Raw genomic sequence first — 45724 nt, 5'->3', positions numbered from 1 at the left:
GTCTTCAGGACGGCGCTGGCCCCGTCCGCGGTCGGGGAGTCCAGCGAGCCCCGGCCGGCGAACCTCAGGGTCCGCACATCCAGGAGGAACAGATCGCGCTCCCCCGGGTAGCGGATCCCGATGACCGGCCGGTTCAGCGCGTCCCGGGTCCGCACGGCCCTGAGGCCGGGAACGGTGGCCATCGCCCGGTAGACCGCGGCGATCCCCTTCGGATCGGCCGGATAGGACATCGCCAGCATCGACAGCGCACCGAAGTCGTGCCGGGCGACGGACTCGTCCTCGCCCGGGTAGAAGGCCCGGGCCCGCTTCTTCACCTGGGCCGGGTCGGAGGGCAGCTCCGCCAGGAACAGGAACCGCTCACGGGGCGAGTGGTCGTCGCCCGCCTTCCCGTTCTCGAAGGCCGGGTCCGCGTACTTGTACCAGTGCTCGGTCTCCCGGGGGCCGCCGCGCTCCTCCCCCGGGCCGTCCTCCTGGGCGCGGACCTCCAGGTCCTTGGTGTAGACCCACTGCCCGTCCTTCGGGGTCGGCACCGGGTCGTCCGCGACCTCCCGGGCCGCGTCCCGCAGCACCTGGGCAGCGCTGCCGAGTTCGGTCACGGTGGCGGGCGCGGCCCCCGTCGGCGCACCTCGGTCGCCGCCGATGAGCTGGGTGCCGAGCACGGTCGCCAGGGCGACCACCGCCGTCGTCGCCACCGCGGCGAGCCGCCAGTCGGCGCGCAGCCGGCGCCGCCGCCCGGTGTTCCCGGTCAGCCGCCGCCGGCCCTCGGCCAGGGAGGCCCGGTCCGGCGCCGGTGCGTCGGCGCGCAGCTCCCGCAACAGCGTCATCTCATCCGTGTCCATGGGCCGCCTCCAGGTTCTCGGTCACGCGTGTGGGATCGGCGCCCAGAGCCTGGCGCACCTTGCGCCGGGCCCGGTTGAGCCGGGAGCGGACGGTGCCGACGGGCAGTGAGAGCGCGTCGGCCACCTCCTGGTAGCTGAGGTCGGCCCAGGCGATCAGCAGCAGCACATGCCGGTCACCGGCGGACAGCGCGGCGAGCGCGCCCGCGAGTTCGGTGTGTGCCGCCTGGGCGCTGACCCGGTGATCGGCCCGTTCGGTCCAGGACTCGGCGACCGGGTCCGTTCCGGTGCGGGCCAGTGCGCGCAGCGCCCTGACCTCGGTGCGCCGGTGCTTGCCGATGAGGTTGGCCGCGATCCCGTACAGCCAGGGCCGGGCGCTCTCCCGCCCGGTGTCGAAACGGGCGCGGGAGCGGAAGGCGATCAGGAAGGTGTCGGCGGTGATGTCGTCGGCGGCGCCCTCGCCGAGGCGGCGGGCGGCGTAGCGGTGGATGTCGGCGGCGTACCGGTCGTAGAGCAGCGCGAATGTCTCGGGCCGTTCCAACGACTGGCCGATGACGGCCGCGTCGTCGCCCGGTGGTCCGGTCACAATGTCTCCGTCTCCTTCGGCTGTGCGGGGGGCATGTCACCTCCTGTTGCCCGAAGCGGCCTTCCGGGTTCACGCAGTCGCCGGGCGGCGAGCACGGCCGCCCCCGCACCGCAGGCGAGCACCGCGCAGACGGGCCAGAGCAGCGCGGGAGCGGCGGTGTAGAGCGCACCGCCCAGGGGTGGTGCCAGTACCTGTCCGCTGATGGAGGCGCCCGCGTACAGGCTCTGGAAGCGGCCCTGGGCGTGGGCGGGCGCCTGGTCGGCGACATAGGCCGTCGCCGTGGTCTTGTAGAGGATCTCGCCCAGGGTCAGCGAGACCATCATCATGACGGCGAACAGTGCCCCCGCACCGGGGATGAGCACCGCGTATCCGGTCCCGACGAGCAGCAGTCCGGTGCCCACGACGCCGAGCGGCGCCCGGTCGCGCAGCGCGTGGGCGGCGGGGAGTTCGAGGCAGAGGATGACGCCGCCGTTGACGGCGATGAGCCAGCCGTAGAACTGGGTGCCGAGACCGTGGTCGGCGAGGAAGACGGGAAGCGTGGAGTACTGCTGGCGGTAGACGGCGTCGACGCAGACGATCGCGGCGAGGAGCACCGGCACCGCGGGCCTGGCCCGCAGTTCGCTCCACAGTCCGGGGGCGTCCGGGCGGTGTGCGGGCCGCGAGTGCGCGGTGCCGCGGGCGGGGAGGATGCGGGCCGCGTATCCGGCGAACAGCAGTGTGCCGACACCGTCGATGACGAAGAGCCAGTCGTACGAGAACCGGGCGGCGACGAGTGCGCCGAGCGGCGGTCCGACGGTGAAGCCCCCGTTGCTCGCGAACCGGGTGAGGGCGAAGCTCTGGCGGCGGGCACCCTCGGGAACGGAGACGGCGACGAGCGCGGCGTTGGCGGACCGCACGACTCCGCTCGCGTACTCGGCGAGCGGGAGTACGCAGTACAGGGCGGCGAGCGGCAGCAGCGGAAGGGCCACGAGCACGGCCCCGCTGACACAGGCACCGAGCAGCAGCATCCGGCGGTGCCCGTACCGGTCGCCGAACCAGCCTCCGGTGAGGTTGCCCGCGACGAGTCCGGCGCCGCCGATGCCGGTGAGCACCCCGGCCTGGGCGACGGAGAGGCCACGCGGGCCGGTCAGATAGACGAACAAGTAGACGAAGGTGAAGCTCACCACCCCGTTGAAGAACGCGCCGAAGGCCAGCAGCCGTACCGTGCGCGGCACGCCCCGCAGCATCCCCATCCCGCAGCCCGCCCCCGAGTGAGTTCCGTTTGGGAACGGACTATGGCAGCATGCTGTCCGCAGGTCAATCCAGTTGAATGGCCGTCCGACGTGACGGAGGTACCGCATGCCCCAGCGCACCAGCCTGGCCGACGCCGACTGCGCGATCGCCCAGGCCCTGGACGTGGTCGGCGACTGGTGGACCCTGCTGATCGTGCGGGACGCGGCGCGCGGCGTACACCGCTTCGACGCCCTCCAGCAGGAGCTGGGGATGTCCCGCAAGGTCCTGGCCGAGCGGCTGCGGCTGCTGGTCGACGCGGGCGTGCTGTCCAGGGAGCCGTACCAGGAGCGGCCCGCCCGGTACGAGTACCGGCTGACCCCGCGCGGCCGGGCCCTGCTGCCGGTACTGATCGCGCTCCAGGACTGGGGCGACGCCTGGGTGACGGGAGACGGATCGACGATGGCCACCGCACAGGAGTCCTCGCAGGAGGCAGCCCGGGTGCACGCACTGGTGGGCACCCGGGTGCCGGAGCTGAGCCTGCCGGCGCACACCGGCGGCCGGCACGACCCGGTGGCCACAACGCCGTACACCGTCCTGTACTTCTTCCCCGGCGCCTACGCCCGCCAGGAGTCCTATCCGCCGGGCTGGTCCGGGATTCCCGGCGCGAGGGGCTGCACCCTCGAATCGTGCACCTACCGCGATCAGCTGGCCGAGTTCACCGCGGCGGGTGCGACGGTGCACGGCGTCTCCACCCAGCGCCCGGATGAGCAGCAGGCGTTCGCGGAGGCGGAGGGGCTGCGCTTCCCGCTCCTGTCGGACGCCGGTCTCGATCTGACGGCGGCGTTGCGGCTGCCGACCTTCCGGGCCGCCGGGATCAGCCGGCTGAAGCGGCTCACGCTGGTGGTGGACCGGGACCGTACGGTCCGCGAGGCGCTGTACCCGATCACCGACATCGAGCAGAGCGTGCAGGCGGCCCTGGCGACGGTCCGGGCCACGTCGGCAGCGGGGTAACGGGCGGGGCCCGGACCGCACGTGCGGCGGGGGCAGGCGCCAGAAGGATCCGGGGGGCGGCACCAGTGCGCCGGGTAGGCACGGCACGGGAGGCTCGACGAGCCGTATCCGAGCCGTACTTGGAGGAATGCGTGACCGTATCCGCCTCACCGACCCCGTTCCACGGAATCCGTTCCCGTGGCGCCCTGCGGGCATGCGCGGCGGCCGCCTGCTGCGGCCTGCTGCTGAGCGGGCCGGCCGTCGCGACCGCGACCGCCGCACCGGCGGCGCACTCAGCCGCGTCCGACGTGGCGTCCGGCCGGGGCACCCTGGTCTCCGCCGAGAAGCTGTACACGCTCGCGACCCCTTCGGCCGTGACCGCCGAGCTGGGCAGGGCCGGGTTCGCGGGCGACACCGTCCGGCACGGCGTCGTCGCCTACCGGCTGGTCTACCGGACCATCGATGCACACGGCCGGCCCACCACCGCGAGCGGACTGTTCGTCACTCCGCTGCACACCGAACGCCGGTTGCCCACGGTGTCCTTCGCGCACGGCACCGGCAGCCACAAGGACGACTCGCCGTCCATGCAGCGCGCCGCGTTCGTGTCGGCGCCGGCCATCGCGCACGCGGCGGCCGGTTCCGCCACGGTCGCGCCCGACTACCTGGGGCTCGGCACGGGCCCCGGCCTGCACCCCTGGATGGACATCGGCTCCGAGACCACGGCCTCCCTGGACATGCTCAGGGCCGCCCGCGCCTTCGCACCCCGCACCGGGCATGCGCTGGAGCGCGAGGTCATGGTCACCGGTTTCTCGCAGGGTGCCTCGGCGGCCCTGGGCCTGGGCCGGGCCCTGGAGTCGGGCCGGGACCACTGGTTCAGGCTGGGCGCGCTGGCGCCGGTCAGCGGCGCGTACGACTTCGGCGGCGCGGAGCTGCCCGCCCTGCTCGCCGGCAAGCTGGAGCCCAAGTCCAGCGTGGTGTACGCCGCGTACACCCTGGTCGCCTTCAACCGGCTCCACCACATCTACGACACTCCCGGCGAGGTGTTCCGGGCCCCGTACGACAGCACGATCGAGGCGCTTTTCGACGGCGCCCACACCGGCGAACAGCTGATGCGGGGCACTCCGAACTCCCTGGACGAGCTGCTGACCGGGCACGGCCGCACCCTCCTGGCCCATCCGACCGGTCCGCTGGCGGATGCGCTGCGCAGCACCGACGCCGTCTGCACCGACTGGGCGCCCCGCGCCCCGGTCCGTCTCTACATGGCGTCCGGGGACGAGCAGGCCGTCACCGAGAACACCGAGCACTGCCGGGCAGCCCTGGCAGGCAAGGGCGTGTCCGCCCCGGTCGTCGATCTCGGCCCGGTCGACCACGACGGATCGCGCCATCTGGGGTCCAACGTCGCCGCCACCTCGGCCGTCGTGCGCTGGTTCGGAGAGCTGGCGCGGCGCTGACGGACGCGTCCATGAACACGGCCGGTGGCCGGGTGGAGCCGGCACATCCGGCTGCACCCGGCCACCGGCCGTGCACTGTCGCCGCCGGTCAGGGCATGGCGGCCAGCACCCTGGCGGAGTCGACGATCTGCTCGAAGCGCACGATCCTTCCGCCGCGCACCGTGAAACAGTGCGCGACCCGGGCCTCCATCGGTTTCCCGGTGGCCCTGTTCGTGGCGCTGTAACGGGCCAGCACCACGACCCGCTCACCATCGACGACGTAGGTGTCGTCGTGGGTGACCCAGCCGTCCCACGCCTCGGCCAGCCGCTCGAAAACGCCCGCGACCACGGCATCGGGGGTGCGATAGGTGCCGGCCAGCGGGAAGCCGGCGCTCTCCGTCCACTCCACGTCGTCCGCCACAGCAGTCCGCCACAGCTCCATGTCCCCGGTGGCGGAGGCGAGATACTGGCGTCTGACCACGTCGGCCGGGTCCACGGACAAGGCTTCGCGAGGTGATGTCATCAGGCAGCCCCTCAGAACATGCCGTTGTCGTTGGCGGCACTCTCGGGGACTTCCTGGATGACGTCCCAGTGCTCGACGACCTTGCCGTTCTCCAGCCGGAAGTAGTCGGCCAGGGCCCGACCGGGCTTGCCGGGCTCCAGGACGAGGTGGGAGTGGGTGACGACCATGTCGCCTTCGCCGATGACGCGCTTGATGTCCAGGTGCAGGTCCGGGTACTCACCGCGCAGGTACTTGACGAAGCCGATGAACGCCTCCGGACCGTCCTGGGCGTCGGGGTTGTGTTGGACGTACTGGGGACCGAAGTGGTCGGCGACGGCCTTCTCCGGGTTTCCCCCGAAGGCGGTCCGGTAGTAGTCGACGACGACGTTCTTGTTGCGCTCGATGTCCGACATGAACTCATCCGTTCCGGTAGAGGGTTCCCGGGGCGGTTCATGCGGAAGACAGCAGGGGGTAGCACCGGGAACCCAGGATTTCTCGACTGGGTGTGCCCTTCGCGTCACAGAGGCCGCCTGGGCAGGCGCGCCGACGCTGTTACTACTTTCCCTTGCCGCCCCCGTCAGGGGCGTACGACAGGATCTACCGCTGAGGAGCGGCGATCTCCTGTCGCGTTTACGACGCTACGCCCCGCATCGCCCCGGCGCATTCCGCGAAGGTCCCGAGCAGAGGGACCTTGTGCCCCCGTCGAGCAGGGGCCACCGGACCGCACGGGCCAACAGACTTACGTCCAGGGCGTGTTGAGAGAACAACGACGCCCCGCCGGGCGGGACCAACAACGGCGACCATGACGTCTTCGTCGACACTGACGGCACCGCCTACCTCGCTTACACCGACTGGCGCAGTAACGGCGACCTCGTCGTGGAACACCTCTCCCCCGGCTACCTCACAGGAACCGGCGAGTACACCAGGCTCGGCCAGAGCCAGACCGAGGCACCGGCCCTGTTCGAACGCGACGGCACCTACTATCTGACCTACTCCGACCCGAACTGCGGCTACTGCGCGGGCACCGGCATCTCGTACCGGACAGCGCCGAGCCCACTGGGCCCCTGGTCGCCGCCGACGAAGATCAGTTCCGACTCCTGCGGCGGACAGCCCGCGTTCGTCTCCGAGATCCCGACGACATCGGGCACCGCCTACCTCTACGCGAGCGACCTCTGGAACAACGGGCAGCGCAACGAAGCACTCTCGAACTACTACTGGGCGCCACTGGAGTTCACCGACGCCGGAGCGATCTCCCCGATGACCTGCCGGAACTCCTTCCCCCTGACTCTGGCCACCGGCGCGGCCGGGCACCAGACCCCGCGGCCCGACGCCGACCGGGCCGACGGCGTCAGCGGGTTCCGCACCTATTGCGACATCGGCGCGGGCGTGGCCCGGTTCCAGACGTTCACACCCACCCGGAGCGGGACACTGTCCGCCGTCTCCTACTCGGGCTTCCAGTCCGGAAATCCCGACGCAGGCCTCGAGATCAGCGTCTACGCGGCGGATGAATCGTTCCATCCCACCGGCGCCACCCTGAGCTCCACGCTCGTGCCCGCCGAGAAGATCGGCTGGTCGCCACGGGACGTCACGGTGGCACCGGGCATCACCGTCGCGGCCGGAAAACGCTACGGTCTGCTGGTCAGGTCGGCTGCCACCACCGGCTGCTACGGCCTTGCGTACAACGATTCCAGCCCCTATCCGGGCGGCGGCGAGTCCTACAGCGACGACAACGGCTCGACGTTCCGGAGCGAGGCCGGACGGTCGCTCAAGTTCTCCACCGCCGTCAGGACCCTGTTCCCCCGAAGCCGGTGCGTACGGCGTTCATCTGCGGCTACCTCGCCGACGCCGACCTGCGCCGCGAGATCAACGACGGGCTCCAGGTCGTAGAGAACTGGAACTCCGCCAACCACGACCTGTTCTACGGCAAGGACTCCTTGCCTGACCGGCTCCGACAAGGAGTCCCAGGAGGCGTCCATGCTCGCTCTGCACCTGCTCCAGTCCGCGTTGGTGCACGTCAACACTCTGCCGCTTCAGGACATCCTGAGGGAGGAGAAGTGGCAGAAGCGGCTCAGCGACGCGGACCGGCGGGCCCTGTCCCCACTGTTCTGGACCCACGTGACCCCCTGCGGCAGGTTCGAGCTGGACATGAACTCGCACCTCGCCCGCGCCGCCACGGCGTCCACGGTGCCCGGCCCCCGCACCGTGCCCGAGGCGGAAGCCGCCCGATCGGCGGCGGACGGTGGGTCCGGGTCGGCAACCTGAGGACCCGCCCGGTGTCGCTCCCGGTCGGCTGGATCGTTGACCGGGTGTGGCGCCGGGCCGGGGAGGGGCCCGGATCCACCGCGCTCGTGGTCGGCTCGATTCGGCTACGCGTCGCGCCTGTGCAGCAGCAGGCCGCCGACCAGCAGCGCGGCCGCGGCCCACGTGGCGAGCACGCCCGGACCGGCCCATGGGCCGATGGGCAGCTCGTTCAGATGGACGGTGGATTGGACCGCGAGTCCGGCGGTCATGGGCGAGATCTGCTGGAGGCGGCGCTGCCACTCCGGGTCGTTGACCACCTGGGTGACGACCGGGAAGAGATAGAGCAGCCCGAGCACGATCCCGATGGCGGTCGCCGCCTCCCGTACCGCCGTGGCCACGCCGAGTCCGAGCAGGCCGATCAGGACGAGGTAGAGGACCGAACCCACGGCCGCGCGCAGGGTCGGGCCGTCGGCCAGGGACAGCGGGGCATAGCCGTGGGCCTCGGTGAATCCGTTGCCGGGCAGGATGTAGCGGCCGGCAAGGAGCGAGGCGAGGACGGCAGCCGTCCCGGAGATCAGGACAACCGTGGTGAGGACCGTCGCCTTGGCGGTGAGGACGGTGAGCCGGTTCGGCACCGCCGTGAGTGTGGTGCGGATCATCCCGGTGCCGTACTCGCCGCTGACGGCCAGCACCGCGAGGACGGCGATGACCGCCTGCCCGACGGTGACGCCGGTCAGGGCGAACTTGACGGCGTCCTGGCCGCACCCCGTAGCCGGGCACTTCACGGCCTTGGCGGTGCCGCAGCCGACGGACACGGTCAGCGCGACGGCGAGCAGGAGCAACCTGCCCATGTCCCCTGCGGTGCGCAGCTTCGTCCACTCCGCGCGCAGGGCCCGGCCGAAGCCCCCTCGCCACGCGCCGTCCGCCGTGCTCGTGAGTCGTGCACTTCTCAGGAGGCTCATACGTCCCTCCCGCGCAGCCGCACCACGGCCGGACCGAAGGCGAGCGCGGCGTATCCGCACAGCACGGCGAGGCCGGCCCATGGCGCCAGCGGGTAGTAGCCGGTCGACGGCTCGTACACGCTGAGCACCTGCGCGTACTGCGGCAGGGTCTGCTGGATGGCGAAGCCCGCAGCCGGGGTCACCCGCAGCAGCCACTCCGAGACGCCCGGGGGCAATACGCCGGAGGTGGCAAGCAGGAAGGGCAGCACGATCGACGCGATGACCAGGGCGACCGCCGTGCCGCTGCGCCGCAGCAGGGCACCGACGCCGAGAGCGAGCACGACGGCGGCTGCGCAGAGCAGGCCGGTGCCGACCATGACGCGCACTTCGGTCGCCGACGTGACGGGGAAGACATGGAAGCCCCTGCCGCCCGCGCTGCGTTCCCCGAGGGGAATGGTGATCACGGCGGCCACCAGGCCGATGGCGAACGCGACGCCCCCGGCCACCAGCGCCTTGGCGCCAAGCACCCGGCCCCGCAAGGGAGTTGCCGCCATGGTCGTACGCAGCAGACCGCGCCGGTACTCGCCGGTGATGAACACCGTGCCCACGGCGATCACCACGAGCAGCCCGGCGAAGGTGCCGACGAGGAAGTTCTCGACGGAGAAGCCGACGCCCATGACAGGCCCGCCGACGACCGGTGCGATGTCACCGGCCCCGGTCACGGTGAACCCGCCGCCGTCGGTCTGGGTGAAGCCGCCCTTGGTGGTGTTCGTGTAGCTGCCGGAGGTGCCCGCGTCGCCGCCCACCTGTGTGCCGCTCCACGCGCTCTGGGACCAGCCGCCGGTGAGGGCGGGGCGGCCGAAGGTGCCCGTGGCCACGGCGGGGCTGAAGCCCGTGCCCGCCGCGGTGTCCTGCTTCGCCTGCGGTGACGTGGCGAAGAGCCCGGCCTGCACGGTGCGCGCAAGCCCCGGCAGCTTCGCATGGCCGACTTCGGTCCAGTGGGAGCCGTCGGTGGACGAGGAACCGGTGAGGATGTCGCCGGAGCGGACCAGGCGCAGCCGGCGCGGGGACTCCTGGGTGACCTTGCCGGAAGGGCCCGCTGTGTCGTGCGTGTAGTCGTACTGCATGCGCACACCGTGGCCGCCGGTGGCCATGACCGCCGCGTACGGGGCTCCCTGGCTGAGGCTTTCCTTCACGATGATCCCTGCCTTCGCCCAGGGCTGGGCGCCCTGGGCCGTCTTGCCGGTCCCGGTGTCGGCCACACCAGTCAGCGACCGCAGGGGGACGGTGAGGGTGCCGTCGCCGGTGAGCGTCCTGTGGACGAAGTAGAAGCTGTCGTTGACGGCCTCGCCGCCGGGTCCCTTCGGGTACGAGGCGGACTCGGCGCCACGACCGCCGGGGGCGGGGGCGGCCGTGCCGAGCAGGCCGACCACGATCGTCACCATGAGCGCCCCCGCCATGGCGAGGACCCAGCCGCGTACCGTACGGAACTTCGTCCACTCGGCGTGCAGCGTCCTGAGGAACCCACTCTGCTCAGCGCGCCTCGTGGCCGGGGGACGAGGGGTGACGGTGGCGGTCATCGCGTAGCCTCCCCCGCCGGGATGCCCCGGTACTCCACCGTGTCCCGGGTGAGCTCCATGTACGCCTCTTCGAGCGTCGCCCGGTGCGCGGACACCTGGGAGAACGGCACCCCGTTCCGGGCGAGCAGTGCCACGATCTCCTCGTCGGGCAGGCCCGTGACGCCGAGGGTGTCGGTGCCGGTGGCGAGAACGGTGGCGCCCGCGCCGTGCAGCACCTGGGCGGCGCGCGCAGGCGCGGAGGTACGCAGGGTGACCCGGCCGCCGGACGCCTCGGCGAGCAGCTCGGACACGCTGGTGTCCGCGACGACCCGGCCGCGGCCGATCACCACGAGATGGTCCGCGGTGTCTTCGAGTTCGCTCATCAGGTGACTGGAGACCAGGACGGCGCGGCCCTGCCGGGCCAGCGACGACAGGAAGCCGCGCATCCACACGATGCCGTCGGGGTCCAGGCCGTTGAACGGCTCGTCCAGCATGACCACCGGCGGGTCCCCCAGCAGCGCCGCCGCGATCCCCAGGCGCTGGCGCATGCCCAGCGAGAAGCCGCCGGCCTTGCGCCGGGCCGCCGTGCCCAGGCCGGCCTGATCGATGACCTCGTCCACCCGCCGGGCCGGCACGCCCTGTGAGTGGGCCAGCCACAGCAGGTGGTTACGGGCGGTGCGGCTCGGCTGCAGCGCGGAGGCGTCGAGCAGTGCCCCCAGATACCGAAGCGGGCGACGCAGGGTGCGGTACGGCACCCCGTCGACCAGGGCCTTTCCCTCCTCCGCCGCGTCAAGGCCCAGGATCACGCGCATGGTGGTGGACTTGCCCGCGCCGTTCGGGCCGACGAAGCCGGTCACCCGTCCGGGCTGCACGGTGAACGTCATACCGTCCAGAGCCAGCTGTGGCCCGAAGCGTTTACGCAGACCGATGACCTCGATCGTCGCCTTCGTACTCTCATCGCTCATGGCCCCCACCCTGTGACGGAGCGAGTTACAGGGGCCGAACGGTCACTGTCATCTCGTTGTTAGGCGCCTCGGCATAGCCTGTCCTGGTACGTGTCCTGGTGCGGTGGCGAGAGGGGAGCATGCGGATGAAATGGGGGCCGCCCCGACGGCTCGCGGGCCTGACTGCCCGGCTCGGCCTGCGCCGTGGCACTGCCCGCACCCGCTTCACCGCCTTGTACGTGACTCTGTTCCTGCTGTCGGGAACGGCGCTGCTGGCCATCGCGGCCGTGGTGGCATCCGGCGGATCGCGCTCCAGCCAGACCGCCCCCGATGGCGGCACCGGTCCACCCGCCACGGCGACACAGGCCCAGGGCCGCATCGACGAGCTGGAGCAGCAGCTGACCCAGCTGCACGACACCCAGTCCCGGCAGATCGTGATCGGCTCGGCCATCGCCCTCGGCGTCATGGTGGTGATCTCGGTCGGCCTCGGATGGTTCGTCGCCGGCCGGGTGCTGCGCCCGCTGCGCGTGATGACTGCGGCCACCCGCCGGATCACCGCCGACAGCCTGCACGAACGCCTGGCCATCGGCGGCCCCGGCGACGAGGTGAAGGACCTCGCCGACACCATCGACGACCTCCTCGGCCGCCTGGAGGGCTCCTTCGACGCCCAGCGCCTCTTCGTCGCCAACGCCTCCCACGAGCTGCGCACTCCGCTCACCACAATGCGGGCCTCCCTTGACGTGGCCCTCGCCAAGCCGGGCCCGGTACCCGAGACCACAGCGACGCTGGCGGCCCGGATGCGCGCCGAACTCGACCAGGTGGACCGGCTGCTGGAGGGTTTCCTCATCCTGGCGCGCACCCAGCACGGCGAGTTCACCGACTCGGCGCGCCTCGCCCTCGGCCAACTCGCGCTGACCGCCTTGACCGGACGGGCAAAGGACATCGCGGCCAAGGGGCTGACCGTGCGTGAAAACCGGAGCGACGACTCCGGGTGGGTGTGGGGCAGCCAGACGCTGCTGCGCCGCGTGGCCGACAACGTGGTCGACAACGCGATCGCGCACAACGACCCCGGGGGCTGGATCAGTGTCGCGGTACGGGCCGAAGGAGACGACGCGGGCGCAGTGTCCCTCGTCGTCGAGTCCAGCGGGCCGGTCCTTGACCAGCAGCGGGTGGCGGACCTCGCGCAACCCTTCCGCCGCCTTGGCGCCGACCGGACCGGCACCGGCCGGGGCAGCGGCCTCGGCCTCTCCATCGTCGCGGCCATCGCCCAGGCCCACCACGGCACCCTGGACCTGCACGCCCGCCCCGACGGCGGCCTGCGCGTGACCATCACCCTCCCCCGTACGGACGGCAGGACGACGGCGGAAGCCCCCGACGCAGGGACGGGCGTGGCGCGTTGAGAGTCCTGGTGGTCGAGGACGCCCGCCCCCTCGCCGAAGTCATCGCCGAGGGACTGCGCGACCAGGGCATGGCCGTAGACGTGGCCCACGACGGGCTCGATGCCGCGGCCAAGCTGGACGTCAACGCGTACGACGTCGTCGTGCTCGATCGCGACCTGCCAGGCATCCACGGCGACACTCTCTGCCAGATGATCACCGAGCGGGACGGCCGCGTGATGGTCCTGATGCTGACCGCCGCCGACTCACCCGGCGACCGCGTCAGCGGCCTGACCCTGGGTGCTGACGACTACCTCGCCAAGCCCTTCCACTTTCCCGAACTCGTCCTGCGCATCCGCGCCCTGGCCCGCCGTCGCCCCGCCGCCCGGTCCCGCACCCTGAGCGCGGCGGGCATCGAACTCGACCCGATGCGCCACACCGCCAGCCGCGACGGTCGCCAACTCGACCTCTCTGTAAAGGAATTCGCGGTACTCGAAGCCCTCCTGAACGCGAGCCCCGCCTTCCTCAGCGCGGAAGGCCTCCTCGAACAGGTCTGGGACGAGCACGCCGACCCGTTCACCAACACGGTCACGGTGACCATCAGCCGGCTGCGCCGCAAACTCGGCGACCCCCCGGCCATCTCCACCACACCCGGCGTGGGATATCGGATCATCAACGCCGTCCCACCCGACTGGGCAGCCGGCTTCGGAGACTGACACACGCGACTACTCTCACCAACGGTCCTTTGCGCGAGCAAGATCAGCGCCCGCGGTCCGCCCCCGGGTCGGGGACGCGCTGCGGACGGCGCGGGAGGTCAAGGCGCACGCCCCACACTGCCGGGTCATCGTCACCGTGTAGGAGATGAAGTGCCTCGGCCGCGACGCCGCCGAACTCACCGCGCTCGCCGACCACCTCGCTGCCCACGGCCTGGTCCTGGAGATGCACGCCGGACCCCTGCCGGGCATCCACGACGCCACCGGGCCGGGGAAGTTGCTGTTCGCGTTCTTCGCGGCGATGGCGGAGGCGGAGCGGGAGAACATCCGTGAGTCGACGGAAGACACCGCCGTCAGCCGGGCCGGCCAAGCCTGGTTGCGCGTCCGTCCTTCTCCTCGTCGGCGCCCGCGATCCGGCCCAGCATCTCCCGCGCGTACGCCTCGTCGTACTCGCCACCGGTGAGCAGGACCTGCAGACAGATCCCGTCCATCAGCGCGACCAGCGCCCGCGCGGTGGCCGGACCGGTGCGTGCGGCGAGGAGGCAGGCCGTGGCGTCGGTCCATTCGGCGGCGACCGGACGCAGCGCGGGCCGGCGCAGCGCGGCGAGGTAGAGCTCGTACTCCAGCTCCGCCCGGCCCCGGCCACCTCCGAAGAACTCCCCCAGCAGACGGGCGAGTTCGGCTGCGAGGTCGGCTTCCGGGTCGGCGAGGGCACGGCTCTCGCGCATGACCGCGGCGAAGTTCTCGTTCGACCGGCGGAGCGCGGCGGTCAACAGCTCGTCCAGCGAGGCGAAGTGGTACGTCGTCGAGCCGAGCGGCACATCGGCCTCTGCGGCGACGGAGCGGTGGCTGAGCCCGGCGATCCCCTTGGCGCCGACCACCCGGATCGCCGCATCGATGATCCGGCCGCGCCGCTCGGGGTCGTACCGCCGGACCATCAGTGCGCACCGCCCATGTTGAGCACCACCACACCGGCGATGACCAGCACGATGCCCGCAAGCTTCAGCAGACTGCCGGACTCCCCCATGAACAGCATCCCTATGACGGCGACGGCGGCGGTGCCGGTCCCGGCCCAGATCGCGTAGGCGGTGCCCATCGACAGGGTCTTGAGGGTCTGGGCCAGCAGCGAGAAGGCGAGCAGATAGCCGACGACGGTGATCAGGGAGGGCCAGAGCCGGGTGAACCCCTCGCTGTACTTCATGGCGGTCGTCCCGGCCACTTCCGCCGCGATGGCCGCGGCCAGCAGTCCATATCCCATGTGTACGAGTGTACGCATCGATGGTGCAGGACAGTGGGGATTCACCCGAACGGCGGGGACGCTACCGTGGTCCGTCCATGTACATGATCGGCTGACAGACGGAGCGGCAGTGACGCAGGACGCAGGGTGGGGCGGCGCGCCTTACGGGGGCGCGCCGTACGGGGGGCCTCCCGGAGGGCCGCCCGGTTGGGGCGGCTGGGGCGGCGGCTGGATGCCGCCCAAACCGGGGGTGATACCCCTGGGGCCGTTGAGGCTCGGGGACATATTCAACGGCGCGTTCGCCACCGTCGGCCGCCATGCGAAGCAGCTGTTCGGCGTCGGCGCGGCCGTGTACGGCGGAGCGCTTGCCGTGGTCGCGGCAACGATCGCGATCGCGTATGCCGCCACCGCGGACCATCTGGACCGGATATTCGCGCTCAGCGGCGACGAGGACCCCCGTAGCGAGGACTGGGTGCCTTTGCTCGTCGCCTTCTGCGCCATCGTGCTGGTGTGCCTGGTCGCGGCCGCGATCTCGACGGCCATGATGTACGCGGCCGTGCCGGTGGTGCTCCAGGAAGCGGTCCTGGGGCGGCCGACCACCTTCTCCGCCGTCTGGCAGCGGGCCTGGACCCGGGTACCCGCCGTGATCGGAACGGTGTTCCTGACCTGGGTGATCGCGATGGTCCCGATCCTGCTGGCCTGGGCCGGGGTGGTCGCTCTGGTGATCGGCGTGGTCAGCATGGACGGCGGCGACGGCGTCTCGGTCACGCTGGTCGTCATCGGCATCCTCGGCGCCCTGGCCACGGCGCCGCTGGCGGTCTGGCTCTGGGTGAAGTTCAGTCTGGCCCCGTCGGCCGTGGTCTTCGAGAACCAGGGGCCCGTCGCCGCGCTGCGCCGCTCGTCCCTGCTGGTACGCGGTGACTGGTGGCGGATCTTCGGAATCAGTCTGCTGGCCGGCGCCGTCGCGGGGACCGCGAGCTATCTGATCCAGCTGCCGTTCTCGTTCATCGGCATGTTCTCCGGCGCGCTCGGCTCGGCGAACCTGAGCGACGACCCGAACCCGACGTCGGTCATCGTCGCCATGAGCGGCTATGCACTGGCCATGGTGATCGGACAGCTGGTCAGCCAGCTGATCGTGGCCACCTTCCCGCCGCTGGTGACCGGCCTGCTGTACGTGGACCGCCGCATCCGTACGGAGGATCTGGGCCCGGTCCTCGCCGAGGCCGCCGCGGTACCGCCGCAGTACACGGGCTGAGGTGCGGGCCCGCCGGCGCTGCCCGGCGTTCCGGCTCAGCAGGTGCGGGCCGCCAGGGGCGGACCGGCGGACCGCTTACTGCACCCCGTGCGGCCGGAACTGGACGCTGATCCGCCCCCCGGCGGCACGGGCCGACTTGGGGATGGCGTGCTCCCAGGTCCGCTGGCACGAGCCGCCCATCACGATCAGGTCGCCGTGCCCGAGGGTGCGGCGGACGGTCTCGCCACCGCGGCGCGGGCGGAGCAGCAGGTCGCGGGGGGTGCCGACGGAAAGGATGGCGACCATCGTGTCCTCGCGGGCGCCCCGGCCGATGCGGTCGCCGTGCCAGGCCACACTGTCGCGCCCGTCGCGGTAGTGGCACAGGCCGGCTGTCGTGAACTCCTCGCCGAGCTCGGCCGCGTAGTGCGCGGACAGGGCTCGGCGCGCCTCGTCGAGAACGGGGTGCGGCAGCGGTTCACCGGCCCGGTAGAAGGCGAGCAGGCGGGGCACGTCCACGACCCTCTCGTACATCTGCCGGCGTTCCGCCTGCCACGGAACGTCCGCGGCCAGCCGCTCGAACAGCGCTCCGGCGCCGCTGAGCCAGCCCGGCAGAAGGTCGATCCAGGCCCCGTCACCGAGGATCGTCCGGCGGATCCCGGCCAACGGGCCCAGGCGTACGTCGTCGCTCTGGTCGAAGAGTGATCCCTGGAGCTGGTGCGTTGCCATGCACCCAGCCTACGCGAATCGAACAGACGTGCCCATCCGGCGCGACTCGGAGAGCCTCATCCCGTCCCCTTCAGGGGTGAGGCCCTCCGTGCCGGACCGGCCGCCGGCGGATCGGACCGTCACCCCGAGGCGGCGGCCACGCAGAACTCGTTGCCCTCCGGGTCCGCCATCATCACGTGGTGCCGGTCGAACGTCCCCAGGACGCTCCCACCGGCCCGCACCAGGCGTTCGACCTCCGCCTCGATCCGGGCCCACCGCTCATCGGCACTGCCGTGCCCCGGCACCCGGACGTCGATGTGGAGCCGGTTCTTCGCCGTCTTGGGCTCGGGGACCTTGAGGATGGACAGGCGGGGGCCGACGCCGTCGGGATCGCAGAGCCAGGCGGCGTCGTCCACGGAGTCGTCCTCCGGCAGGCCGAACGACGCGAACCACTCCTCGCGCGTCCTGAAGGGGGCCGGCGGCGGCTCGTCGATGTAGCCGAGCGCCGTCTTCCAGAAATCGGCGAGGAGCCGCGCGTTCGCGCAGTCAAAGGTCAGATCGATGTGGGCTGCCATGGGTGGACCGTACTGCGCACCTCTGACAGTCGGGCCCATCCGGACCGTCGCACAGGCAAGGGGCGAGGCAGCGTCAGGAAGTACATAAAGAATTTATATAAAGCAGCTATGCTTCAGACATGAGTCGCCGAGACGCCGCGCACGACGCTTCCGATGCCATCGGGTCAGCCCTCTACGGTCTGGCCACCAGGGCTGTGAGACGCCTTCCCCGCGACATGAGCCTGACGTCCGCCGCCGCCTTGGCCACCCTGGACAAGACCGGCCCGCGACGGATCACCGATCTGGCGGTGGCCGAGGGCGTCACCCAGCCCGCGATGACGGTCCTGGTCCGGGTGATGGAGGAATCCGGGCTGGTCGAGCGGAAGGGCGATCCGTCCGACAAACGGGTCACGCTGGTGTGCCTGACCGAGGCCGGCGCGTCGTACGTCCGGACGCGACGCCAAGCAGGCGTCGACGCGTACGCGCGGTTGATCGACGACCTCACCGGTGCCGAGGTCGAGGCCCTGGCAGCAGCCCTTCCGGCGCTGCTGCATCTGGCGGAGCTCGAAAGCCACGCCCGAGAGGAGTCGGGCCGGTGACCGAAGCCCAGGCGCACGACCAGCCCATGAGCACAGCCCCGACACGTTCCGAGGCACGTCCGCTGGTCCCCGCCCTGACGTTCATCGCCCTGGTCGTGGCGGCGGTCGCCAGCCTCGGGACGCCGCTCATCACCAGCGTGGCGACCACGTTCCACGTCTCCCTCGACAGCGCGCAGTGGACGCTGACCATCTCCCTGCTCAGCGGCGCCGTCGCCACACCCGTCCTCGGCCGGCTCGGAGCCGGCCCGCACCGGCGGGCCACGATTCTCGCCACGCTGGCGATCGTCGTCGTCGGCAGCACGCTCACCGTGCTGCCGCTGCCGTTCGCCTGGCTGCTCGCGGGCAGAGCGGCCCAAGGCGTCGGACTCGGTCTCACGGCGCTGATGATGGGCGTGGCCCGCGACCATCTTCCCGAGGAGCGCAGCGCGGCTGCGATCGCCCTGATCTCCGTGGTCTCCATCATCGGAGCCGGGGTCGGCTACCCGCTGGCCGCGCTGCTCGCCGAGTTCGGCGGACTGCGGGCCGCCTACGGCCTCGGCCTGCTCGTCACCACCATCGCCTTCGTGACCGCGTGGCGCTCCATGCCCGCAGCTCCCGAAGGCCGCTCCGCTCACGTGAACGTGGCCGGTGCGCTCGTCCTGGCGGGAGGTCTGCTCCTCGTCCTGTTCCTGGCCGGCGAGAGCAGCCTGTGGAGCCGACACCTCGCCGTGGCGGTGGCCCTTGCCGTCGCCGCCGTACTCCTGCTCTGCGTCTGGGCCGTTTCCGAACTGCGAACCAAGACACCCCTGATCGACGTCCGGGCAGTACGGCACCCGGCGGTCGCCGGGGCGAACATCGCCATGTTCGCCGGCGGGATCGGCATGTACCTCCTGCTCACGCTCATCACCCGCTACGCGCAGACGCCGCACAGCGCCGGCTACGGCTTCGGACTGACCACCTTCGTCGCCGGGCTGGTCCTCATCCCGTTCTCCGTGCTGGGGTTCGTCGCCGGCAAGCTCACGCCGCGGGTCCGCAAACGGATCGACGCCCCCGTGGTCCTGGCCGGCAGCGCCGCCATCGTCGGCGGCGGGTTCGTCCTGTTCGCCTCCGCCCGGTCCGACCTGGCCGAACTGCTCGCGGCCATGGGCGTGCTGGGCTTCGGCGTCGGCAGCTTCTCGGCCGCCATGCCCGGCGTCATCCTGGCCGTCACTCCCAGGAGCGAGACGTCTAGTGCCATGAGCTTCAACTACGTCGTCCGCAGCGTCGGGTACTCCCTGGGCAGCGCCATCGGCGGCCTGGTCCTGGCTGCCGGCACCGACACGGGCCGGCTCTTCCCGAACGACGACGCCTACACGACCGCGGCGCTGGCCGGCGTCGCCGCGATGGCGATCACGATGATGGCCGCACTCGCCCTCGCCCGCCGGCACTCACCCGAGACCCATCCGGGCCCGGCCCCGGCCGGTGGGCCGGGCCCGGGCCGGTCGAGTCGAACCGGAAGCTGAGGATCGAAGCCGTCCGACGTCGACGCCGTCTCCCTCGGCTCGCCGGCCCACAGCGTGCCGGCCGTGGATCTGAGCACACTTCTGAACATCCATTGCGAACACAGGAGTTACCGTGGCCAAGGGCTATTGGGTCAGCGTCTACCGCACCATTGCGGACCCCGAGAAGCTGACTGCCTACAACAAGCTGGCCGCTCCGGCCGTCCGGGCCGCGGGCGGGCGGCTGCTCGCCCGCGACGGCCGGGTCGTCGCACACGACGCCGGAATCGCCGAGCGCACCATCCTGATTGAGTTCGACAGCTTCGAACAGGCGGTCGCCGCACGCGCGAGTGCGGCCTACCAGGAAGCACTGGCCACACTGGCTGACGGCGTCGAGCGCGACTTCCGCATCATCGAAGGCCTCGGCTGACGATCGAGGCTGCGTCGGCGACGAAACACCAAGCCGACTGCGGGGATCACCCCGGCTCGTCAGCGCGCCGCACCGTCGCGGACAGCATCAGGCGACTGGATGACGGAACGGCTCATGACGGCCGTCCCGCGCGCTGGTGAGGGTGACGCCGGATCTGACCGCCAAGTCGGTTGCGTGCGTGACGTCGTATGCGGGGCTCGCCGGCGCAGACGCCTGATGCCATTGCTTCGCGAGGGCCGTGCAGACGTCACAGCCCGGGACCGCACGGGGATGCTCCGTGGGATCACCTGACTGGACCGGAGATCCTTGTGTCGTGCTCTTGTGCGCCATTGGCCGCCCCTCCCACTGATCCGTCGACGGACCGAGCATCGCGCCGAACGCGGGAGCATCCCAGGGACGGAACGGCCTACTTACGTCACGCTAACCGGCGACGCCGAGGAACTCCGCGAGGGGCCGCAGTCCAGCAGGATGGGAAGGCAACTCCCAGAGGTCATTGACGATGGACACAGCAAGCGTGTGCTGACGCATCCACGTCGGGGCGACCCTTCGCAGCGACTCCAGCGCCTTCACTGCCCCTTCGGTGTGGCCCAGGTCGGTGTGCCCCCGTGCCACACCGAAGGGGCAGCCAGGTGCGCCAGGGCCGGGGCGTGTCCTTCTGACGCCGTGAGACGGGCGTCGGCGAGGATGCCGGGGAGAAGGTTCAAGAGCTGAGGGAACTCCGCGGAGTGGTACATGGTCCACGCGTCGGCGATCTCGGCGCGCAGGAGATCGGAGGTAAGCACCTCGGCTCCGTCGGACTCCTGCGGTGGCGCGAACATCAATGGGTGAATCGCGCGTCGCACGGCAACCAGCTGCGGGGGGTCGGACTCGCCCGTCGACGGGACGCCGGGAGGGTCGCCGAGCAGGGTCGTCAGTTCGACGCCGAGCCCATCGGACAGGGCATGGAGGGTCGGCAGTCGTGCACTGTGCTTCCGCTTCTGCTCAGCCGTCCGGATCACGTCCACGGACACGCCGGAGCGTTCAGCCAGCGCCTCTTGAGTGAGGTCGGCGATTCGGCGGAGACGCGAGAGCTTGTCCCCCAGACGCTCGGAAGCCATGCCGACAAACTACCCCGGCCGGGGGAAGCGGCTGCGAGGGAACAGACAACGAAACGGCCGTACCCGCCCGGCGGGCACGGCCGTACGCGGAGCGAGCCGCCGCACACGCTGTGCCGATCAGCCGCCGACCGTGAACCAGGTGGCGCGGGACTTCTTCCACTCGTCGTGGTCGAGGTCCTTGGCCTCCGTGCCGTCCCCGTATAGATCGGCCGATCCCGCGTCCGTGATGAGCTGTGCGCGGGCGCCGGGTGTGTTCAGGTCCGGTACGTCGACGACGGCCTCCCAGCCGCCCGGGTCGGAGGTCGGCAGGTCGAGGCGCTTGACCGGTGCGTTTCCGGCCACGCCGTCCCAGGAGTAGAGGGCGTACGGGTCGGAGTTGTCGTCCGCGGCCCAGGAGCCGGCCACGATCAGGTACTGGTCGGCCGAGTTCTTGCGGATGTCGCGGATGCTCAGCCCGCCGAGGTCCAGTTCGATGGGGGCGCCGACGGCGGCCTTCGCGCCGGAGCCGGCCACCTTGTCGAAGTTGGTGACGGGCACGATCAGCGCCTTGCCGCCCTCCTTCGGCGGGACGAGAGGCGCCCGGAAGCCCAGGTAGGCGGTGGTCGTCGAGCCGGGTGCGAACTCCAGGCCCTCGATGTTGAACCCGTCGATCTGCTTGGGCGCTTCACCGTCCTTCGTCCCCGCGGCGAATCCGTAGCGGTCGCCGTTGGACTTGTCCCAGGCGACGAGGTCGTCCCGGAGCTTCTTGTAGGAGCCCCCGACGGTCAGCCGGGTGTCGGCGCCGGAACCGGTGACCGTCGTCGTGAAGACGGTGTTGCGGTCGGACTTGTACTCGCCGTCCTTGTTGTTGCCCAGTGAACCGGTCCAGTAGATCGTGTTCCCGACGCGGGTGGCACCCTCGATGTCGATCTCCTTGGAGACCCCGAGCTGCGAGGAGAAGTCCCAGGTGCGGACGGGTGCGCCCGAGGCCGAACGGTCGTGGAGGCGGAGGGTGTTGGACTCGTCGTCGGCGACGACCGCATAGCCGCCGCCGACGTCGACCGCGGCCGAAATGTCCGACGATCCGGTGAGATAGCGGGTGCCCGCGGCGTTCTGCACGGCGGCCGAGGCCGCGTAGTGCAGTGACTTGGTGGCGGTCCTGCCGCCGAGGCCGGTGACCTTGATGGTGAGGTCGGTGTACCCGCGGCCGTGGGCGGCGACCCGGAGCTGCCGGGCAGCGCCCGTACCGGTCACCGTCACATCGCCGGTGGCGGCGACGGACGACTTGGAGCTGGCGGAGGCGGCCACGCCGAGCGCGGACGCATCGGCTCCGCTCTGGCCGACGGTGACCGTCACCACGGGGTCGCCGGTCGCCCCGACGGCGCCGGAGAGATAGCCGGAGGACAGCGTGATCGTCGGTGTCCCGTAGCTCGCGGCGTGCGCGGGTACGCCGAGGCCCAGGGCGGCCAGTGCCAGAGCACCTCCCGCGGCGGCGACGGTCCGGCGGTGCGGGAGGACGAAGCGGTGCGGCACGGGTGAGCCTCTCGTCGGCGTGGTGTCGAGAAGTAGGTTCCGATTCTCGCGCCAACAGCGGGCGGACGCCGGGGATACGGTGGACGAACAACGTCGAACGGCCCCCGGCTCACGCAGGAGCCGGGGGCCGTACACACGAAAGAACCGCTCAGACGTTGAAGCCCAGCGCGCGCAGCTGCTCGCGGCCGTCGTCCGTGATCTTGTCCGGGCCCCACGGCGGCATCCAGACCCAGTTGATCCGGAGCTCGTTGACGATGCCGTCGGTGGCGGACTTCGCCTGGTCCTCGATGACATCGGTCAGCGGGCAGGCCGCGGACGTCAGGGTCATGTCGAGGGTGGCGATGTTGGCGTCGTCCACGTGGATGCCGTAGATCAGGCCCAGGTTGACGACGTCGATGCCCAGCTCGGGGTCGACGACGTCGTACAGCGCCTCGCGGACCTCCTCCTCGGAGGCCGGCTTGGTGGTCAGGGTCTCGTTGTCGCTCATGCCGTCTTCCCTTCGGACAGCGCCTTCGCCGTCGCGTCTTTCCACGCCATCCAGCTCAGCAGCGCGCATTTGACCCGGGCCGGGTACTTGGAGACACCGGCGAACGCGACCGCGTCCTCCAGCACCTCCTCCATCGCGTCGTCCGGCTCCAGCTGTCCCTTGGACTGCATCAGCTCCAGGAACGCGGCCTGGATCTTCTGGGCCTCGCCCAGTTCCTTGCCGACCAGCAGCTCGTTCAGCACGGAGGCGCTGGCCTGGCTGATGGAGCAGCCCTGGCCCTCGTAACTCACATCGGCGATGGTCTCACCGTCGTACCGCACGCGCAGCGTGATCTCGTCACCGCACGTCGGATTGACGTGATGCACCTCGGCGTCGCCGTCCCGCAGGCCGCGCCCGTGGGGGTGCTTGTAGTGGTCCAGGATCACTTCCTGGTACATGGAATCAAGCTTCACCAGTCAACCCTCAGCCGCTGTCTAACCGAAAAAGTTCCGGACGTGGTTCAGACCGTCCACCAGGGCATCGACCTCGGCGGGCGTGGAGTACAGATAGAACGACGCTCGCGTCGTCGCAGGAATTCCGTACCGCAGGCAGACCGGCCGTGCGCAGTGGTGTCCGACCCGGACCGCGATGCCCTCCTCGTCGAGCACCTGACCCACGTCGTGCGGGTGGATGTCGCCGAGCGTGAAGGAGATCGTGGCCCCGCGGTCCTCGGCGGTGGCCGGCCCGATGATCCGGAGGTCGGGGACCTCCAGGAGCCTCCGCACCGCGTACTCGGTGATCGCCTGCTCGTGGCGGTGGATGTTCTCCATGCCGATCGCCGAGAGGTAGTCCACGGCCGCGCCGAGGCCGACGGCCTGGGCGATCGGGGGCGTACCGGCCTCGAACTTGTGCGGCGCCGGGGCATAGGTCGACGAGTGCATCGACACGGTCTCGATCATCTCGCCGCCGCCGAGGAACGGCGGCAGGTCCTCCAGGAGCTCCTGCCGTCCCCAGAGCACGCCGATGCCGGTCGGGCCGACCATCTTGTGGCCGGTGAAGGCCACGAAGTCGGCCTGCAGCGCCTGCACGTCGAGCACCATGTGCGGGGCTGCCTGCGAGGCGTCGATGCAGACCAGCGCGCCGACTTCCTGGGCGCGCCGGACGATCTGCTCGACCGGGTTGATCGTGCCCATGATGTTCGAGACCAGCGTGAAGGAGACGATCTTCGTCTTCTCGGTGATGATCTCGTTGATGTTCGACAGGTCGAGCCGGCCGTCGTCGGTGATGCCGAACCACTTCAGCTTCGCACCGGTGCGCTGCGAGAGCAGCTGCCACGGCACGATGTTGGAGTGGTGCTCCATCTCCGTGGTGACGATCTCGGTCTCGTGGTCGACCCGGTAGGGCTCGTCGGCCCAGCCGAGCATGTTGGCCACGAGGTTGAGCGACTCCGAGGCGTTCTTGGTGAAGATCACCTCGTTGCGGCTCGGCGCGTTGATGAACGCGGCGACCTTGTCACGGGCGCCCTCGTAGAGCGCCGTGGCCTCCTCCGCGATCGTGTACACGCCGCGGTGCACATTGGCGTTGTGCCGCTCGTAGTACTCGTTGAGGGCATCGAGCACCTGGCGCGGCTTCTGCGAGGTCGCAGCACTGTCCAGGTACACGATCTTCTTGCCGTCGTGGACCGTGCGGTCCAGGATCGGGAAGTCCTTGCGGATCGCCTCGGTGTCGAGGAGGCCGGAGAGCCCCTGTCGGGCGTCAGTCACGCGGAAGCGCCACCCTTCGTGTAGGCCTCGTAGCCCTCGTTCTCCAGCGTGTCGGCGAGCTCCGCACCGCCGGACGCGGCGATGCGGCCGTTGGCGAAGACATGCACGAAGTCGGGCTTGATGTACTTGAGGATGCGCGTGTAGTGCGTGATCAGCAGGGTGCCGACCTCGCCGGACTCGCGGACCCGGTTGACGCCCTCGGAGACGGTCTTCAGCGCGTCGACGTCCAGGCCGGAGTCGGTCTCGTCGAGGATCGCGATCTTCGGCTTGAGGAGCTCCAGCTGAAGGATCTCGTGGCGCTTCTTCTCACCGCCGGAGAAGCCCTCGTTGACGTTGCGCTCGGCGAAGGCCGGGTCCATCTGGAGCTCGGACATCGCCTCCTTGACCTCCTTCACCCAGGTACGCAGCTTGGGCGCCTCGCCGCGGACGGCGGTGGCGGAGGTGCGCAGGAAGTTGGAGACGGAGACACCGGGGATCTCGACCGGGTACTGCATGGCGAGAAACAGGCCGGCGCGGGCGCGCTCGTCGACGGACATCTCCAGGACGTCCTCGCCGTCCAGGGTCACCGTGCCGCTGGTGATCGTGTACTTGGGGTGACCTGCGAGGGAGTACGCGAGGGTGGACTTGCCGGACCCGTTGGGGCCCATGATGGCGTGGGTCTCGCCCTGCTTCACGGTCAGGTCGACGCCCTTGAGGATCTCCTTCGTGGCGTTGTCGGCCTCGACGGTGACGTGCAGGTCGTGGATTTCAAGCGTTGCCATGGGTGACTCAGGACTCCTGGGTGACGGAGACGAGCACATCGTCCCCTTGGATCTTGACGGGGTATACGGGGACGGGGCGCGTCGCGGGAAGGCCGGACGGCTTGCCGGTACGCAGGTCGAAGCTCGATCCGTGCAGCCAGCACTCGATCATGCAGTCCTCGACCTCGCCCTCGGACAGCGACACGTTCGCGTGCGAGCAGATGTCGTTGATCGCGAACACCTCGCCCTCGGTGCGGACGACGGAGACCGGCGTGCCTTCGAGCTCCACCCGCTTCGGGGTGTCGTCCTCCAGCTCGCTCAGCGCACAGACCTTGACGAAGGTCATCAGACCGACGCCTTCAGCTCGGTCTCGATCTTGTCGAGGAGACGGGCTTCGACGTCCGGCAGCCCGATCTGCTGCACCAGCTCGGCGAAGAAGCCACGCACGACGAGGCGGCGGGCCTCCTCGGCCGGGATACCGCGGGACTGCAGGTAGAACAGCTGCTCGTCGTCGAAGCGGCCGGTCGCGGAGGCGTGTCCGGCGCCGACGATCTCGCCGGTCTCGATCTCCAGGTTCGGGACCGAGTCGACCCGCGCACCGTCGGTGAGAACCAGGTTGCGGTTCATCTCGTAGGTGTCGGTGCCCTCGGCACTGGCCTGGATCAGCACGTCACCGATCCACACGGCGTGTGCGCCGTCGCCCTGCAGCGCGCCCTTGTAGGCCACGTTCGACTTGCAGTGCGGGGCGTTGTGGTCGACCAGGAGGCGGTGCTCCTGGTGCTGGCCCTTGTCGGTGAAGTACAGACCGAAGAGCTCGGCCTCGCCGCCGGGGCCCGCGTAGGCGATCCGCGGGTGGATCCGGACGACGTCGCCGCCGAAGGTGACGACGATGGACTTGAACGAGGCGTCCCGGCCGACCAGCGCGTTGTGCTGGCCGACGTGGACGGCGGTCTCGTCCCAGTCCTGGACGGAGACGACGGTCAGCTTCGCCCCGTCGCCCAGGACGTAGTCGACGTTGGCGGCGAGCACCGCGTCACCGGTGTGGTCGATGACGACGACGGCCTCGGCGAAGGCGCCCAGCTCGATGACCTGGTGACCGTAGGCCACCCCGCCCTCGCCGTGCACCGTGATCCGGATCGGCTCGGGAAGCACCGCTTCCTTGTCGACCGTGACGACGGAGGCCTGCTCGAAGGACGAGTAGGCCTGTGCGGCCACCCGGTCCACCGGGGTGCCGGCCTTGCCCAGGCGGGCGTCGTCGCGGCCGACGGTCTCGACCGTGACCCCCGAAGGGGCCTCGATCGCGACCTTCACACCGCCGCCGTTGGCGACGGCCGTGCCGTCGTGCAGTCCGCGCAGCCGCTCCAGCGGCGTGAACCGCCACTCCTCCTCGCGGCCGTGCGGGACCGGGAAGTCCGCGACGTCGAAGGACGGGGGTGCGCTCATGCGCGTGGCGACGGTCGACTCGGCGGCCACCGCGATGGAACCGGCGGTGGCGGAGCCTGCCGGAATGTTCTGAGCCTCAGCCATGGCTGTCGTAGTGCTCTCTTTCTCAGTCGGACAGATGTCAGGGGGATCCGGTCGTCGGCGTACTAGCCGACCGAACCCTCCATCTGCAGCTCGATCAGCCGGTTGAGCTCGAGGGCGTACTCCATGGGGAGCTCCTTCGCGATCGGCTCGACGAAGCCGCGCACGATCATCGCCATCGCCTCGAACTCGGTCATGCCGCGGCTCATCAGGTAGAAGAGCTGGTCCTCGGAGACCTTGGAGACGGTCGCCTCGTGCCCCATCGACACATCGTCCTCACGGACGTCGACGTAGGGGTAGGTGTCGGAGCGCGAGATCGTGTCGACCAGGAGCGCGTCACAGAGCACGTTGGACTTCGCGCCCGGCGCGCCCTCGCCGATCTCGATCAGACCGCGGTAGGAGGTGCGGCCGCCGCCTCGCGCCACCGACTTGGAGACGATGTTGGACGAGGTGTTCGGAGCCATGTGGACCATCTTGGCGCCGGCGTCCTGGTGCTGGCCCTCGCCCGCGAAGGCGATGGACAGGGTCTCGCCCTTGGCGTGCTCGCCCATCAGGTAGATGGCCGGGTACTTCATGGTCACCTTGGAGCCGATGTTGCCGTCGACCCACTCCATCGTCGCGCCTTCGTAGGCGACGGCGCGCTTGGTGACCAGGTTGTAGACGTTGTTCGACCAGTTCTGGATCGTCGTGTAGCGGCAGCGGCCGCCCTTCTTCACGATGATCTCGACGACCGCGGAGTGCAGCGAGTCCGAGGAGTAGATCGGCGCGGTGCAGCCCTCGACGTAGTGGACGTAGGCGTCCTCGTCGACGATGATCAGCGTCCGCTCGAACTGGCCCATGTTCTCCGTGTTGATACGGAAGTAGGCCTGGAGCGGGATCTCCACGTGCACGCCCTTCGGCACGTAGATGAACGAGCCACCGGACCACACGGCCGAGTTCAGCGAGGCGAACTTGTTGTCGCCGACCGGGATGACGGTGCCGAAGTACTCCTTGAAGAGCTCCGGGTGCTCCTTCAGCGCGGTGTCGGTGTCCATGAAGATGACACCCTGCGCCTCCAGCTCCTCGTTGATCTGGTGGTAGACGACCTCGGACTCGTACTGCGCGGCGACACCGGCGACGAGGCGCTGCTTCTCCGCCTCCGGGATGCCGAGCTTGTCGTACGTGTTCTTGATGTCCTCGGGCAGGTCCTCCCAGGACTCCGCCTGCTTCTCCGTCGACCGCACGAAGTACTTGATGTTGTCGAAGTCGATGCCCGACAGGTCCGAGCCCCAGTTCGGCATGGGCTTCTTGCCGAAGAGCTTGAGGCCCTTGAGCCGCAGCTTCAGCATCCACTCGGGCTCGTTCTTCTTCTCCGAGATGTCGCGGACGACGGCCTCGGAAAGACCGCGCTTGGCCGCCGCGCCTGCCGCGTCGGAGTCGGCCCAGCCGAATTCGTACGTGCCCAGGCCATCGAGCTCAGGGTGGGCAGTCTCCGTAGGGAGCGTCATGCGGGGTTCCTCCCGGACTTGCTGGTGGATGCTGAATCAGTGGTCTGTGGTGTGGGGTGGCCGCTGCGCGGGATGTAGGTCGTGCACACCCCATCGCCGTGGGCGATGGTGGCGAGACGCTGTACATGGGTCCCCAGGAGGCTGGAGAAGATCTCCGTCTCCGCCTCGCACAGCTGCGGGTACTGCTCGGCGACATGTGCGACCGGGCAGTGGTGCTGGCACAGCTGCTCACCCTGCTGCGGGCCCGGCGCGCTGCGCGCCGTAGCAGCGTACCCGTCGGCGGACAAGGCCTTGGCCAGCGCCTCCGTACGGGACTCGGGGTCGGCGGCCTCGATCGCCTCGCGGTAGGCCGCCGACTGGCCGGCGACCCTGGCACGGGCGAACGCCATGACCGCTTCGTCGCCCGAGGTCTCGGCGATCCAGCGCAGGGCGTCCGCGGCGAGCGCGTCGTAGGACTGGTCGAAGGCGTCCCGGCCGCAGTCGGTCAGGGCGAACACCTTGGCCGGACGGCCACGGGTCCGTGCCCCGTACACCCGCTGCTCGCGGGCCTCGACGACATCGTCGGAGACGAGGGCGTCGAGCTGTCGGCGGACGGCGGCCTGGGTGAGCCCCAGGCGCTTCGCCAGATCGGCGGCGGTGGACGGGCCGTGGTCCAGGATGGAGCGCGCGATCCGGTTGCGCGTCGAGCGCTCACCGGTCGCGAGTTCCTCCTGCGGAGCCTCGCCAACGTATTTCACAACGCCATTGTTGCGTAATTCATCCGGCCCTGACAACCACGGTCCGGAACGATCTACCGTGGAATCGATCACTTAGGGTTACCTAATCAAGCCCCGGAACGGGGAGCCGAATGGCGGCTGCCTAGAATTGCCGGTCATGAAGAGCGAGCCCGCCCCACCCCCGTCCGGCCCGGCTGTCCAGGTCCGTGGCCTGGTGAAGCGGTACGGCGACAGGACGGCGGTGGACGGCCTCGATCTGTGCATGGACGCCGGCTCGGTCACCGCGGTCCTCGGCCCCAACGGAGCCGGGAAGACAACCACGATCGAGACCTGTGAGGGATACCGCCGTCCGGATGAGGGGATGGTCCGGGTCCTCGGTCTGGATCCCGTCGCCGACGCGGCGCGTCTGCGCCCCAGGATCGGTGTGATGCTCCAGTCCGGCGGCGTCTACTCCGGCGCACGCGCCGACGAGATGCTCACGCACATGGCGAAACTGCACGCCCATCCGCTGGACGTGGACGCTCTGATCGAGCGCCTGGGGCTGGGCGGCTGCGGCCGCACCACGTATCGCCGGCTCTCCGGCGGCCAGCAGCAGCGGCTCGCCCTCGCGATGGCCGTGGTCGGCCGGCCCGAGCTGGTCTTCCTCGACGAGCCGACCGCGGGCCTCGACCCGCAGGCCCGCCGCTCCACCTGGGACCTCGTGCGGGAGCTGCGCACCGACGGTGTGTCCGTCGTGCTCACCACCCACTTCATGGACGAGGCCGAGGAGCTCGCCGACGACGTGGCCATCATCGACGCCGGCCGGATCGTCGCCCAGGGCACTCCGGAGACGCTGTGTCGCGGCGGCGCCGAGAACACCCTGCGCTTCACCGGCCGGCCCGGTCTCGACCTCGGCTCCCTGCTGAAGGCGCTGCCCGACGGCACGGAGGCGGCCGAGCTCAGCACCGGCGCCTACCGCATCAGCGGCCAGGTCGACCCGCAGCTGCTGGCCACCGTCACCTCCTGGTGCGCCCAGAACGGCGTGATGCCCTCCGGTATCTCCGTCGAGCGCCACACCCTGGAGGATGTCTTCCTGGAACTGACCGGCAAGGAGCTGCGCGCATGAGCGCCGGTACGTACACCCCCCGGCCGGGCGTCGCCCCGCTGCCGCGCATGATCGCCGCGCAGACCGCGCTGGAGACCCGGATGCTGCTGCGCAACGGCGAGCAGCTGCTGCTGACGGTGGTCATCCCGACCCTGCTGCTGGTGCTGTTCAGCGCGGTCGACATCGTGGACACCGGCTCGGGCGAGTCGGTCGACTTCCTGACGCCCGGCATCCTCGCGCTCGCCGTGATGTCCACGGCCTTCACCGGCCAGGCCATCGCCACCGGCTTCGAGCGTCGGTACGGGGTGCTCAAGCGGCTCGGCGCCTCGCCGCTGCCCCGCTGGGGGCTGATGACCGCCAAGACCCTCGCCGTGCTGGTCACCGAGGTGCTCCAGGTGGTGCTTCTGACGGTGATCGCGTTCGCGCTGGGCTGGTCGCCGCACGGCAACCCCTTCGCCGTCCTGCTGCTGCTCGTGCTCGGCACCGTGGCGTTCTCCGGGCTCGGACTCCTGATGGCGGGGACGCTGAAGGCGGAGGCGACCCTCGCCGCGGCCAATCTGGTGTTCCTGCTCCTGCTGGTCGGCGGCGGGGTCATCGTGCCGCTGGAGAAGTTCCCGGACGCGGTCCAGTCCGTGCTGGGGCTGCTGCCGATCGCGGCCCTGTCGGACGGGCTGCGGGACGTCCTGCAGCACGGTGCGGCGATGCCGTGGGGCGACCTCGGGATCCTCGCCGTCTGGGCGGTGCTGGGCCTGGGTGCGGCGGCCCGGTTCTTCCGCTGGGAGTGACCCCGGACACCCACAGGTCACGATTCGTCCCCCTCGTGAAAGCTTGCACAAGCGGCGGCCTACGATGGTGCGCGTGCCCAAGCTGACCCGAGCCGAAGTCGCTCAAGCCGTGCGGAACCCGCTCCTGTACATCGCCGAACGCTGGACGCCGTCCCCCCGGACCGTCCGCCGCGCCGCCCTGGCGTCCGTCGTGCTGGCCGTGGTGATCATCGTGGCCGGCGGCGCCGTCCGGCTGACCGGTTCCGGTCTCGGCTGCCCGACCTGGCCCAAGTGCTCCGACGAGTCGCTGACGGCGACGAGCGAGATGGGTCTGCACGGCGCCATCGAGTTCGGCAACCGCATGCTCACGTACGTCCTGTGCGCCGTGGTCGGCTGGGTCATCATCGCCGCCCGGTCCGCGAAGCCCTGGCGGCGCAGCCTCACCCGGCTCGGCTGGGCGCAGTTCTGGGTGGTGATGGGCAACGCGGTGCTCGGCGGCGTCGTGGTGCTCGTCGGCCTGAACCCGTACACCGTCGCGGCGCACTTCCTGCTGGCCACCGCCCTGCTCACGATCGCCCTGCTGACCTGGCAGCGCGTCGGGGAAGGCGATACCGCCCCCCGTCCGCTGGTCGGCAAGGCCGTCTCGCAGCTGACCTGGCTGCTGGTGGCGGCGGCCGGGCTGCTGATCGCGGTCGGCACTGTGGTCACGGGGGCCGGCCGGCACGCCGGTGACTCCAGCGACGTCCACCGCATCCCGATCGACTGGAAGATGATCGCGCAGCTGCACGCGGACCTGGCCTGGGTCGTGGTCGCGCTGACCGTCGCGCTCTGGTTCGTCCTGAAGGCCGTCGACGCTCCCGTCGGGCCGCTGCACCGCACCCGCGACCTCTTCCTGATCCTGATGGCGCAGGGCGTCATCGGGTACGTGCAGTACTTCACCGACACCCCGGAGATCCTGGTGGGGCTGCACATGTTCGGCTCGTGCCTGGTGTGGACCGGCGTGGTGCGCGTCCTGCTGTCGCAGCGCGAGCGGCCGGAGGCCGTCGCCCCGGTGCCCGGCCCGTCGGCCGCGCAGCCGGAGCCCGCCGCAGCGGGCTGAGCCCCGAGAGGCGCGCCATCGCGGCGACGGTGGCGCCGTCGTTGCGGACGACCGCCTTCAGCCTCCCGCCCGGACCGATCCCGTGTCCGCCCGGCGGCTCCCCGCCCGTGCCGACGTCACCGGCCCGACGCCCATTCCTCCGGCGCCGCGTCCAGCAGTGCGGCGAGCCGCTCCGGGCCGGGCAGCGGGCCGTGGTCGCCGGTGACCCGCAGCGCGGCTCCCGCGGTGAGGTGTCCCAGCCGCAGCGCCCGCACGGTGTCCTCGCCGCGCAGCAGTCCGGCGAGGAACCCCGCGGCGAACGCGTCACCGGCGCCCACCGGTTCGACGACCTCGACCCGGGGCGCGGGCACGGTGTGGGCCCGGGGGCCGTCGAAGGCGGTGGCGGCCCGCCCGCCGTCCTTGACGACCAGGATGCGGGGCTCGGGCAGCAGCTCGCGCACGTGGGCCGCGTCGCGCAGCTGCTCTCCCCACAGGGCCTGGGCCTCGTCGAGGCCGACGAAGGTGATGTCCGCCCGCCGGGCGAAGGCGAGCAGCACAGCCGGGGCCGTGCCGTCCGGCCACAGGGCGGGCCGGTGGTTGACGTCGAAGCTGACAGGGCAGGGGCGTTCGGCCTCGGGCGGTTCCAGCAGCGCGGCGACCAGGTCGCGGCAGCTCGGTGAGAGCGCCGGAGTGATGCCGCTGAGGTGGATGAGCCCGGCGGAGCGCACCGCGTCGTCGTCCAGCAGGTCCGGGGCCAGGGCCGAGGCGGCGGAGCCTCGGCGGTAGTAGTGGACCCGGGTGCTGTCGGTGCCGGGGTCCTTGACGAGGAGCCCGGTCGGGCGGTGCGGGTCGGTGCGCACGCCGCTGATGTCGACCCCGGCCGCGGCCACTTCGCCGCGGATCCGGCGGCCGAACGGATCGTCGCCGAGGGCGGAGACCCAGCGGGCGGACACCCCGTGGTCGGCGAGGTACACCGCCACATTGGATTCGGCGCCGGCGATCCGTACTCCGAGGTGGTCGGCCCCTTCCAGCGGGGCGGCCGGTTCCGGCACCAGTGCGGCCATGGTCTCGCCGATGCAGGTCACCGGGGGCCGGGCGGCCCGGCGGGCCCCCGGACGTGCGGTCGCGGTCATGCGGAACCCCCCTGCCGGTAGGCGGCGGTGGGCAGCCCGGGCACATCGACCCGCACCGTGAAGACCGCGCCGTCCAGCGGCCCGGGTGCGGTGAGCCCGTGCCGGGCGCTGGTGACGTACAGGGTGTCCCCGTCGAGGCAGAGCCCGGCGGGCTGGGCGGCGGGGAGCGGGATCTGCCGGTCGGGGGTGCCGTCGGCGCGGAAGCGGTGGACGGTGCCGGCGCCCCAGACCGCGGTCCACAGGCCGCCCTCGGCGTCGACCGTCATGCCGTCCGGGCTGCCCTCGCCGAACGTGGCGAAGGTGTCCGGTGCCCCCGGCGATCCGCTGTCCGGGTCGACCGGGTAGCGGCGGATGACGCCCTTCGCGCTGTCCGCGAGGTACATCGCGGTCCCGTCCGCCGTGAACGCCGGGCCGTTGGGCACGGTCAGGCCGTCCAGCACCCGGGTCACCGTGCCGTCGTGGCCGGTCCGGTAGAGGGAGCCCGCGCCCTCGTCCGCGTCGTACGCCATGCTGCCGGCCCAGAACCGGCCCTGCGGATCAGCGGTGGCGTCGTTCATCCGCATCGGCGTGGCGGCCCCGTCCTCGGGGCGGGCCAGCCACTCGGGGCGGCCGTCCGGGGCGATCAGGCAGATGCCCGTTCCGGCGGCCGCGATCCAGTGGTCCGGGCGGCCGTGTACGGGGGCGACGGCACCCAGCGGTTCATCGAGCCCGGCCAGCTCGGTCAGCGGTGCCGTGCGGTCGTCGGGGCCGGACAGCAGCCGTCCGGTGAGGATGTCGACGAGGACGACACGGCCGTCGACCACGCGTATGCCCTCCCCCAGCCCGAGCCGGTCCGCCCACTGAACGGCCGCTGTCCCGGCGCTCATCGCCCGGCGTCCGCGGAGCGCACGGCGTCGAGGAAAGTCCGGGCACGGGCGCGCAGCGCGTCGGTGCTGCCGCCGTCGGCGGCGTCGCCGATCAGCGGGGAGCTGACGCCCACGGCGGTCGCGCCCTCGGCGAGATAGCTGTGGGCCAGTTCGGCGTCCACTCCCCCGACCGGCACGAACGGCAGGTCCGGGAAGGGTCCGTGCAATGCCTTGAGATAGCCGGGGCCGCCGGCCTGGGCTGCGGGGAAGAGCTTGTACGCGTCGGCGCCGAGCCGTTGTGCGGCCACGATGTCGGTCGGGGTCATCACTCCTGCCAGCACGGGCAGTCCGAGGCGCTTCGCCTCGCTGACGCCCTCGCACACGGCCGGGGTGACGACGAAGCCGGCCCCCGCCTCCCGTACCGCGCTCGCGTCCGCCGCGGTCAGGACGGTGCCCGCGCCGAGCTGTGCGGCGGGGCCGAGGGCGGTACGGGCCCGGCGGATGACGTCGAGCGCGCCCTTGCCGCTGAGCGAGACCTCGATGAGGGCGAAGCCCTCGTCGGCCAGGGTCAGTACGGTCCTGAGCGCGGCGTCCGCGTCGTCGCCGCGCACGATGGCGACGATCCGGTGGGTGCGCAGTGCGGTCAGCAGATCCATGTGCGGGCTCACTGTTCCTTCGGTACGGCTGGTGCTGTCTCTGTCACGGTTTCCGCGGTCACGGTGAGGCGCCATCGCACCTCTCCGCCGGCCGGTACGCAGGCTGCGTCGCCCTCCCCGGCTGCTGCCAGGTCGAAGACGCGCCCGAGCATCGGCTCGACCCCGACCGAGCGGTACGGCTCCGGCTCGGGGAAGCCGCCGAGGTTGCGCCAGAGCGCGACGGACACCGGCTGGCCCGGGGCCTCGACGGCCATGCGGAGGACGGCCGTCCCGTCGTGGACGGAGACGTGCGAGGTGTCGACGACCGCGCCTGCGGCCGTCCCGTCGTCCGGACCGAGCCGGTCCATTCCCGCGGGCCAGGAGGACGGTGTCCAGACCGCACCGCCGTCCGGATAGCGGCGGGCCGGGGCTCCGTCCGGGATCCCGATACGGGCGCCCGGCGCCAGGTCGAGCAGGGCGTGGGCGGCCCACACGAAACGGTACCCGGGCTCGGCCGTGAGCTGGTAGGCGGCCACCACCCGGCCCTCGTGGACGCTGATCCGGCGGCTGAGCCCGAAGTCGGGGCAGTCGACGGACTCGGTGCCGTCGGCCTCCCGCCGCCAGGGCCTGGACCAGGCGTCGCCGTGGTCGGGGGTGCCGCGTACCGTCGGCACGCACTCCTCGATCCCGCCGGCGTCGGCGAAGGCGTCGCCCGGCCGGACACCGGGACGGCGCGGCTCCGGCCGGTGCCAGAGCCATTCGCGTCCGGGCGTCCGCAGGGACGTCCACCGGCCGCCGTGCGCCGGGTCGGTCCCGGTCCGCAGGGGGGGCCGGGGCGCTCACCACTCGGCGAACGATCCGTCGTCGTGCCGCCACACCGGATTGCGCCAGGTGTGACCGGCCCGGTCGGCCGCGCGTACGGCGTTCTCGTCGACGGTGATGCCGAGGCCCGGCAGCAGCGTGCGCCCGGCGTATCCGGCCTCGAAGCGGAACGGTTCGGTGTCGACGACGTAGCTGAGCAGATCGGCCTCCTTGTTGTAGTGGATGCCCCGGCTCTGCTCCTGGATGAGGAAGTTGGGCGTGGCGAAGGCGATCTGGAGGCTGGCCGCGAGGGCGATGGGGCCGAGCGGGCAGTGCGGGGCGATCTGCACCCCGTAGGTCTCCGCGAGCGAGGCGATGCGGTGGACCTCGGAGATGCCTCCGGCGTGCGAGAGGTCCGGCTGCGCGACGGCGATCCCGGCTGCCAGGGCGGGCAGGAACTCGGCGCGCCCGTAGAGCCGTTCGCCGGTGGCGATGGGGACGGATGTGGCGGCGGCGAGGGCGGGCAGCAGGTGGCCCTGTTCGGGCAGCAGCGGCTCCTCCACGAACAGCGGGTGCAGCGGTTCGATGGCGTGCAGCACCCGGCGGGCGCCGGCCGGTCCGAATCTGCCGTGCATGTCGATGGCGACGTCGCGGCCCGGGCCGAGCACCTCGCGGGCGGCGGCGACCCGTTCGACGACGGCGGCGGTCTCGGCGGGGCTGGACAGCGGTGAGGTACGGCCTGCCGCGTTCATCTTGACGGCGGTGAATCCGGCCTCGACCTGGGCGGTGATCTCCTCGGTGAGCCGGGCGGGTTCGTCACCGCCGACCCAGGCGTACACCCGGACCCTGTCCCGCACGGGGCCGCCGAGCAAGGCGTGCACGGGGGCGCCGTACGCCTTGCCTGCGATGTCCCACAGCGCCTGGTCGATTCCGGCCACGGCGCTGGAGAGGACCGGGCCGCCCCGGTAGAAGCCGCCCTTGCTGAGCACCTGCCAGTGGTCCTGGATCCGCAACGGGTCCTGGCCGATCAGGTATTCGGCAAGTACGTCGACGGCGGCCCTGACCACTTCGGCCCGGCCCTCGACCACGGGTTCGCCCCAGCCCACGACTCCCTCGTCGGTCTCGATCCGGCAGAACAGCCAGCGCGGCGGGACGAGAAAGGTCTCGATACGCGTGATCTTCACCGGTCCGCGGTCCCCTCATCAGTGGCCGCGCCGGTGCCGTGCACCCGGTCGAGGTCGCGTACGGCCTGGTCGAGCAGGGCCCGCATGGCGTGTTCGGCGGCGGCCGGGTCCCGGTCGCGGACGGCGTCCAGGACGGCCCGGTGGCTGGGCACCGGGTCCTCGCCGGCCTGCGAGCTGTGCACGATCTCGTCGCGGTGGGCGAGGCCGGACTCGATGACCATCTCCATGCGTTCCAGTAGTTCGTTGTGGGTGGCCGCGAGGAGTGCGCGGTGGAAGGCGAGGTCCGCCTCGACGGCGTGCGCCGGGCCGCCCTCCTGGTCGCCCATCGCGGTGATCGCCTCTTCGAGGGTGACCAGATCCGCCTCGGTTCGGCGTTCGGCGGCCAGCCGGACGGCGGCCGGCTCGATGATGCCGCGGACCTCGCCTAGGTTGCGCAGCAGCGCCAGGTCGGTGCCGGATTCGGTGCCGCCCGCGAACTGCCAGCGCAGTACGTCCGCGTCGAGCAGGTTCCAGTCCGAGCGGGCCCTGACGAAGGTGCCGCGTTTCTGGCGCGCGTCGACGATCCCCTTGGCCGCGAGGACCTTCAGGGACTCCCGCAGGGCGGTCAGGCTGACGTCAAGTTCGCCCTGGAGCGCAACGAGGTCGAGTGTCGCCCCTTCGGGGATCTCGCCGCTCAGGACCCGGCGCGCAAGAGTCTCCACGGTCTGGCCGTGCACTCCGCGGCGCGCGTATGGCGTCATGTCTGTGTGCCTTTCTGCTGTGCGATCGAGGTCGGGGCGGCCGGTCAGGCCGAGGCCTTGACGACGGACCAGCCGCCGTCCACGAGCAGGCTCGATCCGGTGATGTAGGACGCTTCGCCGGCGGCGAGGAACGCGATGGCGGCCGCTGCCTCGGCGGGCGTGCCGAACCGGCCGGCGGCCGTCTCGGCGACGCTCCTGCGGCGGTCCTCGTCCGCGACCCGGTCCCAGGCCGCGGTGAGGATGGGTCCGGGCAGTACGGCGTTGACCCGCACCTCGGGCCCGTACTCCACCGCGAGCTGGCCGCACAGGGAGAGCAGCGCGCCCTTGGACGCGGCGTAGGCGGGGTGCCCCGGGATGCCCTTGTGGGCGTGGACCGAGGACGTCAGCACCACGGCGCCGCGTTGTTCGCGCAGGTCGGGCAGGACCGCCCGGAAGCCGAGGAAGGTGCCGGTGAGGTTCACCGCGAGCTGCCGCTCCCAGGAGGTGACGGTCATCTCGTGGGCGGGTGTGACGTCGACCGTGTAGGCGTTGCTCACCAGGACGCCGACCGGTCCGAAGGTGTGCGCGGCGGCCACGGCCCGCTGCCAGTCGCCCTCGTCGGAGACGTCCGTGACGACGAAGCGGGCCCGGCCGCCCCGGGCGCGGATGCCTGCGGCGACGCTCTCGCCGAGGTCTTCCGCGATGTCCGCGAGGATCACAGCGGCGCCCTCCGAGGCCAGCCGTTCGGCGGTGGCCGCGCCGATGCCCGAAGCGGCTCCGGTGACCACGGCCACCTTGTATGCGAAGCGGGGGTTTGCGTTCATGGGACGGCTCGGCTCCTCGGGTTCATGCCTGTTCTCGGCGACTCTAGTGACGGTGCGTCGGACGGAGGGTTACTGCCTGATCAGAACGACGAGTTCCGCGTCGTACCGCGCGGTCCAGGCGAACGGCAGCCCGTAGTGCAGCAGATGGGCGCCGCTGTGGACGGCCCCGGTCTGCCGGTCGAGGTAGCGGGCGGCCGGGTCCAGGCCGCGCAGCCGCAGCCGGGCGGCGCGGCCCGGGACGAGCGGCGCACCGTCGAGGCGGCCGGTGTTCCAGGCCGTGACGGCGATCCGGGCACCGTCCTCCTGCTGGTACTGGACCCCGCAGGTGGCGTCGGCCGGGGTGCCGATGAGGTGCACCTCGCCGTGGTGGACGACGTCACGGATCTCCTTGTAGCGGCTCAGCCATCCGGCCGCCTCGGCGCGCTGTGCCGCGGACCAGCCGCGGATGTCGGCGCCGATGCCCAGGACCCCGGCCATGGCGGTGACGAACCGGAAGGCCAGGGAGCGGGGGCGCGGGTCGAAGACGCCGGGCGCGTCGGTGACCCAGGAGCTCATGGTGTGCGGTGCGTGGGCGTGCAGATAGCCGTACTGGATGGCGAGGCGGTCCAGCGGTGCGGTGTTGTCGCTGGGCCACACCACGTCGGTCCGGGCGAGGGTGGCGTGTTCGATACGGCCGCCGCCGCCGGCGCAGCCCTCGACGGTGACATGCGGGTGGCGTTCGCGCAGATGGTCGAGCACCCGCAGGTATCCGGCGACGTGGTCGGCGTCCAGGTCCTGTCCTCCGGCGGGGCCGTCGCCGGGCCGGCCGCGTTCGGTGGGCGGGCGGTTCATGTCCCACTTGAGGTAGCTGACGGCGTGGTCGCCGAGGAGCCGGTCGAGGGTGGCGATGACGAAGTCCTGGACGTCCTGGCGGCCGAGGTCGAGGAGCAGCTGTTCGCGAACCAGCGTGGCGGGGCGGCCGTCGATGCGGTAGACCCACTCCGGGTGTTCGGCGTACAGCCGGGACGCCGGGCTGACGGACTCGGGTTCGACCCAGAGACCGAAGTCCATGCCGGTGGCGCGGACCTCGTCGATGAAGTGGTCGAAGCCGTCGGGGAACTTCGCGGGGTCGGGGTACCAGTCGCCCAGTCCGCCGGTCTCGTCGTGCCGCCCGGTGAACCAGCCGTCGTCGACGACGAAGAGTTCGGCGCCCAGGTCCGCCGCGATCCGGACGAGTTCGAGCTGGGCGGCGGCTTCGACGTCGAAGCCGGTCGCCTCCCAGGAGTTGTAGAGAACCTTGCGGGTGCGGTCCATCCGGCCGCCGCTGAGCCGGCGCTCGTAGCGGTGCCAGACCCGGGCCAGGCCGTCGAGGCCCTCGGGGCTGAAGGCACAGGCCAGCCGGGGGGTGGTGAGGGTGGTGCCGGGGGCGAGCCGGACGGCGCCCTCGTGGGGCACCCGCCCGGCCGCGATCCGTACCGCGCCGCCCGGTTCGGCATCGGCGGTCAGGTGCCAGTTGCCGGACCACTCCAGTGCGACGCCGTACGTGGGGGTGTCGTACCCGTCCGGACCGGCTGCGTCCTGGACGGCGAGCCAGGGCGCGTAGGCGTGGCCGGGGACGCCCTGGGCGGAGGCCATCTCGAAGCGGCCGCGGGTGAGTTCGAGCTGGGTCCGGGTGAACTCCTGGGACCACTGCCCGGTGAGGCAGGTGAGCCGGGCCCCGCCGGTGACGGGGACGGTGACGGCCGCCGAGTCGAGCCGCTCCAGACGCAGTTCGTCCTCACCGGTGCAGCTCAGTTCGGTCCAGCGCAGGATCACATCGGTGCCGGGCACGGTCTCGTAGCAGAGAACCGCGCGCAGTCCCTGGAGTTCGTCGGCGAAGCCGAGGCGCAGCGACCGGTCGCCGTCCGCGGTGGCGGATGCGAACGTCCACCAGGTGCCGCGGTCCTGCCCCGGGCTGCGGGCGACGAGCTCGGCACCGGTGAAGGGGCGCATCCCGTACGGGAGGTACTCGGCGGGGGCGGCGTCGGCTGCGGTGATGAAGTGGGTGCGGTGCGGGTGCTCGAACGGGGACTCGCCCGTCTCGACGCCGTGCGGGCCCCAGGCGGCGAGCTCGGCCCAGCGGCCTTCGCCGGCGATGCGGACCGCGTAGGTGGTGTTCTCGGTGCGCAGCAGCCAACGGTCGTGCGGGGCCCGGTCGTGCGGGGTCACTTCACTGCTCCCAGGTTGAGGCCGGCCACGAAGTGGCGCTGGAACTTGAGGAAGACGAGGACGGTCGGGGCCGCGGCGATGACGGAACCGGCCGCGATGACGTTCCACATGGAGACGTACTGGCCCTGGAGTCCGATGAGCGAGGCGGTGATGGGCATCCGGGAGTCGGTGCGCAGCACGGTGATGGCCCACAGCAGATCGTTGAAGATCCAGGTGAACGACAGGGCGCTGAGTGCGGCCATGGCGGGCTTGGCGAGCGGCAGGATGATCCGGGTGTAGATCTGCCAGGGGCCGGCGCCGTCGATGACCGCGGCCTGCTGGATCTCCGGCGGTATGGACCGCATGAAGCCGTGCAGTACGAAGACGTAGAAGCCGATGCCGAAGCCGACCTGGACGCCGATGAGGGCGTAGAGCGAGTCGTACAGGCCCAGCAGTTCACTGAGTTTGGAGACCGGGACGAGCAGGATCTGCGGGGGCAGCAGGTTGCCGCCGAGCATCAGCAGCAGGAGGGTGCGGCGCAGCGGTACGTCGTAGCGGCTGAGCGCGAACGCGGCCGTCGAGGCGAGCAGCAGCGACAGCAGTACCGACGGCACGGTGACCAGCAGGCTGTTGATCAGCGCGCGCTGCTGGCCGCCGTCCACCCAGGCCTGGCGGAAGCCGTCCAGGGTGAAGGAGTGCGGCAGGCTGCCGACTCCGTGGGCGGCGACGTCGTCGAAGGACCGGACGCTGGTGACGAGGACCAGCACGATGGGCAGCAGCCAGAGCGCGGAGAGCAGTCCGGCACTGGCGTGGAAGCCGGCGGTGCCCCAGATCCGGCGCCGCCCGGGGCCGGTGCGCCGGTTGGGTGTGGGGGTGTGGGTGGCGGTCATGCGTCGGCCTCCCGGAAGGCGCGGACGAGGTAGGACGCGATCACGCCGAAGGCGAGCAGGAAGATCACGACCGCGAGGGCGGAGCCGTAGCCGAGCCGCAGGGACTGGAAGGCGGTGGAGTACATGTACGTGCTGAGCAGTTCGGAGGAGTGGTACGGGCCGCCGCGGGTGAGCGCCCACACGACGTCGAAGGAGCGCAGCGAGTCGATGACGATCACCGACAGGACGACGGCGTTGACGCTCTTGAGCTGCGGCAGCGTGATGTGGCGGAACTGCTGCAGGCGGGTGGCACCGTCCACCTTCGCCGCCTCGTAGAGCACCGGGTCGATGCCCTTGAGCCCGGCCAGGTACAGCACCATCACATAGCCGATCTGGCGCCACAGCGCGGGCACGATCACGGCGTACAGGGCGGTGTCCTGGTCGGCGAGCCAGGCGTGGGTCAGTCCGGAGAGCCCGACCGCTTCGAGGGTCTTGTTGATCAGCCCGTCCGGCTGGTACATCGCCTGCCAGACCAGTGCGGTGGCCACCAGTGAGAACACGACGGGCAGGAAGAGCGCGGCCCGGTAGAAGCCGACACCCCGGCGCTCCTGCTGGAGCAGGAGCGCGGCGCCGAGTCCGAGGGCGGCGGAGAGTCCGCCGAAGAGCAGCAGCCAGATGACGGTGTCCAGAGCGGCGGTCCGGAACACGGCGTCGCCGAACATCTCACGGAAGTTGGCCAGTCCGATGAACTCCGGGGCGGAGACCCCGTCCCATTTGGTGAAGGAGAGGTAGAAGCCCTGCAGCGCCGGCCAGAACACCCAGAAGGCCTCGGCGAGCAGCGGCACCAGGACGAAGGCCAGGACGACGGGCGGGACCCGGGTCGCCCGCTTGCGGGCCGGGGGCCTGCCCCCGGTGTGCGCCCGGCCCTCCTTCCGGGGCGCGGTGAGTACCGCCATGTCACTGGCTCCAGATCTTCTGCGCGTCCCGCTGCCACGTGGTGAGGATCGAGCTGATCTCCTTGGGCTTGGCGAGGAAGCGGGTGAGTGCGGTGTCGGCGGTGGGGGCGAGGGCGTCGCTGGAGTCGCGGTTGAAGAACTGCGTGATGTCCGCGGCGCCCTCGATCAGCTTGCGGCCCTTGACGACCAGCGGGGTTCCGCTGTCCTTCGCGTCCGGGTGGGTGGGCAGCGAGGTGCCGGACGAGCCCTTGAGGTAGATCTCCTGGGCCTCGGCGGTGGCGAGGTAGCGCAGCAGTTCCTTGGTCTCGTCCTTGCGGCCGGTCCGGGCGCTGGCGAAGTAGCCGTCGGTCGGGGCCTCCTCGGCGACCGGGACCTTCGGGTCGATGACCGGGAAGCGGAAGAAGTCGATGTCGTCGAGCTGTTCCTTGGGCGTGGCGTCGGCGAAGAAGGTACCGATGAGCATCATGCCGGTGCGGCCCTGGAGCAGCGCGGTGGTCGCGTCCTGGAAGGGCAGCGCGGTGGAGTTGGGGTCGAAGAAGGGCAGCGCCTCGCTCCACCGGTCGAAGACCTTGCGGACCTCGGGGTCGTCGAAGCGGTGCTTTCCGGCGAGCAGATCGCGGTGGTACTTCGCGCCGTTGATCCGGATGTTGAGGTAGTCGAACCAGGAGGAGGCGACCCAGGGGGTGTTGCCGCCCGCGCCGAGGCCGATCGGGGCGACGCCCTTGGTCTTCAGCTTGTCGCACAGGTCGAGGAACTCGTCCCAGGTCTTGGGCTCCTGGACGCCCCACTTGGCGAAGTTGGACTTCCGGTAGAAGACGCCCCACCAGTAGTACGTGGTCGGGACGAAGACCTTCTTGCCCGCGGAGTCGGTGCACAGCTTCTTCTGGGCGTCCGAGTAGCCGGCGAGCTCGGGCTTCTGCCAGATGTCGCTGACGTCGAGCAGCAGGTCCTTCTTGGCGTACGACTCCGCCACGGAGCCGGGGTACCAGGTGTAGAGGTCCGGCGGGTTGGCCGAGGTGAGGTAGGTCGGCAGCTGGGTGCGGAAGGTCTCGGATGCGACGGTGTTGAGCGAACCCTTCGCGCCGCCCTTCTTGTTGAAGGCGTCGATGACCTCCTGCATCGCCGACTTGGCCTGCGGTGCGGAGAGGTTGGACTGCAGGGTGACCGCACCCCCCGAGCTCCCCTTCCCGCCGCTGGACGACGAGGCGACGCAGCCGCTCGTCAGCGCGGTGGCGCCGACGGCCGCGGCACCGGCGAGGAAGGTACGGCGGCTCTTTGCTGTGGTGTTCATGGGACTCCCTGTGCGCCCACGGAACGGGGCCCGGCCCCCTGACGGCCGGGCCCTCGTTCGGCTGATACAGACTGACGGGGCGGGTGAGCCACCGTCAAGATTAATTACTAATTTATTTATTCTTGCTTGGTTCACGCCCCGGAACAGGCACGCGCGTGCTCAGGAGGCGTCCTGGCTCAGACCGAGCCCTGGCGGACGAGCCCGCCGACACCGCGGAAGGCCGTCAGCACCCCGCCGTCGGGCCCCGCCACGGCGGCGAGTTCTCCGTCGAAGGCCCCGCTGGCGAAGCTCTGCTCCTTGGACCAGTCGCCCCAGCCGTCGCCGGCGGCGTAGGTGCGCTGCCAGAGGGTGTAGTCCCCGGCCCGGACGTAGAGCCGGACCTGGTCGCCGGTGGCGACGAGCGTGGGGCTGCCGCTCACGGCGCCGCCGAGCGAGGACCAGTCCGACCATGCGCCGGACGCCTCCCGCACCCGGGTGCGCACCGAGCCGTCGTCGGCGCGCACGGCCAGCCGCGTGCGCCCCGCCGAGTCGGTGACGGCCGAGGGCCGCCCGTACAGCGCCGCGCCCTCGGGACCGTCGAACGCGGTCCAGCCCGCCGACGCGCCACGCGTGTGGATCCGCCCGTCCGTTCCCCGGGCGAAGAGGGTCCAGTGCCCCGTGCTGTCGTGCGCGACGCCCGGCGTACCGGCGAGATCCCCGCCGAGCTTCTGCCACCGGCCCCAGCGGCCGTCGGCGTAGGAGAGCCGGTAGGCCGCGTCATCGGCGCCCCGGGCGAAGACATCGATCCGGCCGCGTTTTGCCGAGTACGCGGCGGGCTCCCCCACGATTGCGCCGTGCACCGGCCCGCCGAGGCCGGTGAACCGGGCGTTCCAGTGTCCGTCGCGCCCTTCGCGCTGCTGCAGAGATCCGTCCGCGCCCCGGGTGAACACGCTCAGCCGGCCGCCGTCCCGCACCAGGGCGGGGCTCGCGTCGGACCGGGTGCCCAGCGAGGTGCCCGGGGCCTCGTCCCGGCCGCTCAGCGCGAGGAAGGCAGTGCCGTGCGCGGGCACCCGGACGGTGTACGAACCGGTGTGGGTGCCGCGGCTCTCGCGGGCCCGCAGATCCCGTACGCCGACCGCGCCGCCCAGCCCGGTGTCGGCGAAGCTCACCGTGCGCTCGGCGGCCCGGTCGGAGCGGTTGAGGAGCACCACCGCCCGTTCGCCGGAGCCCTTCAGCACCTTGCTGTAGACCTCCCCGGTGGCATCGGAGGCGACGCGCACACCCTGGATGGCGAGGGGGTCCTGGTCGACCGCGATGATCTCCGGATTGCGCAGGGTGTCGGTCATCTCCTGCGGCAGGGTGCGCGGGTCCGAGCCGATGACCAGCGGGGAGCCCATCTCCGCCCACATCACCAGCTGGGTGGTGGACTCCTCCTGGGTCAGCTCGTACGAGCCGTCCGGCAGCTTGCGCGTCGGGATCAGGTAGTCCGGGTCGTTGTAGTGGCCGGGACCCTGCGCCTCCGGGTGCTGGGCGTTGGCGTCCAGGCTGCGCAGGATGTTGGGCCACTGCCCCTCGGACGGGGTGCCCCAGGCGATGTCGGTGCCGGTCCGCCAGGAGTCACCGGTCGTCGGGCCGTACACATAGGCGTTGTGGGCGTCCTGCGCCGGCGTGTGCGGCACACCCCAGTCGTCGGTCAGCGGGTTGCAGAGGTTGAGCAGCATGCGGCGGCCGGACTTGGCGACGGCATCACTGAAGTCCTTGAACGCGGGCCCCGGATCGATCTTCTCGGTGATCCCGCAGAGGAAGTCGACCTTGATCGCGTCGACCTTCCAGCCGGCGAACTGCTCGGCGTCCTCGCGGTAGTGGCCGCGGCTGCCGAGCCCACAGGTCTTGCCTCCGTCGTAGGTCCCGGCGTCGGTGTAGATACCGGCCCGCAGCCCGCGCTTGTGCAGATAGTCCACCAGGGCGGGTATGCCGGAGGGGAACCGGCCGGGGTGCGCGACCAGCCGCCCCTGCCCGTCCCGCGGATCGTCGGCCTGCCAGCCGCCGTCCAGCCAGACGATGTCGTAGCCGCTGCGCTTGAGGCCACTGCTGACCAGATAGTCGGCGACACCCTTGACCTGGTCCTCCGTCGGGGCTCCCAGACCGTAGTAGGTGTTCCAGCCCATGTACGGGGTCGGCGCCAGGCCGCTGTCGTAGTACGGCGGAGCGCCCGGGGCGGGCCGCTCGTCGGCCTGGGCGGCCGGTGCCGACACGGCGACCAGTACGGCCGCACCCAGAACGGCGGCGGCCCGCCGGGCAGGCGTCGTCCTTGCACCTTGCGAAATCAACTGATTCTCCCGGGAGTTGGGGATACCGGCGCCCGGCCTCCGGAGATCACGGGGCGGCGCCACGGACAAGACTGTGACGTCTCCCCGAACACCCGTCAAGATTAATTACTAATTAAGTGAAACTAGATCCCGAGTGTGCGGCCAGGGCCGGCCGGGGGAACGAAGAACGGCGGAGCCCGACCGGACAGCATGCCCGGGGGGGGGCGCCGGTGTGT

At 71.1% G+C, this 45724-nt stretch carries 47 protein-coding genes and 3 pseudogenes; 15 read left to right on the top strand and 35 right to left on the bottom strand.

Annotated elements, in window-relative coordinates; translation table 11 throughout:
* The 3 genes from ACFVW8_RS19910 to ACFVW8_RS19900 all read right to left on the bottom strand — a co-directional run.
* Nucleotides 1-839 (bottom strand): CU044_5270 family protein (locus ACFVW8_RS19910; protein ID WP_389691710.1); only part of this gene is annotated, 839 nt, incomplete at its 3' end.
* Nucleotides 826-1422, bottom strand: a complete 597-nt coding sequence (locus tag ACFVW8_RS19905) for an RNA polymerase sigma factor (protein ID WP_389691708.1) — start codon at nucleotides 1420-1422, stop codon at nucleotides 826-828. The genes ACFVW8_RS19905 and ACFVW8_RS19910, both read right to left, overlap by 14 nt.
* Nucleotides 1419-2654 (bottom strand): MFS transporter, encoded by a 1236-nt coding sequence (locus ACFVW8_RS19900; RefSeq protein ID WP_389691706.1) that lies wholly within the window; start codon nucleotides 2652-2654, stop codon nucleotides 1419-1421. The genes ACFVW8_RS19905 and ACFVW8_RS19900 overlap by 4 nt, the downstream gene beginning before the upstream one ends.
* A 106-nt stretch (nucleotides 2655-2760) precedes the next feature.
* Between ACFVW8_RS19900 and ACFVW8_RS19895 the strand changes: the two genes are divergently transcribed.
* Entirely contained in the window at nucleotides 2761-3645 is an 885-nt protein-coding gene (locus ACFVW8_RS19895; protein WP_389691704.1) for a winged helix-turn-helix transcriptional regulator, read from the top strand.
* Nucleotides 3646-3776: 131 nt separating this feature from the next.
* Nucleotides 3777-5075: a lipase gene (locus tag ACFVW8_RS19890; protein WP_389691702.1), complete on the top strand. Its 1299-nt coding sequence runs from the start codon at nucleotides 3777-3779 to the stop codon at nucleotides 5073-5075.
* Between the two features lie 88 nt (nucleotides 5076-5163).
* Here the strand turns inward: ACFVW8_RS19890 and ACFVW8_RS19885 are convergent, their stop codons facing one another.
* Nucleotides 5164-5577: a nuclear transport factor 2 family protein gene (locus tag ACFVW8_RS19885; protein ID WP_389691700.1), complete on the bottom strand. Its 414-nt coding sequence runs from the start codon at nucleotides 5575-5577 to the stop codon at nucleotides 5164-5166.
* An 11-nt stretch (nucleotides 5578-5588) separates the two neighbouring features.
* The gene (locus ACFVW8_RS19880; RefSeq protein WP_389691698.1) at nucleotides 5589-5969 is read right to left on the bottom strand and encodes an ester cyclase; all 381 of its coding nucleotides are present in this window, start codon (nucleotides 5967-5969) and stop codon (nucleotides 5589-5591) included.
* A 397-nt stretch (nucleotides 5970-6366) separates the two neighbouring features.
* On the opposite strand from ACFVW8_RS19880, the pseudogene ACFVW8_RS19875 reads away from it, so the two are divergent.
* The 3 genes and pseudogenes from ACFVW8_RS19875 to ACFVW8_RS19865 all read left to right on the top strand — a co-directional run.
* Nucleotides 6367-6618, top strand: a pseudogene (locus tag ACFVW8_RS19875) (family 43 glycosylhydrolase); the annotation flags it as partial.
* A 746-nt stretch (nucleotides 6619-7364) separates the two neighbouring features.
* Nucleotides 7365-7442, top strand: a pseudogene (locus ACFVW8_RS19870) (hypothetical protein); the annotation flags it as partial.
* 88 nt (nucleotides 7443-7530) lie between these two features.
* Nucleotides 7531-7818 carry a Tn3 family transposase gene (locus ACFVW8_RS19865; protein ID WP_389691696.1) on the top strand — a complete coding sequence of 96 codons (288 nt, stop codon included), beginning with the start codon at nucleotides 7531-7533 and terminating at the stop codon, nucleotides 7816-7818.
* Between the two features lie 104 nt (nucleotides 7819-7922).
* Here ACFVW8_RS19865 and ACFVW8_RS19860 read toward each other — a convergent pair whose 3' ends face one another.
* Genes ACFVW8_RS19860 through ACFVW8_RS19850 form a run of 3 tightly spaced genes read right to left on the bottom strand, consistent with a single transcriptional unit; the run spans nucleotide 7923 to nucleotide 11262 of the window.
* Entirely contained in the window at nucleotides 7923-8759 is an 837-nt protein-coding gene (locus tag ACFVW8_RS19860) for an ABC transporter permease subunit (RefSeq protein ID WP_389691694.1), read from the bottom strand.
* Nucleotides 8756-10318: an ABC transporter permease subunit gene (locus ACFVW8_RS19855; protein ID WP_389691692.1), complete on the bottom strand. Its 1563-nt coding sequence runs from the start codon at nucleotides 10316-10318 to the stop codon at nucleotides 8756-8758. The genes ACFVW8_RS19860 and ACFVW8_RS19855 overlap by 4 nt, the downstream gene beginning before the upstream one ends.
* Nucleotides 10315-11262: an ABC transporter ATP-binding protein gene (locus ACFVW8_RS19850; protein WP_389691690.1), complete on the bottom strand. Its 948-nt coding sequence runs from the start codon at nucleotides 11260-11262 to the stop codon at nucleotides 10315-10317. Before ACFVW8_RS19850 ends, ACFVW8_RS19855 begins: the two co-directional genes overlap by 4 nt.
* Nucleotides 11263-11387: 125 nt before the next feature.
* On the opposite strand from ACFVW8_RS19850, the gene ACFVW8_RS19845 reads away from it, so the two are divergent.
* Nucleotides 11388-12641, top strand: coding sequence for a sensor histidine kinase (locus ACFVW8_RS19845; RefSeq protein WP_389691688.1), 1254 nt, complete (start codon nucleotides 11388-11390; stop codon nucleotides 12639-12641).
* Complete coding sequence (locus ACFVW8_RS19840) at nucleotides 12638-13333, top strand: response regulator transcription factor (protein WP_389691686.1); 696 nt, start codon at nucleotides 12638-12640, stop codon at nucleotides 13331-13333. Before ACFVW8_RS19845 ends, ACFVW8_RS19840 begins: the two co-directional genes overlap by 4 nt.
* A gap of 43 nt (nucleotides 13334-13376) precedes the next feature.
* Here ACFVW8_RS19840 and ACFVW8_RS19835 read toward each other — a convergent pair whose 3' ends face one another.
* Nucleotides 13377-13562 (bottom strand): hypothetical protein, encoded by a 186-nt coding sequence (locus tag ACFVW8_RS19835; RefSeq protein ID WP_389691716.1) that lies wholly within the window; start codon nucleotides 13560-13562, stop codon nucleotides 13377-13379.
* Here ACFVW8_RS19835 and ACFVW8_RS19830 point away from each other — a divergent pair.
* A complete protein-coding gene (locus tag ACFVW8_RS19830) occupies nucleotides 13479-13793 on the top strand; it encodes a recombinase family protein (protein ID WP_389691684.1) in 315 nt (104 codons plus the stop codon). The two genes, ACFVW8_RS19835 and ACFVW8_RS19830, sit on opposite strands and share 84 nt — an antisense overlap.
* Here ACFVW8_RS19830 and ACFVW8_RS19825 read toward each other — a convergent pair.
* Nucleotides 13684-14268, bottom strand: a complete 585-nt coding sequence (locus ACFVW8_RS19825) for a TetR/AcrR family transcriptional regulator (protein WP_389691682.1) — start codon at nucleotides 14266-14268, stop codon at nucleotides 13684-13686. The genes ACFVW8_RS19830 and ACFVW8_RS19825 overlap by 110 nt on opposite strands.
* Nucleotides 14268-14588: a DMT family transporter gene (locus ACFVW8_RS19820; protein WP_389691680.1), complete on the bottom strand. Its 321-nt coding sequence runs from the start codon at nucleotides 14586-14588 to the stop codon at nucleotides 14268-14270. Before ACFVW8_RS19820 ends, ACFVW8_RS19825 begins: the two co-directional genes overlap by 1 nt.
* 211 nt (nucleotides 14589-14799) lie before the next feature.
* On the opposite strand from ACFVW8_RS19820, the gene ACFVW8_RS19815 reads away from it, so the two are divergent.
* The gene (locus ACFVW8_RS19815; RefSeq protein WP_389691678.1) at nucleotides 14800-15822 is read left to right on the top strand and encodes a hypothetical protein; all 1023 of its coding nucleotides are present in this window, start codon (nucleotides 14800-14802) and stop codon (nucleotides 15820-15822) included.
* A 75-nt stretch (nucleotides 15823-15897) separates the two neighbouring features.
* Here the strand turns inward: ACFVW8_RS19815 and ACFVW8_RS19810 are convergent, their stop codons facing one another.
* Nucleotides 15898-16527, bottom strand: a complete 630-nt coding sequence (locus ACFVW8_RS19810; RefSeq protein ID WP_389691676.1) for an alpha-ketoglutarate-dependent dioxygenase AlkB — start codon at nucleotides 16525-16527, stop codon at nucleotides 15898-15900.
* A gap of 119 nt (nucleotides 16528-16646) precedes the next feature.
* Nucleotides 16647-17081, bottom strand: coding sequence for a VOC family protein (locus ACFVW8_RS19805; RefSeq protein ID WP_389691674.1), 435 nt, complete (start codon nucleotides 17079-17081; stop codon nucleotides 16647-16649).
* A gap of 119 nt (nucleotides 17082-17200) precedes the next feature.
* On the opposite strand from ACFVW8_RS19805, the gene ACFVW8_RS19800 reads away from it, so the two are divergent.
* The 3 genes from ACFVW8_RS19800 (at nucleotide 17201) to ACFVW8_RS19790 (ending at nucleotide 19546) form a co-directional block, all read left to right on the top strand.
* Entirely contained in the window at nucleotides 17201-17659 is a 459-nt protein-coding gene (locus ACFVW8_RS19800) for a MarR family winged helix-turn-helix transcriptional regulator (protein WP_389691672.1), read from the top strand.
* Nucleotides 17660-17685: 26 nt separating this feature from the next.
* Nucleotides 17686-19140: an MFS transporter gene (locus tag ACFVW8_RS19795; protein ID WP_389691714.1), complete on the top strand. Its 1455-nt coding sequence runs from the start codon at nucleotides 17686-17688 to the stop codon at nucleotides 19138-19140.
* Nucleotides 19141-19252: 112 nt separating this feature from the next.
* Complete coding sequence (locus ACFVW8_RS19790) at nucleotides 19253-19546, top strand: DUF1330 domain-containing protein (RefSeq protein ID WP_389691670.1); 294 nt, start codon at nucleotides 19253-19255, stop codon at nucleotides 19544-19546.
* Nucleotides 19547-19966: 420 nt separating this feature from the next.
* Here ACFVW8_RS19790 and ACFVW8_RS19785 read toward each other — a convergent pair.
* From ACFVW8_RS19785 to ACFVW8_RS19740, 10 genes and pseudogenes are all read right to left on the bottom strand, one after another.
* A pseudogene (locus tag ACFVW8_RS19785) lies at nucleotides 19967-20643 on the bottom strand (helix-turn-helix domain-containing protein).
* Between the two features lie 117 nt (nucleotides 20644-20760).
* Complete coding sequence (locus ACFVW8_RS19780) at nucleotides 20761-22155, bottom strand: hypothetical protein (RefSeq protein ID WP_389691668.1); 1395 nt, start codon at nucleotides 22153-22155, stop codon at nucleotides 20761-20763.
* Between the two features lie 148 nt (nucleotides 22156-22303).
* Nucleotides 22304-22642 carry a metal-sulfur cluster assembly factor gene (locus ACFVW8_RS19775; protein WP_056783575.1) on the bottom strand — a complete coding sequence of 113 codons (339 nt, stop codon included), beginning with the start codon at nucleotides 22640-22642 and terminating at the stop codon, nucleotides 22304-22306.
* Entirely contained in the window at nucleotides 22639-23094 is a 456-nt protein-coding gene (gene sufU / locus ACFVW8_RS19770; RefSeq protein WP_024492621.1) for a Fe-S cluster assembly sulfur transfer protein SufU, read from the bottom strand. The genes ACFVW8_RS19775 and sufU overlap by 4 nt, the downstream gene beginning before the upstream one ends.
* 21 nt (nucleotides 23095-23115) lie before the next feature.
* Nucleotides 23116-24384: a cysteine desulfurase gene (locus ACFVW8_RS19765; RefSeq protein ID WP_389691665.1), complete on the bottom strand. Its 1269-nt coding sequence runs from the start codon at nucleotides 24382-24384 to the stop codon at nucleotides 23116-23118.
* The gene (sufC, locus tag ACFVW8_RS19760) at nucleotides 24381-25145 is read right to left on the bottom strand and encodes a Fe-S cluster assembly ATPase SufC (protein ID WP_389691663.1); all 765 of its coding nucleotides are present in this window, start codon (nucleotides 25143-25145) and stop codon (nucleotides 24381-24383) included. The genes ACFVW8_RS19765 and sufC overlap by 4 nt, the downstream gene beginning before the upstream one ends.
* A 7-nt stretch (nucleotides 25146-25152) precedes the next feature.
* Nucleotides 25153-25470 carry a bifunctional 3-phenylpropionate/cinnamic acid dioxygenase ferredoxin subunit gene (locus tag ACFVW8_RS19755; protein ID WP_389691662.1) on the bottom strand — a complete coding sequence of 106 codons (318 nt, stop codon included), beginning with the start codon at nucleotides 25468-25470 and terminating at the stop codon, nucleotides 25153-25155.
* Nucleotides 25470-26651 (bottom strand): Fe-S cluster assembly protein SufD, encoded by a 1182-nt coding sequence (gene sufD / locus ACFVW8_RS19750; RefSeq protein WP_389691660.1) that lies wholly within the window; start codon nucleotides 26649-26651, stop codon nucleotides 25470-25472. The genes ACFVW8_RS19755 and sufD overlap by 1 nt, the downstream gene beginning before the upstream one ends.
* Nucleotides 26652-26713: 62 nt before the next feature.
* The gene (sufB, locus tag ACFVW8_RS19745; RefSeq protein ID WP_311306372.1) at nucleotides 26714-28135 is read right to left on the bottom strand and encodes a Fe-S cluster assembly protein SufB; all 1422 of its coding nucleotides are present in this window, start codon (nucleotides 28133-28135) and stop codon (nucleotides 26714-26716) included.
* The gene (locus tag ACFVW8_RS19740; protein ID WP_389691658.1) at nucleotides 28132-28872 is read right to left on the bottom strand and encodes a helix-turn-helix transcriptional regulator; all 741 of its coding nucleotides are present in this window, start codon (nucleotides 28870-28872) and stop codon (nucleotides 28132-28134) included. Before ACFVW8_RS19740 ends, sufB begins: the two co-directional genes overlap by 4 nt.
* A 136-nt stretch (nucleotides 28873-29008) precedes the next feature.
* Here ACFVW8_RS19740 and ACFVW8_RS19735 point away from each other — a divergent pair, with 136 nt between their 5' ends.
* The 3 genes from ACFVW8_RS19735 (at nucleotide 29009) to ACFVW8_RS19725 (ending at nucleotide 31798) form a co-directional block, all read left to right on the top strand.
* Nucleotides 29009-29956: an ABC transporter ATP-binding protein gene (locus ACFVW8_RS19735; RefSeq protein WP_389691656.1), complete on the top strand. Its 948-nt coding sequence runs from the start codon at nucleotides 29009-29011 to the stop codon at nucleotides 29954-29956.
* Nucleotides 29953-30720: an ABC transporter permease gene (locus tag ACFVW8_RS19730; protein ID WP_389691654.1), complete on the top strand. Its 768-nt coding sequence runs from the start codon at nucleotides 29953-29955 to the stop codon at nucleotides 30718-30720. Before ACFVW8_RS19735 ends, ACFVW8_RS19730 begins: the two co-directional genes overlap by 4 nt.
* A gap of 64 nt (nucleotides 30721-30784) precedes the next feature.
* Nucleotides 30785-31798: a heme A synthase gene (locus ACFVW8_RS19725; protein WP_389691652.1), complete on the top strand. Its 1014-nt coding sequence runs from the start codon at nucleotides 30785-30787 to the stop codon at nucleotides 31796-31798.
* A gap of 116 nt (nucleotides 31799-31914) precedes the next feature.
* Here the strand turns inward: ACFVW8_RS19725 and ACFVW8_RS19720 are convergent, their stop codons facing one another.
* The 12 genes from ACFVW8_RS19720 to ACFVW8_RS19665 all read right to left on the bottom strand — a co-directional run bounded on the left by ACFVW8_RS19720 (nucleotide 31915) and on the right by ACFVW8_RS19665 (nucleotide 45509).
* Nucleotides 31915-32910 (bottom strand): sugar kinase, encoded by a 996-nt coding sequence (locus tag ACFVW8_RS19720; RefSeq protein WP_389691650.1) that lies wholly within the window; start codon nucleotides 32908-32910, stop codon nucleotides 31915-31917.
* Complete coding sequence (locus ACFVW8_RS19715; RefSeq protein WP_389691648.1) at nucleotides 32907-33776, bottom strand: SMP-30/gluconolactonase/LRE family protein; 870 nt, start codon at nucleotides 33774-33776, stop codon at nucleotides 32907-32909. The genes ACFVW8_RS19720 and ACFVW8_RS19715 overlap by 4 nt, the downstream gene beginning before the upstream one ends.
* A complete protein-coding gene (locus ACFVW8_RS19710) occupies nucleotides 33773-34411 on the bottom strand; it encodes a bifunctional 4-hydroxy-2-oxoglutarate aldolase/2-dehydro-3-deoxy-phosphogluconate aldolase (protein WP_389691712.1) in 639 nt (212 codons plus the stop codon). The genes ACFVW8_RS19715 and ACFVW8_RS19710 overlap by 4 nt, the downstream gene beginning before the upstream one ends.
* An 8-nt stretch (nucleotides 34412-34419) precedes the next feature.
* The gene (locus ACFVW8_RS19705) at nucleotides 34420-35064 is read right to left on the bottom strand and encodes a hypothetical protein (protein ID WP_389691646.1); all 645 of its coding nucleotides are present in this window, start codon (nucleotides 35062-35064) and stop codon (nucleotides 34420-34422) included.
* Nucleotides 35065-35229: 165 nt separating this feature from the next.
* Entirely contained in the window at nucleotides 35230-36375 is a 1146-nt protein-coding gene (dgoD, locus tag ACFVW8_RS19700; RefSeq protein ID WP_389691644.1) for a galactonate dehydratase, read from the bottom strand.
* On the bottom strand, nucleotides 36372-37115 hold the full coding sequence (locus tag ACFVW8_RS19695) for a FadR/GntR family transcriptional regulator (RefSeq protein WP_389691642.1): 744 nt from the start codon (nucleotides 37113-37115) through the stop codon (nucleotides 36372-36374). The genes dgoD and ACFVW8_RS19695 overlap by 4 nt, the downstream gene beginning before the upstream one ends.
* A gap of 44 nt (nucleotides 37116-37159) precedes the next feature.
* Nucleotides 37160-37918, bottom strand: a complete 759-nt coding sequence (locus ACFVW8_RS19690; protein ID WP_389691640.1) for an SDR family NAD(P)-dependent oxidoreductase — start codon at nucleotides 37916-37918, stop codon at nucleotides 37160-37162.
* 69 nt (nucleotides 37919-37987) lie between these two features.
* Entirely contained in the window at nucleotides 37988-40105 is a 2118-nt protein-coding gene (locus tag ACFVW8_RS19685) for an alpha-galactosidase (RefSeq protein WP_389691638.1), read from the bottom strand.
* Nucleotides 40102-40974 (bottom strand): carbohydrate ABC transporter permease, encoded by an 873-nt coding sequence (locus ACFVW8_RS19680; RefSeq protein ID WP_389691636.1) that lies wholly within the window; start codon nucleotides 40972-40974, stop codon nucleotides 40102-40104. The genes ACFVW8_RS19685 and ACFVW8_RS19680 overlap by 4 nt, the downstream gene beginning before the upstream one ends.
* Nucleotides 40971-41909 (bottom strand): carbohydrate ABC transporter permease, encoded by a 939-nt coding sequence (locus tag ACFVW8_RS19675; RefSeq protein WP_389691634.1) that lies wholly within the window; start codon nucleotides 41907-41909, stop codon nucleotides 40971-40973. The genes ACFVW8_RS19680 and ACFVW8_RS19675 overlap by 4 nt, the downstream gene beginning before the upstream one ends.
* 1 nt (nucleotide 41910) lies before the next feature.
* Entirely contained in the window at nucleotides 41911-43200 is a 1290-nt protein-coding gene (locus ACFVW8_RS19670) for an ABC transporter substrate-binding protein (protein ID WP_389691632.1), read from the bottom strand.
* Nucleotides 43201-43376: 176 nt separating this feature from the next.
* A complete protein-coding gene (locus ACFVW8_RS19665) occupies nucleotides 43377-45509 on the bottom strand; it encodes a glycoside hydrolase family 27 protein (protein ID WP_389691630.1) in 2133 nt (710 codons plus the stop codon).
* Nucleotides 45510-45724 lie beyond the last annotated feature (215 nt).

The sequence above is a fragment of the Streptomyces sp. NPDC058221 genome (assembly GCF_042882365.1).
In the GTDB taxonomy this organism is placed as follows: Bacteria; Actinomycetota; Actinomycetes; order Streptomycetales; family Streptomycetaceae; genus Streptomyces.
The sequence above is the reverse complement of the archived record's forward strand: the minus strand, read 5'-3'. Positions and strand labels throughout refer to the sequence as shown.

Bases quoted from the DNA above. Each gene is read 5' to 3' on its own strand.
- ACFVW8_RS19900 (WP_389691706.1), bottom strand. From the start codon at position 2,654: ATGGGGATGCTGCGGGGCGTGCCGCGCACGGTACGGCTGCTGGCCTTC.
- ACFVW8_RS19895 (WP_389691704.1), top strand. From the start codon at position 2,761: ATGCCCCAGCGCACCAGCCTGGCCGACGCCGACTGCGCGATCGCCCAG.
- ACFVW8_RS19885 (WP_389691700.1), bottom strand. From the start codon at position 5,577: ATGACATCACCTCGCGAAGCCTTGTCCGTGGACCCGGCCGACGTGGTC.
- ACFVW8_RS19880 (WP_389691698.1), bottom strand. From the start codon at position 5,969: ATGTCGGACATCGAGCGCAACAAGAACGTCGTCGTCGACTACTACCGG.
- ACFVW8_RS19865 (WP_389691696.1), top strand. From the start codon at position 7,531: ATGCTCGCTCTGCACCTGCTCCAGTCCGCGTTGGTGCACGTCAACACT.
- ACFVW8_RS19860 (WP_389691694.1), bottom strand. From the start codon at position 8,759: ATGAGCCTCCTGAGAAGTGCACGACTCACGAGCACGGCGGACGGCGCG.
- ACFVW8_RS19855 (WP_389691692.1), bottom strand. From the start codon at position 10,318: ATGACCGCCACCGTCACCCCTCGTCCCCCGGCCACGAGGCGCGCTGAG.
- ACFVW8_RS19850 (WP_389691690.1), bottom strand. From the start codon at position 11,262: ATGAGCGATGAGAGTACGAAGGCGACGATCGAGGTCATCGGTCTGCGT.
- ACFVW8_RS19845 (WP_389691688.1), top strand. From the start codon at position 11,388: ATGAAATGGGGGCCGCCCCGACGGCTCGCGGGCCTGACTGCCCGGCTC.
- ACFVW8_RS19830 (WP_389691684.1), top strand. From the start codon at position 13,479: ATGAAGTGCCTCGGCCGCGACGCCGCCGAACTCACCGCGCTCGCCGAC.
- ACFVW8_RS19825 (WP_389691682.1), bottom strand. From the start codon at position 14,268: ATGGTCCGGCGGTACGACCCCGAGCGGCGCGGCCGGATCATCGATGCG.
- ACFVW8_RS19820 (WP_389691680.1), bottom strand. From the start codon at position 14,588: ATGGGATATGGACTGCTGGCCGCGGCCATCGCGGCGGAAGTGGCCGGG.
- ACFVW8_RS19815 (WP_389691678.1), top strand. From the start codon at position 14,800: ATGCCGCCCAAACCGGGGGTGATACCCCTGGGGCCGTTGAGGCTCGGG.
- ACFVW8_RS19810 (WP_389691676.1), bottom strand. From the start codon at position 16,527: ATGGCAACGCACCAGCTCCAGGGATCACTCTTCGACCAGAGCGACGAC.
- ACFVW8_RS19805 (WP_389691674.1), bottom strand. From the start codon at position 17,081: ATGGCAGCCCACATCGATCTGACCTTTGACTGCGCGAACGCGCGGCTC.
- ACFVW8_RS19800 (WP_389691672.1), top strand. From the start codon at position 17,201: ATGAGTCGCCGAGACGCCGCGCACGACGCTTCCGATGCCATCGGGTCA.
- ACFVW8_RS19795 (WP_389691714.1), top strand. From the start codon at position 17,686: ATGAGCACAGCCCCGACACGTTCCGAGGCACGTCCGCTGGTCCCCGCC.
- ACFVW8_RS19775 (WP_056783575.1), bottom strand. From the start codon at position 22,642: ATGAGCGACAACGAGACCCTGACCACCAAGCCGGCCTCCGAGGAGGAG.
- sufC (WP_389691663.1), bottom strand. From the start codon at position 25,145: ATGGCAACGCTTGAAATCCACGACCTGCACGTCACCGTCGAGGCCGAC.
- ACFVW8_RS19755 (WP_389691662.1), bottom strand. From the start codon at position 25,470: ATGACCTTCGTCAAGGTCTGTGCGCTGAGCGAGCTGGAGGACGACACC.
- sufD (WP_389691660.1), bottom strand. From the start codon at position 26,651: ATGGCTGAGGCTCAGAACATTCCGGCAGGCTCCGCCACCGCCGGTTCC.
- sufB (WP_311306372.1), bottom strand. From the start codon at position 28,135: ATGACGCTCCCTACGGAGACTGCCCACCCTGAGCTCGATGGCCTGGGC.
- ACFVW8_RS19735 (WP_389691656.1), top strand. From the start codon at position 29,009: ATGAAGAGCGAGCCCGCCCCACCCCCGTCCGGCCCGGCTGTCCAGGTC.
- ACFVW8_RS19730 (WP_389691654.1), top strand. From the start codon at position 29,953: ATGAGCGCCGGTACGTACACCCCCCGGCCGGGCGTCGCCCCGCTGCCG.
- ACFVW8_RS19725 (WP_389691652.1), top strand. From the start codon at position 30,785: ATGGTGCGCGTGCCCAAGCTGACCCGAGCCGAAGTCGCTCAAGCCGTG.
- ACFVW8_RS19720 (WP_389691650.1), bottom strand. From the start codon at position 32,910: ATGACCGCGACCGCACGTCCGGGGGCCCGCCGGGCCGCCCGGCCCCCG.
- ACFVW8_RS19715 (WP_389691648.1), bottom strand. From the start codon at position 33,776: ATGAGCGCCGGGACAGCGGCCGTTCAGTGGGCGGACCGGCTCGGGCTG.
- ACFVW8_RS19710 (WP_389691712.1), bottom strand. From the start codon at position 34,411: ATGGATCTGCTGACCGCACTGCGCACCCACCGGATCGTCGCCATCGTG.
- ACFVW8_RS19695 (WP_389691642.1), bottom strand. From the start codon at position 37,115: ATGACGCCATACGCGCGCCGCGGAGTGCACGGCCAGACCGTGGAGACT.
- ACFVW8_RS19690 (WP_389691640.1), bottom strand. From the start codon at position 37,918: ATGAACGCAAACCCCCGCTTCGCATACAAGGTGGCCGTGGTCACCGGA.
- ACFVW8_RS19680 (WP_389691636.1), bottom strand. From the start codon at position 40,974: ATGACCGCCACCCACACCCCCACACCCAACCGGCGCACCGGCCCCGGG.
- ACFVW8_RS19675 (WP_389691634.1), bottom strand. From the start codon at position 41,909: ATGGCGGTACTCACCGCGCCCCGGAAGGAGGGCCGGGCGCACACCGGG.
- ACFVW8_RS19670 (WP_389691632.1), bottom strand. From the start codon at position 43,200: ATGAACACCACAGCAAAGAGCCGCCGTACCTTCCTCGCCGGTGCCGCG.